Origin of the sequence: Thioclava electrotropha (genome assembly GCF_002085925.2) — a bacterium.
In the GTDB taxonomy this organism is placed as follows: domain Bacteria; phylum Pseudomonadota; class Alphaproteobacteria; order Rhodobacterales; family Rhodobacteraceae; genus Thioclava; species Thioclava electrotropha.
This window is the reverse complement of record NZ_CP053562.1, coordinates 2376443-2434113: the sequence shown is the minus strand read 5'-3', so window position 1 is coordinate 2434113 and position 57671 is coordinate 2376443. Positions and strand designations below refer to the sequence as shown.

Here is a 57671-nt window from a genome sequence, read left to right as displayed (position 1 = left end):
GAAACCGATTTGGATGACCGGGCTCGCGGCCCTTCTCGTTTGCGCGCCGATGGGGCTTTCCAGCGCCAGCGCGAGCAGCGAACTGCAGACGCTGCCAGCCGATCAGAGCGATCTCGCGCCTTATCGCTGGGATCGCCGCGTGGTGCTGATATTTGCCAATTCGGAGGCCGATCCGCAGTTTCGCGCGGCGCGCAAGATGGTGACCGCGCAAGCGGATGGTGTCGCCGAGCGCGACATCACCGTGCTGGCCGATACCGCGCCGAACGCGGGCGGCGCGTTGCGCGACAAGCTCGGGGTCGACGGATTCCGGATGCTGCTGATCGGCAAGGATGGCGGTGTGAAGATGGACCGCGCCGAGCCGATCCCGGTTGAGACGCTGTTCGCCACCATCGACGCGATGCCGATGCGCCAGCGCGAGATGCGAGCCGACTGATCCCTCGAAGATAAGCGAAGGCCCGGACCAAGCGGTCCGGGCCTTTTGTCATGTCTAGGGATGATGTGGCCTCAGGCCAGCATCAGCATCGGGTTCTCGAGGTTCTCGCAGATCGCCTTCATCAGCTCAGCGCCGAGCGCGCCGTCGATCACGCGGTGATCGACTGAGAGCGTCATGGACATGACGGTCGCCACTTCGATCTCGCCCTCGTCATTCACGACCGGCTGCTTGATGCCCGCGCCGACGGCGAGGATCGCGCCGTGGGGCGGGTTGATGACCGCGTCGAAATTCTCGATCCCGAACATGCCGAGATTGGAGATCGCGAAGCTGCCGCCCTGATATTCATGCGGCGCGAGCTTGCGGTCGCGGGCACGGGCGGCGAGGTCTTTCATCTCCGCAGACAGCGTCGAGAGCGACTTCATCTCCGCATCCTTCAGCACCGGCGTGAACAGCCCGCCTTCGATTGCGACCGCGACGGCCACGTCCGAGGGCTTCAGCTTAAACACCTTGTCACCGGCCCAGACGGCATTCGCATCCGGCACCGATTGCAGCGCCAGCGCGCAGGCCTTGATGATGAAGTCGTTGACCGACAACTTCACGCCGCGCCCCTCGAGCTGCTTGTTGAGCTGCGAGCGGAATTTCATCAGCGCGTCGAGTTTGACGGAGCGGCGCAGGTAGAAATGCGGGATCGTCTGCTTGGCCTCGGTGAGACGCGCGGCGATGGTCTTGCGCATCCCGTTGAGCTCGATCTCCTCGTAATCGCGACCCTCATACATCTTGGCGATGGCCGAGGAGGAGACGGTCGGTGCTGCCGGGGCAGGGGCCGCGGCCTCCGCTTTCGGCGCGTCCGCCTTGGCCGGGGCTGCCTTGCCACCTTCAGCGGCTTCGACATCGGCCTTCACGATGCGACCTTTCGGACCCGAGCCCTTGAGCGCGGACAGATCGACGCCCTTGTCGGCGGCGATACGGCGTGCGAGCGGCGAGGCGAAGACGCGCTTGCCATCCGCATCCTGCGGGGCGGCGGGCGCTTTCTCGGTCTTCGGCGCGGCGCTCGGGGCCGACTTCGCGCCGCTCTTTTCGGCGGGCGCGTTGTCGGCGTCCTTGGTCTCTTTCGCATCCTCAGCGGCTTCGGCTTGTGCTTCCCCGGGAACGGGGCTCTCGGCCTCGTCCACGGCGCTTGCATCCTCGCCCTCTTCCAGCAGCACGGCGATCGGGTCGTTGACCTTCACGCCGGAGGTGCCTTCCGAGACGAGGATCTTGCCGATCACGCCTTCATCCACGGCCTCGAATTCCATCGTGGCCTTGTCGGTCTCGATCTCCGCGATGATGTCGCCAGAGGAGACTTCGTCCCCCTCTTTCACGAGCCATTTCGCGAGCGTGCCTTCCTCCATCGTGGGCGACAGGGCGGGCATCAAAATCTGGGTTGCCATTGCGCTATCCCCTTACCGGTAGGTGACTTTTTTGACCGCATCGACGACCTCGTCCGAGGTCACGAGTGCCATTTTCTCGAGGTTCGCCGCGTAGGGCATGGGCACGTCCTTGCCGGTGCAGTTGATCACCGGCGCGTCGAGCCAGTCGAAGGCGCGCTCCATGATCACGGCCGACAGGTGATTGCCGAAGCTTGCCACGGGGAAGCCTTCCTCGACGGTCACGCAGCGGTTGGTCTTGCGCACCGAGGCGAGCACCGTGTCGTAATCCACCGGGCGCAGGGTGCGCAGGTCGATCACTTCTGCGTCGATGCCCTCTTTCTCGAGCTTGTCCGCCGCTTCGAGCGCGTGGCTCATGCCGATGCCCCAGCTGACGATGGTGACATCCGACCCTTCGCGCCAGATCTTCGCCTTGCCGAAGGGGATGGTGAAGTCCTCCAGATCCGGCACCTCGAACGAGCGCCCGTAGAGGATCTCGTTCTCGAGGAAGATCACCGGGTTTGGATCGCGGATCGCCGATTTCAGCAGGCCTTTCGCATCGGCTGCCGAGTAGGGCTGCACCACTTTCAGGCCCGGAACATGGGCATACCATGCGCCGTAATCCTGGCTGTGCTGGGCCGCCACGCGGGCTGCCGCGCCGTTCGGGCCGCGGAACACCATCGGTGCGCCCATCTGGCCGCCCGACATATACAGCGTCTTCGCCGCCGAGTTGATGATCTGATCCATCGCCTGCATGGCGAAGTTGAAGGTCATGAATTCGACGATCGGGCGCAGTCCGCCGAAGGCCGCACCGACGCCGAGACCGGCGAAGCCATGCTCGGTGATGGGCGTGTCGATCACGCGGCGGTCGCCGAACTCGTCCAAGAGCCCTTGCGTGACCTTGTAGGCGCCTTGGTATTCGGCGACTTCCTCGCCCATCACGAAGACGGTGTCGTCGGAACGCATTTCCTCGGCCATCGCATCACGCAGCGCCTCGCGGACGGTCTGCGTCTTCATCGGCGTGCCTTCGGGCCAATCCGGCGTGGTGTCGGGCTTGGGCATGTCGTCGTCCGAGGATTTCGCCTGAGCGGGTGCCTTCGCGGGTTCGTCGCTCTCGTCGCTTTCAGCCGCATCCGAGCCAGTGCTCGGCGCTTCGGCCTCTTCCGCGGCGGAGGCATCTTCGCCTTCTTCCAGCATCACCGCGATCGGGTCGTTGACCTTCACGCCGGAAGTGCCTTCCGCGACGAGGATTTTGCCCAGCGTGCCTTCGTCGACCGCTTCGAACTCCATCGTGGCCTTGTCGGTCTCGATCTCGGCGATGATGTCACCGGCCGAAATCTCGTCGCCCTCTTTCTTGAGCCATTTCGCCAGCGTGCCCTCTTCCATCGTGGGCGAGAGCGCGGGCATCAGAATCTTGGTTGCCATCTGTCTTTCCCCCCTCAGGCGTTCTGCGGCGCGACATCGGTATAGATGTCGGTGTAAAGTTCATCCGCGGAGGGCTCGGGGCTCTCCTTGGCGAAATCGGCGGCGCCGTTGACGATCGCCTTGATATCCTTGTCGACCTGCTTGAGCTCGTCCTCGGTCGCGTGCTTGCCGGTCAGCAGAAGCTGGCGGATATGCTCGATCGCGTCGCGCTCTTCGCGCATCTTCTGCACCTCTTCGCGGGTCCGGTATTTCGCCGGGTCCGACATCGAGTGGCCGCGATAGCGATAGGTCTTGATCTCGAGGATGTAGGGGCCCTTGCCCGAGCGGCAGTGTGCGACGGCCTTCTCGCCGGCCTGTTTCACCGCCAGCACGTCCATCCCGTCGACTTCCTCGCCCGCGATGCCATAGGCGATGCCGCGTTCATAGAAGTCCGGCGACTTGGTCGCGCGCTTCACGCTGGTGCCCATGGCGTATTGGTTGTTCTCGATCACGAAGACGACCGGAAGATCCCAGAGCTGCGCCATGTTGTAGGTCTCTGCGACCTGACCCTGGTTCGCCGCGCCGTCGCCGAAATAGGTGAAGGTGACGTTGTCGTTGCCCTTGTATTTATCCGCGAAGGCGAGGCCCGCGCCGATCGGCACCTGCGCCGCGACGATGCCGTGGCCGCCGTAGAAATGCTTCTCTTTCGAGAACATGTGCATCGAGCCGCCCTTACCCTTCGAGTAACCGCCATCGCGGCCCGTGAGCTCGGCCATCACGCCTTTCGGGTCCATCCCGCAGGCGAGCATGTGCCCGTGATCGCGATAGGAGGTGACGCGCTTGTCGCCTTCCTTCGCCGCAGCCTCGAGGCCCACGACCACCGCTTCCTGCCCGATATAAAGGTGGCAGAAGCCGCCGATCAGACCCATGCCGTAAAGCTGACCCGCCTTCTCTTCGAAGCGCCGGATCAGCAGCATGTCATGGTAATATTGCTTGAGTTCCTCGGCCGAGACATTCGCGCCCGCTTTGGCGCCGCTCGCCGAGCCTTTCCGTGCTGCCATTGGTCAGACCTCCCTTGGCCGGAATAGTTTAGCGTTAAACCATTCCTTACAGCAATGCCGGGCCGAAGGCAATGACCCTGCGGTATCGCAGGGCAGGAATGGCGCTCACGTTTCAACTAGGGCCGGTGAGGCGGTTTTCGAGCGATGTTTGTGCCGCGAAAATGGGCAGGCCTGTAAGCCTCTCAGCGGATCACGATCTCGTCCGAGCGCATCGCGCCCAGCACTTCGCGCGCCCGGCTGTCGAGGAGGTCCAGATCGAGGTAATCGTCGGAGAGGCGATGGGTCAGGTTGGCCATCCGGTCGACCTTGGCGCGCAGCGCATCGCGCTCGGCGCGCTTGGCGTCGATCTCCGCTTCGATCTGCACGCGGCTGAGAATGCCGTAACGCCCCTGCACGGCGGCAAAGGCGAAATAGGCGCCCAGCACCACCGCCACGGTCACGAAAATCAGAGGCCCGATCGTGGGGCGTCTCATCACCATTGTCCTGCCTCGCTTCTTCGCTGGTCGCGTGCCTGTCCCCCAGACCCGCGCCACGGCCTCTGACGGGCCCTGTGCCTCGAATCATGTCACATGTGATTCGTCATTGGAATCCCCCGGATGATCAATTCTGCAAAGATTTAGCATGCCGTTGCGCACCGGGTTGTGCATCGGGCGGTGCGCCGGTTCCGCACCTTTCTTGTCCGGGACGCGGCTTTAGCGTGTCCCGGCGCGACGCCGCAAGGTCGCCTGCGATTCAAAAAAGCGGGCCGCCTCCCGACGCCCCGCTTCGGCTTGGTTCAAATATCCCGGGGGAGCTCCCGCAGGGAGTGGGGGCAGAGCCCCCTGATCGGTTAACCGACCTTACCCCGCCACAGACGCCGCATGGATCGAGGTGATCGCCTCTTCCAGCATCGCGTTGAACTCTTCGTCCGACTGCTGGGCCGAGAGACCCTCCGTCAGCGCACGCGAGAAGGAGGCGATCATTCCGGTGTTCTTCGCCAGCTTCTCATTCGCCTCGTCGCGCGAATAGCCGCCCGAGAGCGCCACGACCTTCAGCACCTTCGGGTGATCGACCAGCGGCTTGTAGCGGTTCGGCTCGGTCGGCAGCGAGAGCTTCAGCATCACCTGCTTGCCGTCCGGCACCGTGTCGAGATGGCTCAGGATCTCGGCCAGCAGCATCTGTTCGGCCTCGTCCTTGTCAGCAATCGAGATCGTCACTTCCGGCTCGAGGATCGGCACGAGCCCGTGGCTCAGCACCTGCATGCCCAGCTCGAACTGCTGATCGACGATCGCCTTGATGCCGCCGACATTGGCTGCCGAGATCACCGACCGCTCCTTTGTGCCGAAGATGCCCGCCTTGACCGCGCGCGACAGCAGATCGTCGAGGCCCGGGATCGGCTTCATCAGCTGCACGCCGTTCTCTTCGGCCTCCAGCCCCTTGTCGATCTTCAGGAAGGGCACCACGCCGCGCTTTTCCCAAAGATAGGTGGCGGTGGGCGTGCCGTCGATCTCGCGATCCATCGTCTGCTCGAACAGGATCGCGCCGACCACTTTCTCGCCGGTGAAGGCGGGGGATTTGATGATCCGCGCGCGCATCTGGTGGATCAGGTCGAACATTTCCTCTTCGCCATTATAGGCGTCTTCCTCGATCCCGTAGAGCCGCAGCGCCTTGGGGGTGGAGCCGCCCGACTGGTCGAGGGCTGCGATGAAGCCGTTGCCCTCGCGCATCTGTTCGGTCTGCTTGGCGTTGGACATGGGAATTCCTCCTGCGGGATATTGGGTCGTCTGAAGGGATAGTTTCCGCGCCGGGGCGATGCAACGCTGGTGACGCTAACATCGCGAAATGGCGTGAATTTTGGCGTGACCTCGCCGCTGCGCGCCGTCCTGCGCCGCGAAAAGACGCGCAAATGAAAAGGGCCGGGGCGCTCTCGCAGCCCCGGCCCGGTCCGTCTCTGCGCCCTGTCACAGGGCGCGAAGCTCAGTTCTGCTGGTCGAGCGCGGCCACGCCCGGCAGGACCTTGCCTTCCATCCATTCGAGGAAGGCGCCGCCCGCGGTCGAGATATAGGAGAAGTCCTTCGCCGCATCGGCCTTGTTGAGCGCCGCGACCGTATCGCCACCGCCCGCGACCGAGATCAGCTTCTCGTCGCGGGTCAGTTCGGCCGCTTTCGCCGCCGCCGCATTGGTCGCCGCATCGAAGGGCGCGATCTCGAACGCGCCGAGCGGGCCGTTCCAGATCAGCGTGCGCGAGTTCTCGAAGACCTTCGTGATCTCCTCGACGGATTTCGGACCGGCGTCGAGGATCATCGCATCCGCCGGGCAGGCGTCATTGGCCACGGTCTCGTTCTCGGCGCCCGCCTTGAACTCGCGCGCCACGACCACGTCGACGGGCAGGTGGATCTTGCATCCCGCATCCTTGGCTTTCTCCATGATCTCTTGCGCGGTGCCCGCCATGTCGCGCTCTGCCAGCGATTTGCCGACATCGATGCCCTGCGCCACAAGGAAGGTGTTGGCCATGCCGCCGCCGATGATCAGGTGATCGACCTTGGCCACCAGATTGCCCAGCAGGTCGAGCTTGGTCGAGACCTTCGCGCCGCCCACGACCGCCGTCACCGGACGCTCGGGGTCACCGAGAGCCGCCTCGAGCGCCTTCAGCTCGGCTTCCATCAGACGACCGGCGGCTGCGGGCAGGATTTTCGCGATGCCTTCGGTCGAAGCGTGCGCACGGTGCGCGGCCGAGAAGGCGTCGTTGACATAGACCTCGCCGAGCGCGCCCATCTCGGCGGCCAGCATCGGGTCGTTCTTCTCTTCGCCTGCGTGGAAGCGGGTGTTCTCCAGCAGCAGAACCTCGCCCTTCTGCAGCGCGCCCACGGCTTCCTTCGCGGGGCCGCCGACGCAGTCCTTGGCGAATTTCACCGGGAAGCCGAAGGCTTTCTCCAGCGCGGGCACCAGCGGCTCGAGGCTCATTTCGGGGACGACCTGACCCTTGGGGCGACCGAAATGCGCCAGCAGCACCGGTTTGCCGCCCTTCGACATGATGTCCTGCACGGTCGGCACGATCTTCTCGATCCGCGTCGCGTCGGTCACTTTTCCGTTCTCCACGGGCACGTTGATATCCACGCGCACCAGCACGACCTTACCGTCCAGATCGACCTCGTCGAGGGTTTTCCAAGCCATGAAATCACTCTCCCTATCTGCGCAGGGGACCATCATGAATGTGGCCCGCTCCCGCGGCTTGCGTTCTTCATGCCTGCGGCGATGGGTCGCGTCAACACGGCTGACCGAACTGCGGCGCTTTGTCCTTGCCGCGCAAGGGCCTCGCTCCTATGGTCGGCCCAAATTTTCAACGGAGGACCCAATGGCCGATATCAAGGATCCCGAGAACACGATCATCATCGAGCTCAAGGACGGGCCGGTCGTGATCGAGCTTCTCAGCGACGTCGCCCCGAAACATGCCGAGCGCATGAAGCAACTTGCCCGCGACGGCGCCTATGACAACGTGGCCTTCCACCGCGTGATCGAGGGCTTCATGGCCCAGACCGGCGATGTCGCGAACGCGAATATGGAAAAGGACTACAATCCGGGCCGCGCGGGCACGGGCGGGTCGCAATATCCCGACCTTCCGGCGGAATTCTCGAAGCTGCCGCATGATCGCGGGACGCTGGGCGCGGCGCGCTCGCAGAACCCGAACTCGGCCAATTCGCAGTTCTTCATCAACTTCAAGGACAACCATTTCCTGAACGGTCAATACACGGTCTATGGTCGCGTGATCGAGGGCATGGACAATGTCGACAAGATCGCGCGCGGCGAGCCGCCGCAGAACCCCGACCGGATGATCTCGGTGAAGGTGGCCGCCGATGCGTAATATCCTGCGCCGCACCGTTCTCGCCGCCGCCGCAAGCCTCGTCGTCGCAGCACCCGCGGCCTTCGCACAAGACAGCTCGGGCGTTGCCGATACCGGCGGGCCGAAGCTCGTCCTGCAGATTGGTGGTCAGACCGAGGGCAAGGTCGTGATCGACTTGCTCACCGACAAGGCCCCGAAATCTGCCGAACGATTGATGACGCTCGCCAAGGAAGGCAAATACGACGATGTCGTCTTCCACCGCGTGATCGACGGCTTCATGGCCCAGACGGGCGATGTGCAATTCGGCAAGAAGGGCGGAGATACGTCGATGGCCGGCATGGGCGGCTCCGATCTGCCCGATCTTCCGGCGGAATTCTCGAATATCTCCTTCCAGCGCGGCATCGTGGGCATGGCCCGCTCGGCTGATCCGAACTCGGCCAATTCGCAGTTTTTCATCATGTTCGCGCCCGCCCCCCATCTCGACGGGCAATATACCGTCGTGGGCCATGTCGTGAGCGGCATGGATGTGGTCGACAAGATCAAGAAGGGCGACGCCGCGCGCAACGGCGTGGTCGACGACCCCGATTACATCGTCAAGGCGACGGTGGAAGACAAGTAAACCGGGCAAGGGGGCTTCGGCCCCCTTTCTCTTGCGCAGGCTGCCACTTTCGGCTTGGCCCAAATATCCCGGGGGGCTTCGCGTCAGCGAAGTGGGGGCAGAGCCCCCTCTCCCTTAAGTTTGTCGCCCTACGGCGACGGGGGGCAGGGCCCCCTGCGCGTTACAGCCGTGCGATGCGCTCGGTCAGGAGCTTGTAGAACCCGTCCGCATCCAGATCACCCATGAACATCGCATTCGGCGCCCGGTCGGTCACGCGCCACCAGTCGGTGACGGTCATGCCCATGGTCAGCTCCGATGTGGTCTCGATCTCGACATTGATATGCCGCCCCGTGAACAGGTCGGGCTTGAGCAGATAGGCGATCACGCAGGGATCGTGCAGCGGTGCGCCCTCGGAGCCGTATTTCGCCATGTCGAAGCGCTCGAAGAAGTCGGTCCAGCTGGCGACCGCATGGCCGACGCGCGTGCCGAGATTGCGGAACGCCTCGACGCGGGCGCGGGTGGTGAGCGCCTTATGCGTCACGTCGAGCGGCATCACCACCAGCGGCACGCCGGATCTGAACACGATCTCGGCGGCCTGCGGGTCGACATGGATGTTGAATTCGGCGGCGGGTGTGGTGTTGCCCACCTCGAAATAGGCGCCGCCCATCAGCACGATCTCTGCGATCTTCTCGGCGATGTCGGGGGCGCGTTGGAGCGCGGTCGCGATATTGGTGAGCGGGCCCAGCGGGCAGAGCGTCACGCTGCCGGCGGGATGGGCGCGCAGCGTCTCGATCAGGAAATCGACCGCGTGTTGGTCCTGCAGCGGCATCTTAGGCTCGGGCAGTTCGATCCCGTCGAGCCCGGTCTTGCCGTGGACATATTCCGCCGTGACCAGGTCGCGCGCGAGCGGGCTGTCGCAGCCCGCATAGACCTGCACATCCGTTCGCCCGGCCAGTTCGCAGACCACGCGCGCGTTCTTGGACGTCAGCTGCAGCGGCACGTTCCCGGCAACACAGGTGATGCCCAGAACTTCGAGGTCGGGGCTGGCCAGCGCCAGCAGGATCGCCACCGCGTCATCCTGTCCGGGATCGGTATCGATGATGATCTTGCGCGCCATTTTCGCCTCCTTCGCGGGTCCGGCGCGACCTTGGCGCGGCGGCGCGGCGATGTCCAGATATGGGTGCGGGTGACCCTCGGGCACACCAAATCGACATTACCTATGCGTGTGTTCGCCGCGAAGCTTTCCTGCGGGCGGCCACATTTGGCCACATTCGGTCTCTAGACCACTATCTGCAGGGAAGGACACCCAGACATGAACCAGCATCACATCTTCATCGCAGCGCCCGCTTCGGGTGGAATGAGTGGCCAGATGGCACGCACGCTTGGCTGTGGGCAGGACGCTTTGGCCCGCGCAGGCTATGGTCCGGCGGTGATCGGGGCTGCGGCTGGCGGGCGTGTCCATCTCGATTCGCAATTGATCGGCGATGCGGCGGCGGGGCTCTATCACCTCTTCGCCCGGGCGCAGGAACGGGCCGAGCGGTTCCGCGAGGCGCTGAGCGGTTCGGTCGGGCGCGTGGTGCTCTACGCGCCGAGCTATGAAGAGTATTACCCGGCGCTCTGGCGTGATCTCGCCGCGCGCCGTCCGCTCAAGCCCTTCGCAGAGCTGACGCCGCGCCTGATGGCGCGTCCGCGCCGCTGGGTGAACGTGGTGCGCGATCTGAAAGCCGGTCTCAACCCGCGCGAAATCATCGTGCTGCCGCATGGCTCGAAAATCGGCGAGGCGATGGCCGCGCTGGTGCCGGGCGCGTCGCTCGATCCCGCGCCCGATGCCGAGGCCGCGCATGCCGATACGGTGATCGCGATGATGCAGCGCCTGCACCATTCGGGCGTCGTGATCGGGCCGAAGCAGAAACGCCGTCTGGCGCGGTTCCATCACCAGCAGCCGCAAGGTACGCCGATAGCCGAGTTCGATCCGCTCGACCGGGCCTCGCTGCAGCGGCGCTATGAGCAGGATCTCGAACAGATGGCCGCCATCGACGGCGTGCGCATCGGCCCCGACGAGGCGCTGCAGATCGCGGCCCAGTAACCGCTGCGGTTGCTCACCATTTCCGGAGAATGAAAAAAGCGGCGCCCGTTGGACGCCGCTTTCTCTGTTTCAGGTCTGATCGCGATCAGCCGTCGAGATCGACCTCGTCGATCAGCTTCAGCGCGGTCGGGCGCAGCTCGGCCAGTTTCGCGAGGTCCAGCGTATCGGGCGTGAACTCGCCCCAGCTTTGCACCAGTTCGGAGCGCGCAACGCCCGGCTTGATCGGGAATTCGTGGTTGGTCTGAGCGTAGATTTCCTGCGCCTCATCCGAGACGAGGAATTCCATCAGCTTGAGCGCATCGTCGCGGTTTGGCGCGGATTTGGTCATCGCCATGCCCGAGACGTTCATATGGGTGCCGCCTTCTTCGAAGACCGGGAAGGTGATGCGCACGGAATTGGCCCATTGCGCCTGCTCGGGATCGGCGAGCATCTGGCCCATGTAATAGGTGTTGCCCAGCGAGATGTCGCATTCGCCCGCCCAGATCGACTTCACCTGGCTGCGGTCGTTGCCCTCGGGCGTCTTGGCGAGGTTCGCCTTCAGCCCTTCGAGCCATTCCTTGGTCGCCTCTTCGCCGTGATGGGCGAGATAGGCCGAGGTCAGCGCGACGTTGTAATCCGAGGTGAAGGAGCGGGTGCAGATGCGGCCCTTCCATTTGTCGGAGGCGAGGTCTTCATAGGTTGTCACCTCGCCATCGGCCACGCGCTCTTTCGAGGCATAGACGATGCGGGCGCGCGAGGTCAGGCCGAACCAGTGGTTCTGCGGGTCGCGGAATTCGGCGGGGATCGTGTCTTGCAGCGCCGGGTCCTCGACCGCCTGCGTCACGTCCGCATTCACTACTTCGCTCAGCCGTGCGATGTCGACGGTCAGCACCAGATCGGCGGGGGAGCGGTCGCCCTCGGCTTTCAGGCGCTCGACCATGCCTTTCTCGACATAGGCGATGTTCACCGCGATCCCGGTCTCTTCGGTGAAAGCGTCGAGCACGGGCTGGATCAGTTCGGGCTGACGGTGGGAGTAGATGTTCACATCCGCAAGCGTCGGCGTGGCGAGGGCCGTGCCCATCAGGGCGAGGGCGAGGGTCCGGGTCATTGAAGTCTCCATTCGCGTTTTCGTGAGCGAAGAGGTAACGGTCGCTCACGAACGCGTCAATGCCTGAGTGAATTGATCGGAAATATTTTGCCGCTGCCTGCCTGCCCGCTTTTTGGGCGTTCGATTGACCAATGGGCAGGGGCAGGGCGCATTTTTTGAAATTGCGGCTTTTACCGGAGCGCCGCCTCCGTCATCGTGAAATCGCGAAGACTTATTGCGGGAGCGAGACTTATGGCGATCCATGCCAGCATTTATCACCTGACCCATTACACCTATGACCGCCCGGTGACGCTCGGCCCGCAGATCATCCGCCTGCGTCCCGCGCCGCATTCGCGCACCCGGGTGATCTCGCATTCGCTCAAGGTCTCGCCCGGCGGGCATTTCGTGAATCACCAGCAGGACCCCTACGGCAACTGGCTCGCGCGCTTCGTCTTCCCCGAACCGGTGACGGAGCTGAAGATCGAGGTGGACCTGACTGCGGACATGACCGTCTACAACCCGTTCGACTTCTTCACCGAGGAGTTTGCCGAGGAATGGCCCTTCGACTACCCCGAGGAGCTGCGCGACGACCTGTCGATCTACCGCACGCCCGAGCCGGAAGGCCCGCTGCTGGCGCAGTTCATCGGCGAGATCGACTACACGATCAAAGGGACGGTCAATTTCCTCGTCGCGCTGAATGCGCATATCTCGAAGGTGGTGGATTACACGATCCGCATGGACCCCGGCGTGCAGACGCCCGAGGAGACCTTGCAGAAACGCTCGGGCTCGTGCCGGGACAGCTCGTGGCTCTTGGTGCAGGTGCTGCGGCATCTGGGGTTCGCGGCGCGGTTCGTCTCGGGCTACCTGATCCAGCTGAAACCCGATCTGGAGGCGCTCGACGGGCCGTCTGGCACCGATCACGACTTCACCGACCTGCACGCATGGTGCGAGGTCTTCATCCCCGGTGCGGGCTGGATCGGTCTGGACCCGACGTCCGGATTGCTGACCGGCGAGAGCCATATCCCGCTGGCGGCCACGCCCCATTTCCGCAATGCCGCGCCGATCTCGGGGGGCTTTTCCTCGGTCGGTAGCCCGGAGGTGAGTTTCGCCTTCGACATGACGGTAGACCGGGTGGCCGAACATCCGCGCATCACCAAGCCGTTTTCCGACGAGGCCTGGGACCGGCTCAATGCGCTGGGGCGCAAGGTGGACGAAAGCCTGAAAGCGGGCGATGTGCGCCTGACCATGGGCGGCGAGCCGACCTTCGTCTCCATCGACGACTTCGAGAGCGACGAGTGGAACACCGCCGCCGTCGGTCCGCAAAAGCGTGCTCTGGCCGACGAGCTGATCCGGCGGCTGCGGGATCGCTTCGCGCCGGGGGGCTTCCTGCATTACGGGCAGGGAAAGTGGTATCCGGGCGAAAGCCTGCCGCGCTGGACCTTCTCGCTCTACTGGCGGCGCGACGGCAAGCCGATCTGGCGCGACGAGGATCTGATCGCCAAGGAGGGCGACAAGACCGGCGCGGGGCCGGAGGAGGCCGGTACCTTGATGCGCGGCATCGCCGAACATCTGGGGATCGAGCCCGAGCACGCCCAGCCCGCCTATGAAGACCCGGCCGAATGGATGCTGAAAGAGGGCAATCTGCCCGCCAACGTCACGCCCGAAGACAGCAAGCTGAAGAACCCCGAGGATCGTGCGCGTTTCGCGCGGGTCTTCAATCGCGGGCTGGAGACGCCCACGGGCTACATCCTGCCGGTGCAACGCTGGCAGGCCAAGGCGAAGCCCGGCCATCGCTGGCGCTCGGAGAAGTGGAAGACCCGGCGCGGCAAGCTGTTCCTGATCCCCGGGGACAGCCCCGCGGGGTTCCGTCTGCCGCTGGGCGCGCTGCCCTATGTGCCGCCCGCGCAATATCCCTATCACTACGTCACCGACACCTCGCTGCCCAAAGGCGATCTGCCCGACTTCCATGCCGAGATGGAGAAGGCTGCCGAGAAGGGGCTGGTCGACAAGCCCACGGAGGAACACAGCCAGCCCGTCTCCGAGGCGCAATCGGCCGAGCCGGGGCAGCGGATCGTCGAGCAGGATCTCGATACCATCGACGGCGTGGTGCGCACTGCGATCTCGGTCGAGCCGCGCGACGGGCGGCTGTGCGTTTTCATGCCGCCGACCGAGGATCTGGAAGATTACCTCGAACTGATCGCCGCCGCCGAGGAAAGCGCCAAGGCGATGGGCCTGCCGATCCATATCGAAGGCTACGCCCCGCCGCATGATCCGCGCCTCAACGTGATCCGGGTCGCGCCCGATCCCGGTGTGATCGAGGTGAATATCCATCCCGCCCATAGCTGGGAGGATTGCGTCGCCACCACCGAGGCGATCTATGAAGAGGCCCGCCAGTCGCGGCTGGGGGCCGACAAGTTCATGATCGACGGGCGCCATACCGGTACGGGGGGCGGCAATCACGTGGTTGTCGGGGGAGAGACGCTGCTCGACAGCCCCTTCCTGCGTCGCCCCGATCTGCTAAAATCGCTGATCCTGATCTGGCAGCGGCATCCGTCGCTGTCCTACCTGTTCTCGGGCCTCTTCATCGGCCCGACCTCGCAGGCGCCTCGCATCGACGAGGCGCGGCACGATACGCTCTACGAGTTGGAAATTGCACTGAGCCAGATCCACCCGCCCGAGGCAGGCAACGTGCCGCCGCCGTGGCTGGTGGACCGTCTGCTGCGCAACATGCTGACCGACGTGACCGGCAATACCCACCGGGCGGAGATCTGCATCGACAAGATGTATTCGCCCGACGGCCCCACGGGGCGCCTTGGTCTCGTCGAGTTCCGCGGCTTCGAGATGCCGCCGGACCCGCGCATGTCGCTCGCTCAGCAACTGCTGCTGCGCGCCATCATCGCGCGGTGCTGGAATGCTCCGGTCGAGGGGCGTCCGGTGCGCTGGGGGACGGTGCTGCATGACCGCTTCATGCTGCCGCATTACCTGTGGGAGGATTTCACCGATCTTCTCGCCGACCTGCGCCGCCACCGCTTCGATCTCGATCCGCAATGGTTCGAGGCGCAATCGGAGTTCCGTTTTCCCTTCTGCGGTCAGATCGAGGCCGAAGGCGTGCATCTCGAGATCCGTCAGGCGCTGGAGCCATGGCATGTGCTGGGAGAGACCGGCGCCATTGGCGGCACGGTGCGCTATACCGACAGCTCGGTCGAGCGCTTGCAGGTGAAGATGACCTCGCTCCATCAGGACCGCTACAGGGTGATGTGCAACCGCCGTCCCGTGCCGTTGGCTCGGACACAGGAAAGTGGTGTCTCGGTCGCCGGGGTACGCTTCAAGGCGTGGCAACCTGCGGAGGCGCTGCATCCGACGCTGCCGGTCAATGCGCCGCTGACCTTCGACATCTATGACGACTGGACGGGCAGGGCGATCGGGGGCTGCATCTATCACGTGGCCCATCCGGGGGGGCGCAACTACGATACCTTCCCGGTGAACGGCAACGAGGCGGAAGCCCGCCGATTGGCACGCTTCGAGGGGCATGGTCACACGCCGGGGGCATATCGTCCGGAACCGGAGACCCCCCATCCGGAGTTCCCCCTGACGCTTGACCTGCGACGTCCTGTCGGGCTGAGTTGATCCGAGCCTAACGGAGACCCGATGCAAAGCCCCGATACGCCCGACGCTGCGAGCCCGCTCGAACAGCACCCGCTTCTGGCGGGCTATGCGCCCGTGCCGGGCGTGGCCGACGAGCTGTTCGAACGCTCCGGTGCGATGCGGCGCGTCTGGCGGCCCTTCGTGGAGAAGTTCCTGAAGCTCGAACCCGGGGAAATCCCGCAACGCTTCGAGCGCGCCAATCAGTATCTGCGCGATGCGGGCGTCTATTACCGGCAATATTCCAACGACGTGCTGGCCGAACGCGAATGGCCGCTGAGCCATATCCCCGTCGTCCTGCATGAAAGCGAGTGGTCGGGTATCTGCGAGGGGCTGGCACAGCGCGCCGATCTGCTGGAGGCGGTGATGGCCGACCTCTACGGGCCGGGAAATCTCGTCTCGAACGGGCACCTGCCGCCCGAGCTGATCGCAGGCAACGCGCATTGGATGCGCCCCATGGTGGGGGTGGAGCCCAAGGGGGGGAATTACCTGCATTTCCTCGCCTTCGAGATCGGGCGCTCACCGGATGGGTCGTGGTTTGTGCTGGGGGATCGAACGCAGGCGCCCTCGGGGGCGGGTTTCGCGCTGGAGAACCGGATGGCTACGGGGCGCATCTTCCCCGAGAGCTTCCCGCGCGATCATATCCACAAGCTCGCCACCTTCTTTAGCGATTTCCGCGCTGCGCTGGAGACGCTTGCGGGGCGGGGAGAGGGCGATATGCGCCGCGCCGCGATCCTGACGCCGGGCCCGGCCAATGACAGCTACTATGAGCATACCTATATCGCGCGCTACCTTGGTCTCTCGCTGCTCGAAGGCGAGGATCTGCTGGTGCAGAATGGTGAGGCGATGGTGCGCACGATCGAGGGGCCGCAACCCTTGGGCGCGCTCTGGCGGCGGATGGATGCGGGCTTCGTCGATCCGCTCGAGATGGACCCCGACACGCAGATCGGCACGCCGGGTCTGATGGAGGCGGTGCGCGAGGGCAATCTCGCGATGGTCAACGCGCTGGGCGCGGGCGTACTGGAGACCCGCGCGCTGATGGCCTTCCTGCCGAAGATTTCGCGGGTGCTGACCGGGCAGCCGCTCGCCATGCCCAATATCGCGACATGGTGGTGCGGCGGCGCGTCCGAGCGCGCCCATGTCCGCGCCAATGCCGAGACCATGATGATCGGCCCTGCGATGGCGGTGAACCTGCCCTTCGATCTGGATGCCGCGACCGCGCTGGGCGGACAGTTCCGGTCGGGCGCGGAGGTGCCGATCGCGGATTGGCTGGAGGCCGAGGGCCGGCATCTGGTGGGGCAGGAGGCGGTGACGCTGTCCACGACGCCCGCATGGCATGACGACGGGCAGGGCGGCGGCTCGGTCCGGCCCTGTCCGATGACGGTGCGGGTGTTTGCGGCGCGCACGCCGCAGGGCTGGCAGTTCATGAAGGGCGGCTATGCCCGGATCGGGCCGGAGGGCGATGCGACCGCTCTGTCGATGCAGCAGGGCGGGGCCGTGGCCGATGTCTGGATCGTCTCGGACAAGCCGGTGCCCTCGGCGAGCATGGCGCCGCGCCAGACCGGCACCTTCCGGCGCAAGATCCCCGGCACGCTGCCTGCGCGCGCCGCCGACAACCTCTATTGGCTCGGCCGCTATATCGAGCGCTGCGAAGACTCGATCCGGGTGATCCGCGCCTATCACCTGCGCCTCGCCGCGACAGGAAGCCCGGAAGACGAGCGGTTGGCTCGTCTGGCGGAGTTCCTCGGCGCGCATGGCTTCGATATCTCGCAACCCGTGCCGGATGCGCTGTTGCAGCGGCTCGATGCGGCGCAGGCCTGCGCGTCGAAAGTGCGCGACCGGTTCTCGACCGATGGCTGGCTGGCGCTGAAGGACCTGTCGAAAACCGCCCGCGGCATGGTAAGCACCGCGCGCCCCGGCGACGATACGGCGCGCGCAATGGGGGTGCTTTTGCGCAAGATCACCGGGTTCTCCGGTCTCGTGCACGAGAACATGTATCGTTTCGAGGGCTGGCGCTTCCTGTCGATCGGGCGGGCGCTGGAACGCGCCGACGGGATTGCCGCGCTGCTCATCCGTTTCACCGCCGAGGATGCGCCGGAAGGCGCGCTCGATCTGGCGGTGGAGGTGGCCGACAGCGTCATCACCCACCAGCGCCGCTACCGGGTGCGCACCAATCTGGAAACGGTGCTGGACCTGCTCGTGCTCGACGCCGCCAACCCGCGCGCAATTCTGTTTCATCTCAATCGGTTGAAGGCGCTTCTTGATGAGCTTCCCGAGGCCGAGGTGGCCGGGCGTCCGGGCGATCTGCTGCGCGCGCTGATGCCTCTGCGCACGCAGCTCTCGGTGATGGAGCCGGAGGAGGTCACGCCGCAAATGTTGCAGCAGATCCGGTCCGACCTGTTCCGGCTCTCCGATCTCGTGTCGCAGAAATATCTGAGGTAATACGATGCGTTACGAGGTGAAGTTAAAGCTAATCTACCGGTATAACGCGCCCTCCGATCACGCGCGGACCTTGCTGCGGGTGCTGCCGTCGGACATTGCGGGCATGCAGACGGTCACGTCGCGCCTGCTCAGCTTCGATCCGCCACCCGATGAGCGCCACGACTCGCGCGATTTCTTCGGCAATGCGATGACCTCGGCGGTCTGGCACGCGCCGATCGCCGAGATCGGCGTCATCCTTAACGCCAAGATTGACCGGGGGCTCGCGGAGCCGGGGCTGGACCTGTCCTCGCCGCGCGAGGAGTTGGCGCAGGAGATCGCTCAATTCCGCAGCCTCGCGCCCAATGCGCCGCATCATTTTCTCGCGGCCTCACGCCGTGCGGCTCCGATGAAAGAGATGACGGAGTTCGCTCAGGCACAGTTGCAGCCGGGCCAGACCGCGCGCGGCGCGATCGAGGCGGTGGGCCGCGCGTTGCACCGCGAGATGCGCTTCGATGCGGGCGCGACCGATGTGAACACGCCCGCAGCCGAGGCTTTCGCGAACCGCCACGGCGTCTGTCAGGATTTCAGCCATATCATGATCTCCTGCCTGCGCGGGGTGGGGATCCCGGCGGGCTATGTCTCGGGCTTTCTGCGCACCTATCCGCCGCCCGGCCAACCGCGTCTGGAAGGCGCAGATGCGATGCATGCCTGGGTGCGCGCCTGGGCGGGCGCCGAGACCGGCTGGGTCGAGTTCGATCCGACCAACAATCAATATGCGGGCGAGGATTACATCACCGTCGGCTATGGGCGCGACTATGACGACGTGCCGCCCCTGCGCGGGGCGATGCGCGGCGCAGGCGGTCAGCAAAGCGCGCAGGCGGTGGATGTGATCCCGCTCGATTGAGCCTGCGCAACCCCGGCGCGCCATCGTGCGGCGCGCCGAGGGATTCGCACGAAAGCTTCACTGGCTCGTGACCCGCGACGTCGCGGCATTCATTGACCACGTGATCAAAGCACGATTTACTCCTCACCAGTTTGTGTTTGAACCGTCCCACGATGTCGCGGCTGCGCGACCGGAGGGGGCGGCAGCACTCACGAAAAGACCAACCAACAGGAAGGACAGACCATGACCATTCGCTCGATGCTTTTGGCGGGGGCTGCCGCGGTGATGATGACCGCAGGCGGAGCCGGCGCCAAGACGCTCGTTTATTGCTCGGAAGCGTCGCCGGAAGGCTTTGATCCCGCGCCCTACACCTCGGGCACGACGTTCGACGCCTCGTCGCACCCGGTCTACGACCAGCTGGTCGAATTCAAGCCGGGCACGACCGAGATCGAACCGGGCCTCGCAGAAAGCTGGGACGTCTCCGACGACGGCCTGACCTACACGTTCAACCTGCGCAAGGGCGTGAAATTCCACTCGGTCGAGGGCTTCACCCCCAGCCGCGATTTCAACGCCGATGACGTGATTTTCTCGTTCGACCGTCAGGGCAACAAGGACAACCCCTATTACGCTTACGCGCCGGGCGTTTCCTATGAATACTATGCTGGCATGGACATGCCGACGATCATCAAATCGATCGAGAAAGTCGACGATTACACGGTGAAGTTCACTCTGTCCGAGCCGAACGCGCCGTTCCTTGCCGACCTCGCGATGGACTTCGCGTCGATCATGTCGAAGGAATATGCCGACAAGCTCGCCGGCGAAGACCGCAAGGCCGACATCAACAACGTGCCGGTCGGCACCGGTCCGTTCTCCTTCGTGGCCTACCAGAAGGACGCCGTGATCCGCTACAAAGCGAACCCGGATTACTTCAAGGGCAAGACCCCGGTCGACGATCTGATCTTCGCGATCACCCCCGATCCGGCGGTGCGCATGCAGAAGCTGCAGGCGGGCGAATGCCAGATCATGCCGTACCCGTCGCCGGCCGACATTCAGGCGCTCAAGGACGACTCGAACATCAAGGTCGACGAGCAGCCCGGTCTGAACGTGGCTTACCTCGCCTACAACACCACGCAGGCGCCGTTCGACAAGCCGGAAGTCCGCAAGGCGCTGAACATGGCGATCAACAAGGACGCGATCATCGACGCGGTCTTCCAGGGCGCTGGCCAGGTTGCCAAGAACCCGATCCCGCCGACCATGTGGTCCTATAACAAGGACATCAAGGACGACGCCTACGATCCTGAGCAGGCTAAGAAAATGCTCGACGAGGCTGGCGTCAAAGATCTCGAGATGAACATCTGGGCGATGCCCGTGCAGCGGCCCTACATGCCGAACGCACGCCGCACCGCGGAGCTGATGCAATCGGATCTCGCCAAGGTCGGCGTCACCGCGAACATCGTCTCCTACGAGTGGGGCGAGTATCTGAAGAAGTCGAAAGATCCGACCCGTGACGGTGCGGTGATCCTCGGCTGGACCGGCGACAATGGCGACCCGGACAACTTCCTCGCGGTTCTGCTCGGCGGCTGAAAGCGGTGCAAACCGTGCCTTCTGGTGCGATCAGAAATTCGACGATCTGATCACCAAGGCGCGTCAATCGAGCGATCAGGCCGAGCGTACCAAGCTCTATGAACAGGCTCAGGAAGTCTTCAAAGAGCAGGCGCCGTGGGACACCATCGCCCACTCGACCGTGTTCATGCCGATGTCGACCAAAGTCAGCGGCTACGTGATGAGCCCGCTGGGCGGTCACGACTTCTACGGGGTGGACATCTCGGAGTGATCCTGAGAATACCCGCGTGATTGGGGCGTCCGGGAGACCGGGCGCCTCGCAATACTTTTAGGGGCCAAACATCGGAGACCGATGACCGCTGGCGCAACTGGGTGCGGCGGGCAGGGGCTCCCCACAGGTTCCGAAGAGAACCGCAAACAGGACCGGTGACATGTTACGTTTCATAATCGGCAAGATCCTCTGGCTGATCCCCACGCTGATCGGCATCACGATCGTGGCCTTCGGGTTCGTTCGGGTGCTGCCCGGGGACCCGGTGCTGCTGATGGCAGGCGAGCGCGGGCTGAGCCCCGAACGCCATGCTGAGCTGGCGCATCAGCTCGGCTTCGACCGCCCGCTCTGGCAGCAATATCTCGATTTCATCTGGCAACTCGCCCATGGCAATCTCGGCGACAGCCTCGTGACCCACAAGCCGGTGCTGGGCGAGTTCTTCGCGCTCTTCCCGGCCACGCTGGAGCTGGGCGTCTGCGCGATGTTCCTCGCCGTCGTGATCGGCGTTCCGATCGGCGTGCTGGCCGCGATCAAGCGCGGCTCGTGGTTCGATCAGGCGACGATGGGCACGGCGCTCGTGGGCTATTCGATGCCGATCTTCTGGTGGGGCCTGCTGCTGATCATCCTGTTCTCGGGCATCCTGCAATGGACGCCGGTCTCGGGGCGCATCTCGCTGATGTATTACTTCCCCAACGGCACGGGCTTCATGATCTGGGACGCGCTGATGTCGGGGCAATCCGGCGCGCTGACCTCGGCGCTGAGCCACCTGATCCTGCCTGCGGTCGTGCTCGCCACGATCCCGCTCGCGGTGATCGCGCGCCAGACCCGTTCGGCGATGCTTGAAGTGCTGGGCGAGGATTACGTCCGCACCGCGCGCGCCAAGGGGATGCCGCCGCGCCGCGTCGTGGGCGTCCACGCGCTGCGCAATGCGATGATCCCGGTGATCACCACGATCGGCCTGCAGGTCGGTATGCTGATGGCCGGCGCGATCCTGACCGAGACGATCTTCTCCTGGCCGGGCATCGGCAAATGGATGGTCGATTCGATCTCGCGGCGCGACTACCCCTCCGTGCAGGGCGGTCTGTTGATGATCGCGCTGATCGTGATGTTCGTGAACCTGATCGTGGACCTGCTCTACGGTCTGATTAACCCGCGTATCCGGCATAGGTGAGTGACATGTCCGAAGTGACCGAAACCGATATTCCGGCCGGCACGCGCCGCGCGCAATTCGCCGAGTTCTGGTTCTATTTCAAAGAAAACCGTGGGGCCGTGATCGGTCTGGTGGTGTTCGCCCTGATCGCGCTGGCCGCGATCGCGGCACCGCTGATCTCGCCCTTCGATCCCGACACGCAGTTCCGCGACGCGCTTCTGGCGACGCCGCTGACGCATGATGCCAACGGCACCTTCCTGATGGGCACCGATGCGGTCGGGCGCGATATCCTCTCGCGTCTGCTGTTCGGCGCGCGCTTCTCGCTGTTCATCGGCGTGATGGTGGTGCTGCTCGCGCTCTCCGTGGGGGTGATCCTCGGGCTGCTCGCCGGTTGGTTCGGCGGCTGGGTCGATACCGTGATCATGCGGGTGATGGATATCATCCTCGCCTTCCCGTCGCTGCTCTTGGCACTCGTCTTCGTGGCGGTGCTCGGCCCGGGGCTGATCAACGCGATGATCGCCATCGCCATCGTCTATCAGCCGCATTTCGCGCGCCTGACCCGCGCCGCGGTGCTGTCAGAGAAGAACCGCGATTACGTCATGGCCGCTCAGGTCGCGGGCGCGGGCCATATGCGCCTGATGTTCCGCACGGTTCTGCCGAACTGCCTCGCGCCGCTGATCGTGCAGGGCACGCTGAGCTTCTCGAACGCGATCCTCGACGTGGCGGCCCTTGGCTTCCTCGGCATGGGCGCACAGCCGCCGACGCCGGAATGGGGCACGATGCTGTCGGAAGCGCGCGAGTTCATCCTGCGTGCTTGGTGGGTCGTGACCTTCCCGGGTCTCGCGATCCTCGTGACCGTGCTGGCGATCAACCTGATGGGCGACGGCCTTCGCGACGCGCTCGATCCGAAACTGAAGCGGAGCTAAGCCAATGTCCTTGCTGAAAATCCGCAATCTCACCGTCGAATTCGACACCGCCCAGGGTGCGTTCCGCGCCGTGGACGGGATCGATGTCGAAGTCTCGGGCCGCGAAGTGCTCGCCATCGTGGGCGAATCCGGATCGGGCAAATCGGTCTCGATGCTCGCGGTGATGGGGCTTTTGCCGCCCACCGCGACGATCACCGCCGACGAGATCACCTATGACGGGCGCGACATGCTGAAAATGTCGGGCCGCGAACGTCGCCAGATCATCGGGAAAGAAATCTCGATGATCTTTCAGGAGCCGATCTCTTCGCTCAACCCCTCCTTCACCTGCGGTTATCAGGTCGAGGAAGTGCTGACGCGTCACCTTGGCCTGAAGGGCAAGCATGCCCGCAAACGCGCGCTGGAGCTGTTCGAGCAGGTGGGCATCCCCGATCCCGAGCGGCGGCTTAACAGCTATCCGCACCAACTCTCGGGCGGGCAGTGCCAGCGCGTGATGATCGCGATGGCCATCGCCTGCAAGCCGCGCCTGCTGATCGCCGACGAGCCGACCACCGCGCTCGACGTGACGATTCAGAAGCAGATCCTCGATCTGCTGATGAGCCTGCAGGAGGAATACGGCATGGGGCTAATCATGATCACCCATGACATGGGCGTCGTGGCCGAGACCGCCGACCGCGTCTCGGTCCAGTTCAAGGGCCGCAAACTGGAGGAGGCCGACGTGCTCTCACTCTTCGAGAACCCGCAGCATCCCTACACCCGCGCGCTTCTCGCCGCGCTGCCGGAGAACGCGACCGGGGACCGTCTGCTGACCGTCGCCGATGGCTGGGAGGGCGTGCAATGAGTGTGATCCTCGAAGGGCGCGACATCACGCGCGACTACATCGTCTCGGGCGGCTTCCTGCGCGGGGCGAAGACGATCCGGGCGCTGCACGGCATCTCCTTCTCGCTCGAGCAGGGCAAGACGCTGGCCATCGTGGGCGAATCCGGCTGCGGCAAGTCCACGCTGGCGCGCATCCTGACGCTGATCGACCCGGCCAATTCGGGCGACCTGTATATTCAGGGCGAGAAGATCGACATCAAGGAAACCAAGGTGACGTCCGCGCTGCGTGCGAAGGTGCAGATCGTCTTCCAGAACCCCTATTCGTCGCTCAACCCGCGCCAGAAGGTGGGCGAGGTTCTGACCGAGCCGCTGATCATCAACACCGACATCCCCGCCAAGGAACGCCGCAAGCGCGCCGAGGAGATGCTGGAAAAGGTCGGCCTCGAGCGGCAGCACTACAACCGCTACCCGCATATGTTCTCGGGCGGTCAGCGCCAGCGGATCGCGATTGCCCGCGCGCTGATGCTGAACCCGCAGATCCTCGTGCTGGACGAGCCGGTCTCGGCACTGGATCTCTCGGTGCAGGCGCAGGTTCTGAACCTGCTCAAGGACCTGCAGGACGAGTTCGACCTGTCCTATATCTTCGTGAGCCACGACCTCTCGGTCGTGCGCTATTTCGCAGATGAGGTGATGGTGATGAATGCGGGCGAGGTGGTGGAATACGCCTCGCGCGATCAGATCTTCGCCAATCCGCAGCACGAATATACCAAGACGCTGCTGGCCGCGACGCCGATCGCCGATGTCGAGAAGATTCGCGAGCGGGTCGAGCGCCGCAAGGCGTTCTTGGCTGCGGAGAGCTGAGGGCAGGGCGGCTTCTTAGGGGGTCGCTTGGAGTTAGGAAATGGGCCCGGGGCGATGCGCCTTGGGCACATTTTTTTTTGGGCAACGTTCGCAGCCCACATCTTGGCCCGGGCGACCAGCCCGGGCCGCGCCCGAGCCTCCCCCCGGGAGGGCGCATTGGCGATGTCATCGCGAGCATCACCGACATGCGGGCTTGAGAGATAAAGCGCCCGGCCACAAGCGCATCAACGCGCCCACCCGAGGCTCGGGCGCGTCCCTCGTCGCCAAACACAAGCGCCCCCTGCGCCGCGACGCGCGGCGCGTTCGCCGCTGAAGCCTTCCACTGGAAGCCTTCCGAGACGCGGCTCACCCCAAGGCTCGGGCGCGTCCCTTATCTCCCCGACCACTCCGGCGCGCGCTTCTCTAGGAAAGCCCGCGCGCCTTCGGCTGCGTCCTCGCTCGCCATCACGGCTTTCAAGGTGCGCGCGTTCTCCTCCCAAAGCGGGTCGACCGCGCGGCGCTCGATCTCGCGCGACAGGCGCAGGGTCTCGCGCAGGGCCAAGGGTGCGTTCTTCGCGACCTCCTCGGCCAGTGCGAGCGCGGCTTCGAACGCCTGTCCGGCCTCGGCGCGGCGGGCGATCAGGCCCAGATCCCACGCCTCTGAGGTGTCGAACAGCCGCCCCGTCAGCAGCAATTCGCGCGCGCGGGCCGGGGGGATGAGGCTCGCCAGCCGCAGCGCGCCGCCCGCGCCTGCCACCAGCCCGCGCAGCACTTCCGGAAGGCCGAAGCGGCAGCCCTCTTCGGCCACGATCATGTCGCAGCCCAAGGCGAGTTCGAACCCGCCTGCGAGCGCGGCGCCGTGGCAGGCGGCGATGATCGGCTTGCTGCGGTGGGATTCCGTCAGGCCGCCGAAACCGCCTTCAGCGAATAGTAACTCCTCGACCTTACCTTCGGTGAAAGCGGCGAGGTCCATCCCTGCGCAGAACACCGCGCCTTCGCCGCGCAGGATGCCGATCTGCAGCGCGTCATCCGCTTCCAGACGGGCCACCGCCTCGGCCAGGGCGTGGCCGGCCTCGGCATTGATCGCATTGCGCCGCTCGGGGCGGTTGAGGGTGATGATCGCGATCTTGCCGCGGGTCTCGAAGAGGACGGGGCTCATAGGGCGGGCTCCTTGGGTAGGCGGGCGCGTAGCGCGTTGCGGATGATCTTGCCGGTGGTGGTCACGGGCATGTCGTCGATCACGTAGATCGCGCGGGGATATTCGTATTTCGCAAGCCGCGCGCGGACATGGGCGGCAAGGTCGTCGCGCAGCGCCTCGGTGTCGGTGTGACCCGGGCAGAGCGTGACGAAGGCCGCGACGATCTCGCCGCGCAGCGGATCGGGCTGGCCCACGACGCCCGCCATCTGCACCGCCGGATGCGAGATCAGGCAGTCCTCGATTTCGGCGGGGCCGACACGGTAGCCGCCGGTCGAGATGATATCGTCGTCGCGCCCCTTGAAGCGCAGCCTGCCGCCTTGGCCGCTGACGCCCCGGTCGCCGGTGAGCAGCCAGCGCCCGTCGGGGCCGGTCACGAATTTCGCCTCGGTCGCGTCGGGCTGGTTGAAATAGCCCAGAAACATCACCGGATCGGGCGCGCGCACCGCAATCGCGCCTTCCTCGCCATCGGGCTGAACCTGACCTGTCTGGCCGTCGACGATCGCGACCTCATGGCCCGGCACCGGCCAGCCCATCGCGCCGGGTTCGGGCGCATCGAGGCTCGCGGCGGAGGACACGACCATGTTGCACTCCGTCTGGCCGTAGAATTCGTTGATCGTCACGCCAAGCGCCTTGCGCCCCCAGTCGAGGAGCTGCGCGCCCAGAGGCTCGCCCCCCGAGGCGACCGAGCGCATATCGAGGCTCCACGCCAGGCTCTCGGGATCGGCCTTCATCATCTTCAGCGCGGTGGGCGGCAGGAAGGCATTGCGCACGTTCAGCCGTCGGATCAGATCGGCGGCCGCCTGCGCCGAGAACTTGCGAAAACGGCAGGCCACGACCGGCACGCCGTGATGCAGCGCGGGCAGCAGCACATCCAAGAGCCCGCCGATCCACGCCCAATCGGCGGGCGTCCAGATCCGATCGCCCGCCTGCGGCAGGAAATCATGGCTCATCTCGACGCCGGGCAGATGGCCCAGAAGCACCCGGTGGGCATGGAGCGCACCCTTCGGATTGCCCGTAGTGCCCGAGGTGTAGATCAGCACGCCGGGGGTCTCGGCGCTGGTGTCGACGGGGGTGAACTCGGGCGAGGCCTCGGCGAGGGCTGCGTTGAAATCGGCCACGCCTTCCGCGCCGGTCCCGCCGTCATCGGTGACGAAGACGGTCTGCAGATCGGGCAATTTGGAGCGGATCGCGGCGATCACCTCATAGCTCGCTGGGTCGGTCACCAGCACCCGCGCGCCGCTGTCGCGCAGCCGGTGCAGCAGGGCCTCGGGGCCGAACAAGGTAAACAGCGGCAGTGACACACAGCCCGCCTTGAAGGCCGCGATATGGGCGATGGCGGTCTCGCGGCGTTGCGGCAGCAAGATCGCCACCCGGTCGCCGGTCTCACGCCCATCGCCGCCCACGCCCATCCCCGCCAGCACATTGGCGAAGCGGTTGGACGCCTCGCGCAAGGCGCCGAAACTGGTCTCGCGCACCGCGCCGTAGCCGTCCTCTTCGACCTCGATCAGCGCGATGCGGTCAGGCTCGCGCGCGGCCCATTTGTCGCAGGTGTCGACGCCGATATTGTAGCGTTCGGGTATGTCCCATCGAAACGCAGCCCGCGTGGCCGCGTAATCCTTGCCGCGTGACAGCACCGGCTTTCCTCCCATTATGCAAGCGGCGCGGGGGCCGCTCTCCTCCGCGCGCTACCAAAGCGTGGACGGGGCGGAATGTCCATCTCTGCTCACGGGCTCGTGAGGGTCGCCTCGGGCGCAAGCCGCCCTGCCGCCAGCGCGCTCAACCCCACCATCACCGTCGCGGTGATCATCACGGCGGGCAGCCCGCCCATCTGGTAGCTCAGCCCCGACAGCAGCGTGCCGATCAGCCGCCCGCCCGCATTGGCCATGTAGTAGAAGCCCACATCCATCGTCACCCGCTCGGCCTGCGTGAAGGCGAGGATGAGATAGGAGTGGAGCGAGGAATTCACCGCGAAGATCGCACCGAAGGCCAGCAGGCCCACGACCAGCACGGTGCTGAGCCACAGCGACGGCGTCGGGTCGATCAGCACGGCGGCGCTGAGAAGGGCAGGCACCGCGAGCAGCGCCAGCGCCCAGTGCCGCGCGGCGCCGATCAACTCACCCTCGGGGCGGGATCTGGCCTTCAGGATGCGCGGGGCGGCGGCCTGCACCGCGCCGTAAAGGATGATCCAGAGCGCCATGAAGGTGCCCACGAGGAAGAAGGCCGCGCGGTCGCCTGCATGGGTGCCGTCCGACAGGACCGCGTAGAAATAGATCGGGATACCGACGACGAACCAGACGTCGCGCGCGCCGAACAGGAAGACCCGCGCCGCCGACAGCCAGTTCACATTGGCCGATTTCGAGAAGACTTCGGAGAATTTCGCGCCCTTGCGCCCGCGCGGCAGGCCCGGCGGCATTGCCACGACGACCCCCGCGAGGATCAGAGCGAGCACCACCGCCATCGCGACCACCGCGTAATCGAAGCCGAGCGCGGCCAGCAGCGCCGCGCCGAGCAGGAAGCCCACACCCTTCACCGCGTTCTTCGATCCGGTCAGCACCGCGACCCATTTGAACAGCCCGCCCTTGCCGGTGGGGGCCAGCAGCTTCACCGCCGATTTCGAGGACATCTTGGCAAGGTCCTTCGCAACCCCGCTGAGGCCCTGCACCACCATCACATAGGTCACTGATGCGCCAATCGCCCAACCCGGGTTCAGCTGCGCCAGCGCGATCAGCGCCACGACCTGAAGCGACAGCCCCGCGTAAAGCGTCGAGACCAGCCCGAACCGCGCCGCGATCCAGCCCGCCGAGAGGTTCGTCACCATCCCCGCCACTTCGTAGAGGATGAACAGGTAAGCCAGCTGCACCGGCGAGAAGCCCAGCGTGTGAAAATGCAGCAGCACCAGCATCCGCAGCGCGCCATCGGTGAGCATGAAGGACCAATAGGCCGCCGTCACCGCGATATAGGCGGAGAAGCCCTCGGGGCGGCTGGCGGGGTTGTCGCTCACAGGGACGCCCCCACCATCAGCGCGACATCGGCCAGTCGGTAGGCATAGCCCATCTCGTTGTCATACCACGCATAGACCTTCACCTGCGTGCCGTTCACCACCATCGTCGAGGGCGCGTCGATGATCGAGGAGCGGATGTCGTTGGTGTAATCCGAGGACACGAGCGGGCGCGTCTCGTAGCCGAGGATGCCGTTCAGATCGCCCTCAGCGGCGGCTTTGAACAGCGCGTTGACCTCTTCGGCGGTCGTTTCGCGTTCGACCTCGAAGACGCAATCGGTCAGCGAGGCATTGAGCAGCGGCACGCGCACGGCATGGCCGCTCAGCCGCCCCTTCAGCTCGGGATAGATCAGCGTGATCGCGGTGGCCGAGCCGGTCGTGGTCGGGATCAGCGAATTGAGCGCCGAGCGCGCGCGGCGCAGGTCTTTCGCGGGGCGATCCACGATGGTCTGGGTGTTGGTCACGTCATGGATCGTCGTGATCGACCCGTGTTTGATCCGCAGGTTTTCGTGGATGACCTTCACCACCGGGGCGAGGCAGTTCGTGGTGCAGCTCGCCGCTGTCACGATGCTATGCGCAGCCGGGTCATAGGCGTCATTGTTCACGCCATAGACGATATTCGCGGTCGGGCCGTCCTTCACCGGGGCCGAGACGACCACCTTCTTCACGCCCGCCGCGAAATAGGGGGCGAGCGCGGCTTCGGATTTGAAGACGCCAGTGCAGTCGATCACCACGTCGACCCCGTCGAGCGGCAGGTCTTCAATGTTGCGCGTGCCGATGAAGGGCAGGCGGGTGCCGTCGATGGTGACGCTACTCTCGTCGCTCGAGAACTCCGCGTCCCAGCGGCCATGAACGGAGTCGAATTCCAGCAGATGTGCCTGCATCGCCGCATCGCCCACCGCGTCGTTGATCCATGCGATCTTCGCGCCGCGTGCCAGAAGCGGCTTCAAGGCGAGTTTCCCGATGCGGCCGAGGCCATTGAGGGCGTAGGTGGTCATGGTCAGTCCTTCAGTTGCGGCCGATGTCATCGACGGCGGATTGCAGCGCGATGCGGTCGAGCGTGGTCAGGGGCAGGGCGGCGAAGGCCTCGATCCGGCGGTGAAGCGCGCCATAGGCCTGCTGGAAGGCGAGCGCGCGCTCGGCCTCGGTACCGGTCGCCTTCACCGGGTCCGCCATCCCCCAATGGCCGCTGATTGGCTGGCCGGGCCAGGGCGGGCATTCCTCGTTCGCGGCGAGATCGCAGACAGTGAAGACGAAATCGAGCGGGGGCGCGTCTTCGCCCTGAAACTCCGCGATAGTCTTGGCCCGCAGGGGGGTGACATCATGGCCCTTGTCGCGCAGCACCTGCACCGCGAAAGGGTTGAGTTCGGAATAGGGCTTGGTTCCGGCGGAATAGGCGTTGAACCGGTCGCCCGCGCGGTCTCGCAGGATCGTCTCGGCGAGGATGGAGCGCGCCGAATTGCCGGTGCAGATGAACAGCACGTTGAATTTCCGGCCCGCTGCAGATCGCGTCATCGCAGGGTCTCTGTTTGGGTCGGTGTGCGTAATAGGGGAGCAGATATCGGGGCGACCCTGACAGCAGTCGATCAGCAGCGCGTCGAAGAGGCTGCGCACGGTCTCCATCTCGATCCCATAGCGCAGCGAGGTGCCCGCCCGCGTTTGCCCGATCAGCCCGACCTCGCTGAGTGCGGCCAGATAGGCCGAGAGCGTCGAGGGCTTCAGCTCCAGCGCCGCGCCGATCTCGCCGGCGGGCAGCCGGTCGGGATACCGGCGCATCAAGAGCCGGAAGATCGCGAGGCGTTGCGCATGGCCCAGCACGGTGAGCCGCTGAGGTGTCATCTGATCCATATTTCGAGGTTTTGCGAAATAAGAGAGTCGGATCAAGTGAAGCTTTGATGACAGGGCGCCTTACACGCGTGAGTTGTAGACAATCCCACCAAAACGCCCTTGATATAAACGCAGCCGGAAACACTCACAAATTCGTGAAGAGCCAATGAAATAGGGCTGAAACGAGACTTCCCTAACGTCATGCAAATGCAGAATCGTCAGCAAAGCAAAGAGAATAAACGAGAATTCGCGTCGCACGCGAAAGGGCCAAATGCACTGAAATCGGCAATTATGGTCGGTCTGCCATAATTTCTGCCGCATTTCGGACATGACTGGGCAAGAGAACTTTAAGCACGAACCGACCCAGCCGGTGCGTCGCCAAGAAGGGGGCGCGCGCCGTCCCTGTAACATTGGTGGTCTCGGTCGGCATGGGCGTGCCGGACCGTGTGTCACCCAAAAATCCGCATCGCCCCTGCGGAAAAGGAGAGCTCCCTCGTGTATGAAGCGAATTCCATCTTTGATTGGCATCGCCGTGGTTTCGAGGCGCTCAATTCTTACTGGGAGACGCTCGACCAGCTCGAACAGGCCGTAAAGGACGTCTCGGACGCCGATCTCGGGTTCGTCGAGGATCAGCTCGACACCGTTCTCGAGATGATCGACGCGTTCGAGCCGACCGTCAGCGTCATCGGCCAGGTCAAAGCGGGAAAAAGCACCCTTCTCAACGCGTTGATCGGCAAGCCGGGGATGCTGCCTTCGGATGTGAACCCGTGGACCTCGGTGATCACGGCGCTGCATCTGAACGCGCGCCACCGCCCGATGGACACGCGCGCGCTGTTTCGCTTCTTCGACCGCCACGAATGGGATCGGCTTGTGGCGACGGGCGGGCGTTTGGGCGAGATGGCCAACCGTGCGGGCTTCGAGACAGAGGCCGAGAGCGTGCGCAAACAGGTCACCGCGATGCGCGACGCGACCGAGGCGCGGCTTGGGGAACAGTTCGAGGACCTTTTGGGCACCAGCCGCGCGTTTCCGACGCTCGATAAGGCGGTGCTGGATCAATATATCTGCTACGGCGATCCCGACGATCTGGCCGAGGGGGCCAGTGAGGGCACCTATGCGGATCTGACGAAATCCGCCGATCTCTATCTCGATCTGCCGCATCTGCCGCGCGGCCTGTGCCTGCGCGACACGCCCGGCGTGAACGACACGTTCATGATGCGCGAGCAGATCACGCTGAACGCAATCGGCGACAGCCGCGCCTGTATCGTCGTGCTCTCGGCCCATCAGGCTCTGACCACGATGGATCTCGCGCTTTTGCGTATCATCTGCGCCATCGACGCGCGCGAAGTGGTGATCTTCGTCAACCGCATCGACGAGTTGGAAGATCCGCGCGGGGCGCAGACCGCGATCCGCAACTCGATCCGCAAGACGCTGGGCCGGATGGGGCTGGGCGAGGAGATCGAGATCCTGTTCGGCTCGGGCTACTGGGCCAATTGCGCGATGGGCGATGTGAACGAGATGGTCCCCGCCAGCCGCGCCGCGCTGGAGAAGATGACTGGCACCACGCCCAGCAGCGAGACCGAGCTGCGCCAGCGCGCGATGGAAGCCTCCGGGATCGGCGCACTGATGCAGGCCGTCGTCACCCGCATCGTCGACGGGCCGGGGCAGGCCGTGCTGGGCGATGTGCAGGACGAGCTGGAGCGCATTATCGAACGCGCCGAGACCGTCGATAGCGTCGCGCGTGTGGCCGATCCGTCCACCATTCTCAGCGAGTCGAAACTGATGCTCCGCCTCGCCGAGATCGAGGAAGAGGCGGTGTCGGCCTTCAATAACGAGGCGGCGGGGCTGCGCGCGGAGCTGCGCGAGCGGCTCGACCGCGCGCAGGAGCAATTCGTGGCCTCGGCCCTGGAAGCGCTGCAGTCGCATATCGACACTTATGGCGAGATCGGCGCATGGACCCACGACCCGACCGCGCTGCGCATGGCGATGAAGACGGCCTTCGCGTCCAATTGCGCGCGGCTGCGGCGCAAAGGTGAATCGGCGCTCGATATGGTCAGTGACGGGATCGACAGCTTCCTCGCCGCCGAATTCGGCGTGATCCGCGAGGCCGATGTCAGCCGCTTCCCCGAACAGCCGCAACATCGTGCGCCGACCGTGCTGGCGCGGATGATCACGCTGGATATGCAGGGCGCGTGGTGGCGTCGCTATTGGCGGTTCAATCGCAAGGGGGCGGCGCAGGCGCGCTACCGCGAGGTGATCATCGCGGAAACCACGCCGCTGATCGAGGATCTGATGACCGAGTATTTCGACCCCGCCATCGCGCGCAGCCGAGAGATCGTCGAGCGCTTCGCCTTCGATCAGGGGCAGTTCTGCAAGGCGGTGCGCGAGCGCTGCCTGTCGGGCGCGTCCGGTCACGATAAGGAAAGGCTCTCGGCATGAACTCGATGCGCAAACGCGAACGCCCCGACTTGCCGGACCTGTCGAAAGCGCAGGCTCCGCAGGCCACTTCGAAGCCGCGCAAGCTGCGGGTTCTGGTCGCGGGCGAATTTTCGGCCGGGAAGACCAGTCTCATCAACGGGTTGCTGGGCGAGAAAGTGCTGCCCTCGCATGTCACCGCGACCGCGCTGCCGCCGATCTGGCTGGTGCGCGGCGGGGACCGGGCGCAGCTTTGGATCGACAAGGAAGAGGTCGCGCGCCCGCTCTCCGATCTGGCGCAGCTCAATCTGGAGAAGGCGCGCTATTGCGTGATCGCCCATAACGCGCCGATCCTCGACCGGATCGACATCATCGACACGCCCGGTTCGTCGGACCCGAACATGCCGATGGAAAGCTGGCAGCGGATGCTGCGCTATGCCGATCTGGTGATCTGGTGCACGAACGCGACGCAGGCGTGGCGTCAAAGCGAGAAAGCGGTCTGGGACGAAATGCCCGAGGCGCTCCTGGAACAGCCGATGCTGGTGGTGACCCATGGCGACCGTCTGCCCGACGAGCGCACCCGCGCGCGACTGATGCGCCGGGTCGAGCGCGAGGCGGGGGAGGTCTTCCCGACGATCCGTCTGGCCGCGCTGACCGAGCCTTCGGACGTGGCGCAGATCGCGCGCGAGATCGAGCGGCTGGTGGGGCAGATCGACCAACCCACAGGGGCGGCCAACGAGATCGTCGCGAAATTCGTGGGCGAGCGCGACGTGATCGCCTTCCCGAAGCCGCGCACGCCGGTGAAGCCGCGCCGTCTGCGCTCGGCGCGTCTGATCAAGGCGGAAAGCGCGGAGCTGCCCGAGGTCACGGACGCCGAGCCGCTGATCCTCGACTCGCCGCTGCCCGACTATCCGCCTGCCGAGACCGCCCCGATGCCGGGCCCGGCCCGCGCGCTGTGGGAGGAACTCACGGCGGGCTACGCGTTCACAGATGCCGCGGATGTCCTCGCCCATGTCGAACATCTGCTTGATCGGCTGGATGCCGAAACCCCGACCGAATTCGAGCCAGCCTACGCGAGCAAGAGGACCAAGCCATGAAGATTGCCCCGCAACTGCGTAAGGAACTCGACTTTCTCAACGGCGCGCTCGACCGGATCGAGGCCTCCGTCGAACGCAGCGCCCGTCCGCGCATCCGCGATCTGCGCTTGCGACTGCATGACTGGGCGGCGCGTGTGGCGGTGATCGGGCAGGTGAAGGCGGGTAAGTCGACCTTCCTCAACGCCTTCCTGCATCAGCATGATTTCCTGCCCTCCGATGTGAACCCGTGGACCTCGGTCGTGACGAATATGCGCATCAACCTGCCCGAAGACCCGGTGACGGGCGCGCGGTTCGAGTTCTTCTCGGAAGCCGATTGGGACGAGATCATCAATGGCGGCACCCGCATCCGCAAGCTGACCGAAGAGCTGCTGCCGGGGTTCGACACTGACATCCTGCGCGAGCAGTCCGAGCAGATGCGCCGCCGCGCCCAGCGACGTCTCGGCAAGCATTACCAGATGCTGTTGGGCCAGCATCACGACTATGACTTCCTCGCGCCCGATCTGCTGCAACGCTATGTCTGCGCGGGGCCCGGGGCGGATGACGGGCTGGAGCGCGAGGCGCTTGGCCGCTATGCGGCGCTCACGAAAAGCGCCAATATTTACATGCGCTTGCCCGAGTTTCAGGTACCCACGATCATCACCGACACGCCCGGCGTGAACGACCCGTTCCTCGTGCGCGACGAGTTCACCTGTCGCTCACTTGACCGCTCGGACGTGTTCATCATGGTGCTTTCGGCGCATCAGCCGCTGACCGATGTCGACCTCGCCCTGATCCGCATCCTCGCCAAGCAGGACGACAAGGATGTGCTGATCTTCCTCAACCGGATCGACGAGCTGGACGATTACGCGGTCGAAGTGCCGCGCGTGATCGCCGATGTGTCGCGCCGTCTGCGCGCCGCGATCCCCGATATCGATTTCAAGATCGTCGCGGGCAGCGCCTATCTCGCCGATCTGACGCAGCGCTCCGACGAGGAGGCCGCCTGGGCGCGCGCCGAGATGGATTCGATGGAGCTGGCGCAATACCTGTATTCGCGCTTTGGCCGCGTGCCCGAGGACCCGATCGACCGGCTGCTGCTGGCCTCGGGCGTCGAAGAGGTCAAACATGTGCTCTCTGCCGTGATCGACGGCGGGGTCGGGCGTCAGCAGCTCGCTCAGCTGCGCGGCGATCTGCGCGCGGAGCTGTCGGGGATGCAATTCGTCGCCCGCCGCGAACGCGACACGCTGCAGATGCAGATCGAGAGCATCCGCTCTGACGTGGCGGAGGCCGCGATCGAGGAAATGAGCGGCGAGATCGCGGCAACGGAAGCGCTGCGTGGTGCGCTCGAAAACCATGTCGAGAGCGCCGAGCATCAGATCGAAGCGGTGCTCAACCGCGGCTGGTCGGCGCTGGAGACGCGGCTCAACAAGAGCATCGAGGATTTCGTCCTGAGCCAGCGCGACCGGTTCGAGGATGTCCTGCGCACCAACCGGATCCGCGACGGCCGTCCGCCGCGCAGTTTCGAGACCGACACGACCGCGCTGCAGATCGCGCTCGAACGCGAGGTGACGAAAAGCTACGCCCGCTCGCGTGCGGCGATCGACGTGCTGCTCGACAATGCGATCCATGCCTGCCGCACCACGGTCGCGGACCGGTTCGACGATCCCAGCGAAGAGATCGACCTGTCGGATATGCCGCATGACACCTTCACCTCGACGCTGACGCTGACCCGGCGGGCGCTGCGCATCAACTTCGCGCTGGAGCGGGGTTGGGCCTTCTGGCGCGGTCCGACCGTGAATATCGAAAAGACCCTCGACGGGTTGCGGATCGTGGCGGCGGAAGAGCTGCGCCCGGCGGTCGAGAAGATCCTGCAGGCCTATGGCGAGGCGCTGGTGGAACGCGCCAGCGCAGGCGGGTCGCGGCTGCGGGTGATGGTGCGGATGATGGAGATGATCGTGCGCGAGCGGACCTTGCAGCTCAAGCAGGAGCGGGCCGAGTTGGAACGGCTGGCCCGTGATCCGCAGATGCAAAGCCGCCTGGCGTCCCGGATCCAGAGCAAACTGGAAGTGCTCGAACGGCGTCTGATCAATCTCGGGGCGATCGAGAGCGCCGTCAGCAGTACCATGATGCCGCGGCGCAAACCCGCGACGCGCGCCGCGTGAGGGCGAAGGGGCCAATGATGTTCAAGCAAGAGATCAGCCGCGAGGACGCGCCGCCCGATCCGCATCGCGCGCCCCTGCGGGTGGCGATCTGTGGCGAGGTCAATTCCGGCAAGTCAACCGTGCTCAACGCGATTTTGCGCGCGCGCAGCATCGGCGACAATCTGGGCCGGACCGAGCGTCCGACGGTCGTCGCGCGGTACCGCGCGACGCCGGGCGTGGTGATGCGCGACGCAACGGGGCGCGAGATCGACGCGGCGGAGGTCGAAGAAGGCTGGGCCGTGCCGTCCGAGATTTACGTCTATTCCGCGCAGCCGCATCTGCAGGGGTTCGAATTCGTCGAAGTGCCGCTGAGCCGCCCCGAAGACGTGAACGAAGAGCAGATCGGCCTGATCGCGACCTGCGACGTGATGATCTGGGTGACGATCGCCTCGCAGGCATGGCGGCTGACCGAGAAGACGATGATCGAGCGGCTCGGGCCCGCGCGCCCGTCGGATTGCCTGCTGGCGATTTCGCGCGGCGACAAGCTGCGCAACGATACCGACCGGGCGAAGCTGAAAGCCCGGGTTCAGCGCGAGTCGGCGGCCTATTTCTCGCGGGTCGCCTTCCTGTACGGGTCGCGCGATCTCCTGCGCGACGCCGAGACCTCGGATGAAGCCTTCCAGCGCAGCGGTGGTGCGGCGCTCATCGCGGCGCTTGGTGCGATGACAGGGCGCGCGGTGGCCGGGCTCGATACGCTCGATCCCGAGACCGAGGCGGATCTGGCGATCGGCACCCATGATGCGCCCTCGCCGCTGCTCTCCGAACATGGGGGCGCGGTCCTGCCGTTCCGTTCGCGCAGCGTGGGTAAACGGGCTTCGCAACCGGCAAATTCCGGCGCGCCCGTCGCGCCGCCCGGGGCGGAGCCCGAGTTTCGGCCTGACCCGCATCCTGTCGACCGCACGCCCGAAGTGTCGCCGAGACGCGTCACGCGTTCGTCCAAGCCGGGCCGTGACGCCGAACGTGAGCCCGTTCGTGAGTCGGGGCCGAATGTCACCGGGCCCGTCATGCCCGAAACCGAAGCCGAGATGGAGACCAAGCAGGACAGCCCGCTGCTGCTGGCCACCACGCGGCTCAGGCTCGGTATCGAGCTGCCCGAAGGCTTGCAGCTTGCCGGGCGGATCGGCCCGAGCGACCGAATCCTACGGCCCGTCAAAGGGTCGTCGGACGAGATCGTGGCCTGCGCCAAGGCGCTGGAGAACCTGATGGCCGGGTTCGCCGGAAACTACACCACCGTGTTCGGCGGCCAGCTCGACACGATCACGGAAGCCGGCGACGACGTGCGCATCATGTTCGCAAGCGCGCCCGAGACCGGCCTGACCTTCGCGCAGTTCACGGTCGATCTGATCGACGAGCCATCGGCGCATGCGCTGTTCGCACGTTTGGCGGGCACCTTGGTCTGACAGGGCTTGGTCTGACGGGGGCGGCAGGTCGCGTCCGCGCGCTTCTACCGCCCGCGAAGTGACGCGAAAACAGGCGTCGTCATTCACGAGAACGCAAGGTCATCCGACTATCGGTTTGCGCCGTGGCGGAGTGCGGCTAATCTTTCTCTCACGCCTCGGCGCGCCGGTAACTGCGGCCGCTCGGGGTCTATGAAAAAAGTTTATTCCGCAGGGAGACCGAAATGTCCGATTTCAAGCGCCGTCTGGCTGCCCTCATGCTGGGCGCCGCCTCGACCGGGCTTCTGGCCGCAGGGCCTATTCAGGCCGAGACGGTGAAGCTCACGATCCTCGGGGTCGGCGATATTTACAATTTCGACGGCGATGGCGAGCGTGGCGGTTTCGCGCGGCTCAACGCGGTCGCCAAGAAGGAGCGCGCGGACAATCCCAACACGCTCTATGTCTTCGATGGCGACATGCTCTCGCCCTCGCTTCTGTCGGGGATCGACGAAGGTCAGAACACGATCGACCTGACCAATATCGTGCCCTTCGACATCGCGGTGCCCGGCAACCATGAATTCGATTTCGGACCGGAGAATTTCGAGAAGAAGATGGAAGGCTCGAAATACCCCTGGGCCGCGATCAACATCACCCAGGCCGATGGCTCGCCCATTCAGGGGCTTGGCGGCGTGATGATGAAGGAGATCGCAGGGCTCAAGGTCGCGCTCGTGCCGGTGGCCCAGGACACCACGCCCGAGGTTGCCAATTCGGGTGATCTAAAATTCGGGCCGACCGTGGACACGGCAATCGCGGCCGCCAAGAAGGCCCGCGAGGACGGCGCGGATCTGGTGATCGGCGTCGTGCAGACCGACCAGTCCAACGACCGCAAGCTGATCGCGAGCCAGGATTTCGACGTGATCATGTCGGGCGACGACCACCTCAACGCGATGTTCTATGACGGGATCACGGCTTACGTGGAGACCTCGATCGACGCGCGCTATCTGCAGCCGCTCGATCTGACCGTCGACATCTCCGAGAAGGACGGCAAGCGCAAGATCAGCTGGGAGCCGAACTTCCGCTGGATCGACACCGCGAATGTCACGCCGGACCCGGAATCGATGGATCTGGTCAACGGGTTCAAGAAGCAGCTCGACGACAATCTCGGCCAGCAGATCGGTACGTCGGAGACCGAGATGGACTCGCGGCGCAATGTCGTGCGCTCGCAGGAGAGCACGATGGGCGATCTGATCGCCGATGCGCTGCGCGATGCGACCAAGGCCGATGTGACGCTGATCAATGGCGGCGGCATCCGGGGCGATACGACCTATGACGCGGGCCACAAGATCACCCGCAAGGACGTGCTGACCGAGCTGCCCTTCGGCAACAAGACGGTGGTGACCGAGATCCCCGGCTCGCAGCTTCTGAGCGCGCTGGAGAACGGCTTCAGCCAGGTCGAGAACGGCGCGGGCCGCTTCCCGCAAATCTCGGGCATGAGCGTGGTCTATGATCCGAGCGCGCCTGCGGGGTCGCGCGTGGTCTCGGTCGAGGTGGGCGGTCAGCCGCTCGACAAGGACAAGGTCTACAAGGTCGCGACCAACGATTACATGCTGGGCGGCGGCGACGGATACGGCGCGCTTGGTGGCGGCAAGGTCATCGTGAACGCGGGCAATGGCAACCTGATGGCCAATGACGTGATGACCTATGTCGAGAACAAGGGCACGGTCGCGCCCAAGCTCGACGGGCGGATCAAGAAACAGGGCGAGTGATTTCGGCCTGATCGGAATGAGAGGCGGCAGGTGAGACCTGCCGCCTTTTTCTATTGCGCTGAGGGACGCGCCCGAGCCTTGGGGTGAGCCGCGTCTCGGAAGGCTTCCAGTGGAAGGCTTCAGCGGCGAACGCGCCGCGCGTCGCGGCGCAGGGGGCGTCTATATTTCGCGGAAAGGGCGGCGCCCGAGCCTCGGGTGGGCGCTTTGTTCGGCTCGTGGCTGGGTGCTTTATCTCTCAAGCCCGAATGACGAGTCGGCCCGCGATGACATCGCCAATGCGCCCTCCCGTGGGGAGGGTCGGGCGCGGCCCGGGGCTGGTCGCCCCGGCCAAGTTCAGTTGAGAGCTTAGTCCCTCACTCCAGCGGCGGCGCGCTCGCCTCCACAACGGTCTCCATCGCGACATAGCTCGACGACGAATGGACATGGGGCAGGGTGGACAGCTCCTCCGACATGATCCGCCGGTAATCGGCCATGTCGCGGGCGCGGATCTTCACCAGATAGTCGAAACCGCCCGCGATCATGTAGCACTCTTCGACCTCGGGGATCGCGCGCACCGCAGCGTTGAACGCCTTCAGCGCGGTCTCGCGCGTATCGCTCAATTTCAGCTCGATATAGGTCACGTGGGTCAGCCCCAGCTTGATCGGCGAGATCATCGCCCGGTAGCCTTTGATGAGGCCGGTTTCCTCCATCTGGCGGATGCGCGCGGCTACCGGCGTCTTCGACAAGCCGACCCTGCGCGCTATCTCAGCCACGGGGAGGCGTGCATCGGCGATAAGCTCGTTGAGGATTCGCCTGTCGATCGCATCGATCTCTTCACTCATGGGCTGCGGAGTCTCCAAAAATAAGTCTTAGAGACCATCGCTTAGCAAATCTTTGAGCCAATCGCCTAGGGGAAATCGCATAATATCGGACAATCAGATTTAAGGGAGGATCGCATGGGCGACACGTTCGATCAGTTCACAACGCAGGCGAAATTCGCCGATGAAGCCGCACTTCTGGAGCGCCTGAAGGGCCAAGCCGAACTGAGCGAGAGTGATCGCACGCAGATCTCTGCCCGCGCGGCAAAGCTCGTGCGCCGTATCCGGACCGAAGCCAAACCGACGCTGATGGAGCATTTCCTCGCGGAATACGGTCTGTCGACGCAGGAAGGCGTGGCGCTGATGTGTCTGGCCGAGGCGATGCTGCGCGTGCCCGATGCCGAGACGATCGATGCGCTGATCGAAGACAAGATCGCACCGTCGGACTGGGGCAAGCATATGGGCACGGCGTCGTCCTCGATGGTCAACGCCTCGACCTGGGCGCTGATGCTGACGGGCCGCGTGCTCGAAGACGAAAAGCCCGGCATGGCAGGCGTGTTGCGCGGTGCCGTGCGCCGTCTGGGCGAGCCGGTGATCCGCGCCGCCGTCAGCCGCGCGATGAAGGAGATGGGCCGCCAGTTCGTCCTCGGCGAAACGATCAAGGACGCACTGGGCCGTGCCAAGAAGCTCGAAGATCGCGGCTATACCTACAGCTACGACATGCTGGGCGAGGCCGCCCGCACCGCGCGCGACGCCAAGCGCTACGCGAAGGATTATGCCGACGCAATCGCCGCCATCGCGAAGGTCTGCAAGGACCGCCCCGTGGCCGAAAACCCCGGCATCTCGGTGAAGCTCTCGGCGCTGCATCCGCGCTACGAGGTCGCCAAGGAAGAGCGCGCCATGGCCGAGATCGTGCCGGTGCTCAAGGATCTGGCGAAGGCCGCGAAGGCCGGGAATATGGGCCTCAATATCGACGCCGAAGAGCAGGACCGTCTGGTGATCTCGCTCAAGATCATCAAGGAGGTTCTGTCGGACCCCGAGCTTGCCGGCTGGGACGGGTTCGGCGTGGTCGTGCAGGCTTACGGCAAACGCGCGAGCCTCGTGATCGACTGGCTGGGCGCGCTGGCGGAAAAGCTCGACCGCAAGATCATGGTGCGTCTGGTGAAGGGCGCCTATTGGGACACCGAGATGAAGCTGGCGCAGGTCGAAGGCCTGCCGGACTTCCCGCTGTTCACCACGAAGGCGGCGACCGATGTCAGCTACCTCGCCAATGCGCGCAAGCTGTTCAGCTACACCGACCGCATCTATCCGCAATTCGCGACCCATAACGCCCATTCGGTCGCGGCGATCCTCGAGATGGCCGAGGGCCGTCCCTACGAGTTCCAGCGCCTGCATGGCATGGGCGAGCGTCTGCACGAGATCGTCCACCGCGAGGAAGGCACCCGCTGCCGCATCTACGCCCCCGTCGGCGCGCATCGCGATCTGCTGGCCTATCTGGTGCGTCGCCTGCTGGAGAACGGTGCGAACTCCTCCTTCGTGCACCAGATCGTCGATGAGGACGTGGCCCCCGAGACCATCGCGGAAGACCCGTTCGTGCAGCTTGCGAATGCCGAGCGTTCGGCGATGCTCAAGCTCCCCTCGGAGGTGTTCGCCGAGTCCCGCGAGAATTCCATGGGCTTCGATCTGACCGACGAGGGCACGCTGGCGCGCATCGACGCGGCCCGCAATGTCGCGATCCCGGATGCGGGACCCCTTGTGGCGGGCGAGGCGACCGGCGAGGCCGTGGCCGTCATCAACCCCTCGACCGGCGAAGAAGTGGCCCGCGTCACCGAGGCCGACGAGGCCTGTGTCGCAGCCGCCATCGACGCCGCGCGTCCTTGGACTGCGCCTGTTTCCGAGCGCGCCGCCGTTTTGCGTCGCGTGGCGGAGCTTTACGAGGAAAACTTCGGACCCTTCTTCGCGGTGCTCGCGAAAGAGGCTGGCAAGAGCCAGCTCGACTCCGTGGGCGAACTGCGCGAGGCGGTCGACTTCCTGCACTACTACTCCGCGCAGGCCGAAGAGAGCGACCCGACCGCGCGCGGTATCTTTGCGGCGATCAGCCCGTGGAACTTCCCGCTGGCAATCTTCACCGGGCAGATCTCGGCCGCGCTGGCTGCCGGCAATGGCGTGATAGCGAAACCGGCCGAGCAGACGCCGCTCGTCGCCGCGATCGCCGTGCGCCTGATGCATGAGGCGGGTGTGCCGCGCGACGTGCTGCAACTGCTTCCCGGTCAGGGCGAGACGGTGGGCGCGGCCCTGTCGTCCAACCCGAAGATCGCGGGCATCGCCTTCACCGGCTCGACCGAGACGGCGAAGATGATCCGCCGGTCGATGGCCGACAATCTCGATCCGACCGCGCCGCTGATTGCGGAAACCGGTGGTCTAAACGCGATGATCGTGGACTCCACCGCGCTGCCCGAACAGGCCACGCGCGACATCATCGCCTCGGCCTTCCAGTCGGCGGGTCAACGCTGCTCGGCGCTGCGCTGCCTCTATGTGCAGGAAGACGTGGCCGAGGGTCTGATCTCGATGATCAAAGGGGCGATGGACGAGCTGTCGCTGGGCGATCCGTGGTATCTGTCGACCGATGTCGGCCCGGTGATCGACGGCGAGGCGCAGGAAGACATCGCTGCCTATATCGCGACTGCCGAGAAAGAGGGCCGCGTGCTGCACAAGCTCGACGCGCCGTCCAAGGGGCATTTCATCGCGCCGACGCTGGTGAAAGTTTCGGGTATCGAGGCGCTGGAGCGTGAGGTCTTCGGCCCGGTTCTGCATATCGCGACTTATCGCGCCGAGGATATCGAGAAGGTCTTCGCCGCGATCAACGCCACCGGTTACGGACTGACCGCCGGTCTGCACAGCCGGATCGACAACCGCGTGCAGGAGGTCTCGGACGCGCTGCATGTCGGCAACCTTTACGTCAACCGCAACCAGATCGGCGCGGTTGTGGGCTCGCAGCCCTTCGGCGGTGAAGGTTTGTCGGGCACGGGGCCGAAAGCGGGCGGTCCGCTGTATCTCACGCGCTTCGCGATGGCGCCCGAGGCGTCGTCGAAGAATGGTGAGTGGGGCCACAAGGCCGATCTCGATGCGCTGCGCAAGAAGCTCGCGAAAGCGGCGGCGAAGGCCGAGGCGAGCGAGCCGTTCGAAGCGCTCGAACTGCCGGGCCCGACGGGCGAGGCGAACACGCTGCGCCGCTATCCGCGCGGGCCGATCCTGTGCCTCGGGCCGGGCGAGGCTGCGCAGGTCGCGCAGATCAAGGCGGTCGAGAAGCTGGGCGGCGTAGCCGTCGGTGCCGATGGCAAGATCGCCCCGGAAGTCCTTGAAACGCTTGAGGATATCGCGGGCGCCATCTGGTGGGGCCACGACACGCGCGCGCTCGTCAAGGCGCTTGCCAAGCGCGAAGGCCCGATCCTGACTCTGACCACCGGCGCGGTGCGGAAGGCCGATGTCCTGCACGAGCGGCATCTGTGCGTCGACACTACCGCGGCGGGCGGCAACGCGGCGCTGCTGGCGGGGTAAGCCCCGCTAGCCCACATCCTCGGAGGCCACCGACATCGCCTTGATGATCGCGTGGCACGCCATCCCCTCGGTCAGGCGAAGTGCCTCGACCGAGCGGGTGGTGAGCCGGGCCAGCAGATGCTCGTCGCCCATCTTCAGGCGGGCGTAGACGCTGGGGGGGGCTGCGGGACGCAGCTCCGCGACCGTGACGGGCAGGATGTTGAGCGCGGAGAGGCCCTCGGGCCGTCCAACCGCCAGCGTCACGTCGCCCGCATGGATGCGCAGCCGCAGCGATTGGCCGGGCTGGCCTGCCGGATAAGGCAGCAGCACCGGCCCGCCTGCGGTCTCGATCCGGGCCAGCCCATCGGCCTCCTGCGCCATGACACGCCCCGAGATCACTGCGCCCGCTTCGCGCTGCCCAAGCGCGGGGGCGAGCGTCGGATCGGACAGGATCTCGCGCGCCGGGCCGAAGCCGCGCAGGCGTCCGGTCTCGATCAGCGCGATCGAGGTCGCAAGCCGCGCGACCTCGGCGGGGGCGTGGCTCACATAGAGAATGGGTAGTTTAACTTCGTCCCGTAACCGCTCGATATAAGGAAGAATTTCCGCCTTCCGCGCGGCATCTAGCGCGGCGAGCGGCTCGTCCATCAGAAGCATGCGCGGGTTCGACAGGATCGCACGACCGAGCGCCACACGGCTCTTCTCGCCGCCCGAAAGTGCGGCCGGACGGCGGTCCAACAGCGCGCCGAGACCGAGTATGTCGATGATGCGGTCGAACTCCGGCGCGGTCTTGGATGAGTTGAAGCGCTGTCCGTAGAGCAGGTTCGATTTCACGCTGAGATGCGGGAACAGCCGTGCGTCCTGAAAGACATAGCCGATGCGGCGCTTGTGGGGCGGCAGGCAGATCCCGGCCTCGGTATCGAGCAGCACCTCGCCATTCACCACGATCCGCCCCCGGTCGGGACGCAGCAGCCCTGCGACCGCGTTCACCACCGTCGTCTTGCCCGCGCCGGACGGGCCAAACAGCGCGGTCACGCCTTCGGGCGCGGTGAAATCGACGTCCAGATCGAGCGCGGGCAGGCGATGGCTGAGCGAGATTTCCAGCATCAGGTCTGCCCCGCGATCCGCGCCGCGATCCGTCGCGCCAGCCACTCGGAAACCATCAGCGCGCCAAGCGCGAGCGTGACCGAGATCACCACAAGCCGCGCGGCCTCTGCCTCGCCGCCCGGCACCTGCAATTGCGAATAGATCGCGAGCGGCAGGGTCTGGGTCTGGCCGGGGATGTTCGACACAAAGGTAATTGTCGCGCCGAATTCGCCCATCGCTTTGGCGAAGGCGGTAATGCTGCCCGCGAGGATGCCGGGCAGGATTAGGGGCAGGGTGATCGTTGCGAAACTGGCGATGCGCGAAGCCCCGAGGGTGGATGCCGCCTGTTCAAGCTTCGGGTCCACCGCCTCGATCGCGAGCCGGATCGCGCGCACCATCAGCGGAAAGGCCATGATCCCGGCGGCCAGCGCCGCCCCGCGCCACGAGAAGGCGACCGTGATTCCGATCTTCGCCAGTGCCGCCCCGATCACTCCGTTCGGGGCGAAGCCGATCAGCAGCAGGTAGCCGGTGACGACGGGCGGCAGGATCAGCGGGAGATGCACCAGCCCGTTGACGAGGCTGCGCCCGGGAAAGTGCCAGCGGGCCAGCGCGTAGGCCACGAACAGGCCCGGCGGCAGCGACAACAGGGTCGCCCAGCCCGCCACTTTCAGCGACAGGACAACCGCTTGCCAGTCGGAGGGCGACAGCCAGCTCATTTCAGCGTCTCGAAGCCTTGCTCGTGGAAGATTTTCGCTGTGGCATCCGATTTTAGCTCGGCATAGAAGCTTTTAGCCGCGTCGCTATCGGTGAGGCGGGCCGCGGGGTAGCGGATCGGCGGGTGACTGTCCGCAGGGAAGGTGGCCACGACATGCACGCGCGGCTCGGCCACGGCATCGGTCGCGTAGGTGATGCCGTAAGGCGCAGCGCCAAGCGCCACCATCGCGAGCGTCGCGCGCACGTTATCGGCCTGCGCGACCTCGGGCTCCACCTTGGTCCAGAGGCCGTAATGCTCCAGCGCCGCCTTGCCGTATTGCCCCGCAGGCACCGCGTTCACCAGCGACATTGCGAGCTTGCCGCCCTGCAGGAGCGCTTTGATGTCCAGATCGGCCGAGATTGTTACCGGCGCGGCCTTCGGGTCATGGGCAATCAGGACGAGGTGGTTGGCCAGCAAGTCCTCTTTCGTCTCGATGCGGCCCGTCTTCGCGACCGTCTCCATCCAGCCCGGATTGGCGGAGATATAGATGTCGACCGGTGCCCCGGCGGAGATCTGACGGGCCAGCGCGCCCGAGCCCGCGTAGGAGATATGCGCCACATCGCCGGTCTTGGCTTCCCACGCCTGTGCCACCTGATCGAGCGCGGTCTTCATCGAGGCAGCGGCGAAGATCGTGACGTCCTCGGCGCGGGCGGGCAGCGCGAGGGTCGCCGGGATCAGCGCAAGGGCAAGGATGCGGGGCAGGGACATGGGGCCTCCTTCGATATGTTCCGCTATACATATTGCAGCGCAAGCCGCCAAAGGCAAGCGCGCGAAGGGCCGATTGGGGCGCAAAAAAATGGGCCGACGCATCGCTGCGCCGGCCTGTTCGGGTCGTCTAAGGGAAAGGCTTAGCCGCCCGAGTTTTCGTTTTGCGCGGGCACGGAGGCCTGTTCGCCGGAAGAATAGCCCGGCCCCATCAGCTCTCCATCGACTTCCTTGCCGTAGAAGCCCTGGTGCTTGTGGTGCCATTTGTCGAAAGCGTCCTTCACCGTCACGTCGCCGATCTGGCGCGGGTCGTTCGGGCGCGGATGGCTGTCGACGAAGGCGGCGACGTCCCAGGCTTCCTGCACGCTGAGCTTGTTGGGCTCCGACAGCGGCATGTTGTGCTTGATGAAGGCAGCGGCGGCGTCGACCTTGTGCATGCCAGCCCCCCAGTTGAAGCTGTGCGGCCCCCAGAGCGGCGGGAAGACGACCTTGCCGTTGATGTCCTTCTGGCCCTGACCGTCGGCGCCGTGGCAGACCGCGCAGTTTTGAGCGAAGACCTCTTCGCCGCGCTGGCGCGAGGGCTCTTGCGCGGGCTTGTCGATCTTGCCGAAGCCTGCGCCTTCCGGTTTCTCGCCCGTGGGCAGCCCCTTGGACATCCAGAAGAAATAGGCCTGCAGGTCGCGATAGACATCCGAGCCATAGGGCGGCGGGCCACCCGAGGGCGAGCCTTGCGCGTTCATCGAATAGGTGAAGCAGCCCTTGATGCGGTCCTCCATGGTATTCACCATTTTGTTCTTGCCGCGATATTTCGGATAGACCGGGTAGGCGGCCCACATCGGCGCGGAATAGGCCTGACGGCCCGCATCGAGGTGGCAGTTCGAACAGGACAGATCGTTGCCAACATAGTCGTGGGCGTTGGTGCCGGTATCGTTGAAGATCGCCATGCCGCGGCGCACCGATTTGCCGAAATCGTCATCGGGGATGGTGCTTTCCGCAGGCGGCTGGAACAGCGCGGCCTGCTTGCCGTCGCCGCCGCTTTGCGCCGCGGCGGTCTCGGCTTCGCTCTGATCGCGGGTGGCGCCGGTCAGCCAGCTGGGGGCGAGGCCGAAATCGACGAGGAGCGAGCCCAGCACGACCAGCACGAGGCCGCCGCCCACTGCGAGGATCGCCCGCAGCACGGTTTGCCCGCGGGAGGATTTGGTCTCTCCGCGCGGAGGAATATCGGACGGGTGCTTGTTACTCATTGATCCACTCCTTCACGGACCGGGATGTTGCTCTCCATCGCGGCCAGTTCGGTTTTGTCCATCGCCGGCATCGGCGCGAGCGAGGCGAGGTAATCGGCCACGGCGCGGCGATCGGAGTCGTTCAGCGCCTTGCCGATCCCCGCCATCAGGCCGAGCGGCGAGTTATGGCGCGCGCCGCCCGCCCACATCGCGAGCTGATGCGCGACGTAGCTGGGCTGTTGCGCGGCGATCCCGGGGAAGTTCGGCGCGACGCCGACGCCGGAGGGCCCGTGACAGGTGAAGCAGGCCGGAACGCCGATCGACCAGTCGCCCTGTTTGGCGAGCTGCGCGCCGCGCTTGAGATCGCCCTGCAGCGCAGGTTTCGCGCCCGAGGGGCTGCTCATGCTCGCGTAGTAATTGGCCAGCTCGCCGATCTCGCGATCGCTGAGACCCTTGGCGACATAGGCCATCGAGTCGTTGAACCGGGTGCCTCTCTGGAAGTCATGCAGCTGCTTGGCGAGATAGGGGGCCGGAAGGCCCGCCAGACGCGGCACGGTCTCGATGCCCTCGCCTTTGTCGCCGTGGCAGCTTGCGCAGGCCCAGACGGTGTCGGTGCCCTGACCCACAAGCTGGGCGACACGCTCGGAATCGGCGCCCTGATCGGCCGCTTCGGAGTTCGGCTGCGCGGGCAGGTCGTTGATCAGCCCGGCAAGCCCGGCCCCGCCATCGAACGGGTCCTTGTCACCGGCGACCTTGCGGATATCGGCGACCTCGGGGGCGCTGATCGTCTTGGCGTCGTCATTGAGCCCGGTCGCGACATAGGACGCGATTTCGGAGATTTCGGTGTCGCTGAGAACCGAGCCGAAGGCGGGCATCTGGCCCTCATAGCCGTCGCCATTGACGTTGAGCTTGCCTCCGATGCCGCGCATCCCGATATGGGTCACGGCTTTCGCGCCGCCCAGCTTCACGACATCCGAGCCGTGCAGCGGAGGGAAGGCGCCGGCCACGCCTTCGCCCGCGTCGCCGTGGCAGGTGGCGCAATTGTCGGCGAACAGCGTCTTGCCCGCGTCCAGATCGGGCGCGGCGGCCTGAGCGAGTTTGGTGCTATCCTCCTTCGCCACCTCTTCTTGCGTCTTGTCGGCAACCTGAACGGCGGTGCTGGTCTGGACCAGCATGATCACCCCCCAGATCGCGAGGGCAATCGCGATTGAGTAGACGGGCCACGGGATGCGGCGGGTTTCCTCGAACGGCTCGAAGTTTTCGTCGGGACGCCGGGGATCGGGTTTCTTATCGGTCATTCTTGTCTCCCTGGTCTCAGTTCGAGGCCGTGGTGGCATCGGTCGCGTCGCGTTGCTTCTCGGCGATCAGCGCGTAGCCGTTGTCGCGCAGGCCGTCCTTCGGCGGGGCGTATTGGCGCTTCATACCCTGCAGATAGGTCACGAGGTCGAGCGCATCCTGCTTGGCCACGATCACACCGGATTTCGGCGCGTATTGCGCGGGCAGCTTGACCACCACATCGTCGGGCCCGGCCTTGTCCTTATGCTCGAAGAGGTAGGGATAGGCGGGCATGATCGACCAGCTCGCGATGGCGCGGGGCTGGTAGAGGTGGGTCAGCTGCCAGGCCTGCGAGGGCAGGCGGTCGCCGATATCCATCAGGTCCGGCCCGGTGCGCATCGTGCCCAGCTGGTGGGGGTCGTCATAGGCATAGTCGCCCGCGACCGAGGCCCGGCCCCAGCCACGTTCGGCATCGGGGGCCTGCGCCAGCGAGCGCGGCTGCTGCGAGTGGCAGTAGAGGCAGCCCATCGAGACATAGACGGCACGTCCGCGCGCCTCGGCCTCGGTGTAGGGTTTGAGCCCCTGCGACGGGCCTTGCGCGCTGATCTGCATGCCCGGCGCGATCACCAGGAACAGGGTCGCGAGCGCTAGGATCGCCAGCGCCGTGATTGCGAGAGGAAGATAGCGGTTCATTCTGCAGCCACCATGTTTTCGGTTTCGGTCTCACGGGTCTTCTTGGCGAAGCCGATTGCGATGAGGTTGATCGCCAGCAGCACGTGGCCCAGCGTCATCAGCCCGCCGCCGAGCGAGCGGCCTTCGAGATAGGGCTTGAGCAGGATCACGCTGTCGGCGAAGGGCTTGGTCGCATCGAGCTGGGCGAGGCCCTGCAGGATGCCGCCGATGGTCAGCGAGAAGAAGTAGACGGCAAAGCCGATCACGTTCAGCCAGAAGTGCCATGCGATCATGCGCGGGAAGGGCCAGTATTTGCCCGTTGCGCGCGGCACGATCTGGTAGATCGCGCCCATCAGCACCAGCGACACGAAGGCATAGGCGCCCAGGTGTGCGTGCGCCACCGTGTAATGGGTGAAGTGGGTGATCGTGTTGACCGAGCGCAGCGCCTCGATCGAGCCCTGGAACGAGGCCAGCGTGTACATCACCGCCCCGAAGGAGATGAAGCGCAGCGGCATCGACTCCTTGAGCGCCCAGAGGTTGCTCGCCACCGTGACGTGCTGGTTGATCGCCACCGCGATGACGGGGACGAACATCATCACCGAATGCACGACCGAAAGCGTCACCAGCCAGGTGGGGACGGGGCCGCCGATCAGGTGGTGGATGCCGACCTGGCTGTAGAACAGCGCCAGCGCCCAGAAGCCCACCAGCGACAGTGCGTAGGAATAGACCGGTTTGCCGATGATTTTCGGGATAAAGTAATAGGCCGTGCCAACGCCCAGCGGCGTCAGCCACAGGCCCAGCACGTTGTGGGCATACCACCAGTTCATCGTGGCCTGCTCGACGCCGTGATGGACGCCGGGGATGTTGGCGACGATGAAGAGCACCGGGAACCACAGCACGCCCGCGAGGAAGTACCAGCCCGAGACATAGATGTGATGGACGTTGCGGTTCTTCGCGGTCGCGATCAGCGGGGCCACGAAGCACGCCGCGCCGGCGGCGAGGATGATGTCGATCTGCCACGGGATCTCGAGCCATTCGAGACCGTCGGTCCAGCCGTTCGCGATGGCCAGAACGCCCGCCGCGAGACCGATATTCCACAGCACGATGCCGAGTTTCAGCAGGCCCGTCATACGCAGGTTGGTGCGGAAGATGCGCGGGATGATCCAGCACACGGCCGCAAGCCCGCCCTGGCTCGCCCAGCCATAGGCGACCGAGTTCAGGTGGACCGTGCGCATCCGCCCGAAGGTCATCTGCGCGGTCCCCGACATCAGGTCGGGCAGGTGGAGTTCGAGCGAGGCGGCCAGCCCGTGCAGCGAGCCGTAGATCAGCCAGAACACCGCCGCCGCGATGAGCCACATCACGACGCTGGAGGAATTCGCGTCGATGCCGCTGCGGGCGGTGTCGAAATGGTGGGGCTTGTCGGGATAGTCGATATCCGCGCCCTCGCCGGGCTCGAAAATGGTCCGCGCGTCATCGGCGTCTGGCGTGTGGACCTGCTTGTTCGCGATCGCCCAGATCAGGATCGTCAACGCCAGAAGCGAGATGACGAAGCTGAGCGCGAGCAGCAGGCCGAGCGTTTCGGTGATTTGCATAGGCTGGCTCCGGTGTCAGACTTGACCCGGGCCGAGCCGGTGCGACGCGTGGATGCTCGTCACTGTTCCATTCTCCCTTTAGCCCGGTTGGTCGGTTTGTTTTCACGTCTCTTTCACGAACAATGCACGGCGGAGTGACCGGTTCCCAAACATTCAGATATGTGCAGATGTCGGGCGCTCCGACCCCCGCTCAGGGACGATCACGACCATGTGGCGCGGGGCCTTATGTTCGCGAACGCTAAGGATGGTGCAGTCACGGGGGCGCGACCACCTCACCTCACGCGATGATGAATTTGGTTGAACTAGGCCCGCGCCGCGCCGTCCTGCGCGGAAAGCGCGCGCGCCGGGCGCGGCTTGTTTTACTAGCGAAAATGGCATCGTGAGATGCTCGCGAGGCGCTCCCGGAGCGCTGATCGCGGCAACGAACGCGTGATCCGTGCCTCACGTTTGCCGTGAGACGGGTTGAAGCGTGGGCCAAAGTTCCAAGAGGGCCGGGTGGTGCGCTGATTTCGGAGCCGAGGACCCGGGCGGGGAACCGGGCGGGGCCTCAGCGCGATTCTGGTGCAGGAACGGCGAGGCGGGTAGCTTCTCGGGGATGCCTGCGACGCGCCGCGAACGATGCAATTGAAAGGCAGGGACGACAGTGGCTGCGAAGGAGAATTTCAAGGATCACGCCGCGAATGAGCGGACCTTTCTGGCCTGGCTGCGCACGGCCATCGCGATCGTCGGCGTCGGGCTGACGGCTGCCAAGCTGACCCGGGCGGATATTCCCGGCTGGTCCGATCTCGCGATGGTGCTGAGCGGCGGGGTGGTGGTGATCCTCGCCTTCGTGCGGATGCGGATGCTGCGCGCCCTGATCGACTCCGACGAACCGCCGGACGAAAAAGGCACCAACTGGCCCGATCTGCTGCTCTTCGCGCTGGTGATCGCGCTCATGGTTCTGCTCGGGATTTTCATCCTGCATGTCCGCTGACGCCCTTGCATCTTCGCCGCGGCACGGGCTTGATGCCGCCAAAATGAAGGAGGACATCACATGAAACTTCTGCGTCATGGGCTGATCGGGGCCGAGAAGCCGGGGCTGATGGACGATCAGGGCGTGATCCGCGATCTGTCGGGGCAGGTGGCCGATATCGGGGGCGCGGTGCTCTCGGATGACGGGCTGGCCGCGATCGGCTCGCTCGATGCGTCGGAGCTGCCCGTCGTGCCCGAAGGCACGCGTCTGGGCGCGCCGGTGGCCGGGATCGGCAAGATGATCTGCATCGGGTTGAACTATGCCGATCACGCGGCAGAATCCGGCGCGCAGGTGCCGCCCGAGCCGCTGATCTTCATGAAGGCCACCTCCGCGATCCAAGGGCCGAACGATCCGATCGTGCTGCCGCGCGGCTCCGAGCAGACCGACTGGGAGGTCGAGCTGGGCATCGTGATCGGCAAGCCCGCGAAATACGTCTCGGAAGAGGATGCGATGGATTACGTCGCGGGGTTCGTGCTCGCCAATGACGTCTCCGAGCGCAGCTATCAGAAGGATCGCGCGGGCCAGTGGACCAAGGGCAAGAGTTGCGACAGCTTCGGCCCGCTCGGCCCGTATCTGGTGACGCGCGACGCGGTAGCCGACCCGCAGAAGCTGGCGATGAAGCTGAGCGTGAATGGCGAGGTGATGCAGAACGGCTCGACCGAGACGATGGTCTTCGGGGTGAAGACGCTGGTGAGCTATCTGTCGCAGTTCATGACGCTGCATCCGGGCGACGTGATCTCGACCGGCACCCCTCCGGGCGTCGCGATGGGGATGGAGACGCCGCGCTTCCTGCGTCCGGGCGACGTGGTGGAGCTGGAGATCGAAGGTCTAGGCAAGCAGCGCGCCGAGGTCGTCGCCGACGCCTGATCCGACCGCAAAGAACAGGGCAGGGCGCGCGGGTCTCTCGCGCGCCCTTTTCCATGGGCGCTTACAGCCGGATCGGGTCGTCCTTGGCGATCCGGTCGAACTCCATCAGGGTCTGCACCAGCTTCGGCATCTGGTTCAGCGGGATCATGTTCGGCCCGTCCGACGGCGCGGTGTCGGGCGCTTCATGAGTTTCGATGAACACCCCCGCAATCCCGAGGCTGACAGCGGCCCGCGCCATCACCGGCGCGAATTCGCGCTGACCGCCCGAGGAGCCGCCCTGACCGCCGGGCTGTTGCACAGAATGAGTGGCGTCCATGATCACCGGGTAGCCGGTCTTGGCCATCTCGGGCAGGCCGCGCATATCGGCGACCAGCGTGTTGTAGCCAAACGACGTGCCGCGCTCGGTCAGCAGGATGTTTTCGTTGCCCGTCGAGGCAACCTTGTCGGCCACGTTCGGCATGTCCCACGGCGCGAGGAATTGGCCCTTCTTGATGTTCACCACGCAGCCGGTGTCGCCCGCCGCCAGCAGCAGATCGGTCTGGCGGCACAGGAAGGCCGGGATCTGGATCACGTCGACCACGGCGCCCGCGATGCGGGCCTGCTCGGCGTCGTGGATGTCGGTCAGCACCGGGCAGCCGATCTCGGCGCGCACCTCTTCGAGGATCTTCAGACCCGCCTCGATGCCGAGGCCGCGCTTGCCTTTGAGGCTGGTGCGGTTGGCCTTGTCGTAGCTGGCCTTGAAGATGAACTGCGCACCGGCCTGATCGCAGGCGCGGGCCATTTCCTTCGCGATCATCATCGCATGGTCGCGGCTTTCCAGCTGGCAGGGCCCCGCGATCACCGTCAGCGGGCGGTCGTTCGAGACGGTCAGCCCGCCGATTTTCACGTCTTTCATATCTCTCTCCGCAGCCTCGTGACGGGCCGCTCAGGGATCAGCTCGAGACCTGCTCGCGCAGGACCGAAGCTGTGAGCGACAGCATCAGATAGATGCCCGAGAAGATCAGGAAAGCCAACAGCGTGTTCTCGAAAGCGCGCGGATAGGTGGGCTCGTCCGGGGCGACGGGGCGCACGCCCATCTCCAGATAGCGCACCTGCTTGTTGGCCTCGATCCGGGCGGTTTCCATCTGCTGGGCGGCCGCCGACAGCAGCATCTGCCGGGTCTGCAACTCGCCCTGAGCGATCTGCAGCTGGCCGGTGACGGCAGCAAGCGACTCGCCCCCCGTGGACTGCCGCGCGGTCGTCAGCTGGCCGCGCGTGGTGTCGAGAAGCGCCTGAATGCGCTTGATGTCGCCCTGCACGCCCGCGACCCGCGCCTGATTGGGCCGCGGATTGTCGAGCAGCTGTCCCAGTTCGAGACGTTTCTGCTGCAACTGGTTTTCGAGATTGGCGACCTGACCCATCACCATCGAATTTTCGCTAACGGGATCGAGCACGCCGACCTTTTCCTGCAGCTGCTGCACCTTGGATTGTGCCGCGAAGACCTTGGCCTCGGCATCCTCATAGCTTTCGCGCGCGCCCTTCATCTGGTCGTCGCGCAGCCGCGAGGTCAGCTGGTCCACCTGCTGTTCGGCATAGGAGATCAGCGACTCGGAGAATTTCTGCGATTTCGCCGGATCGGGGGCGACCACTTCCATCTTCACGATGCCCTCGGAGGGGTCGTAGCCGATCTGCACCATCTTGGAATAGAGCCGGTAGGCCTGCTCGTCGGTCGCGTTTTCCGGCAGCCGCTGCAGCGGGTCTATGCTCTGATCCTCGAAGATCTGCTTGAACCCCTGATCGCGGTCGAGCCGCTTCATCGCGTCGCGCGATTGCAGATAGGACTGCACCGTGACCGAGTCCTGATTGGTGGCGAGCTGCGTGCCCGAAAACAGCGAGCCCAGCCCGGAATTGCCCATCCCTTCGGCTTTCTGGATCACGAAGGCCGATTTCGTCGCATACATCGGCGTGGCCATCGCGAAGTAGTAATAGGCGGCCATCAGCGTCGGCAGCACCACGAAGAAGCCCAGCCGCGCGCCCAGCAGCATCAGCTTGCGGCGGCGGCGTTTGGCGATATCGCGTTGGATGCGCAGGATCTCGGCGGCGCGGCGATCCGCGTTCATCACCTCGGTGGAGGGGACCTGACCCTGCTTGATCGTCTGCGGCAGGTTCACGCGGGTATCGGCGCCCGGCCCGTCGGTGCGCGCCAGCGCCCGCGAGGTCGCTTCCGCCTCGCCGGGTTTCACCAGCGCCACGATATTCGAGCGGTCGAACGGGTCGATCCCGCGGCGGCGCAGAAGCAGCACGGCCTCGAAATCGGAACTGGCCTGAACGCCGTGTTTCTGTGCCATGCGGCGCGCGAGGCGCAACTGGCGGCCGGTCAGCCCCTCGGCGCGGATCGCGTCGATTTCTTCCTCGGGGGTGCGCTGGCCCGCGTCGATCACCTCGGAGTCGGTCTGTCCTGCGGTCGGGAATTTCTGATCACCGAACCCGTCATCCTGCGGCTCGAACAGGTTGGACGGATCGTCCGGCTGGCGCTGCGGGTGCGGCTTGCGCTGCCGTTGCGGCTGCGGCGTCTCCGCGGAGGGCGCGCTTTGCGCAGCGGAGGCCGCCGAGGCGTTGGAAGCGCGCGGCGTGGCCGCCTCGGAGGCGGCGTAGCCCGCGCCCGATTGCAGCGGCATGGCGCCCAGTTGCAGCGAGCCATCGCTCCCCGTGATCACCGGACCATCGCGGCGGATACGGAATTTCGGGGCCTTAGGACTGGTAGTCATACAACCGCTTCGCTTCTTCCAGAGTGTCGAACTGATAAAGTTGCCCGTCGCGCAGCACCGCCGCGCGATTGCAGAATTTCTCGATCGTGGCGGGCTGGTGCGAGACTACGACCACGGTGGAATCGCGCAGCCGGTCGCGCAGGATCGAGCCTGCCTTGCGGTTGAACTCCACATCGGTGGTCGAGGGCATCCCCTCGTCGATCAGGTAAATGTCGAATTCCAGCGCCAGAAGCAGGGAAAACGTGAACCGCGCGCGCATCCCGGAACTGTAAGTGCCCACGGGCTGGTCGAAATATTCCGCGATGCCGGTCAGCCAGCGCGAGAAGGCTTCGACATAGTCCGGGTCGAGCCCGTAGAGCCGCGCGATGAAGCGGGCGTTTTCGCGCGCCGAGTGTTTCGAGACGACGCCGCCCATGAAGCCCAGCGGAAACGAGACCCGACTGGTGCGGCGAATGTCGCCCTCGTCAGGCTTTTCGAGCCCCGCCATCATGTTGATGATCGTGGTCTTGCCGGTGCCGTTGGGCGCGAGAATGCCGAGGCTATGGCCTAATTCCACACGAAAGCTGGCGCGTTCGAGGATCACCTTGCGCTGCTTACCGGTCCAGAAGGATTTGGAGACGTTCTCGAATACGATCATAAGCTCTCGGTCCGGGTCTCCAATTATACGCGCCTCACCACTAAATCACGGGGGGCGCAGGCTGAGAACCCACCTAACCTTGGATTTGGGCAGGATTATGTTCACTTGGAGGAGGGTTATGCAACGAGGAACACATTGACACCAGAGAAGAAACTATGACCCGACCGGTGCAAGAGGAGATCCGCGCCTGCCGCATCTGCGCGGCGCGGTTCCGTGCGACGGCCACGGGGCATTCTCCACGTCCTGTCGCGTGGTTCGGCGCGGGGGCGCGGGTGCTGATCGTGGGACAGGCGCCGGGGCTGCGGGTGCATGAGACGGGCGTGCCGTTCAACGACCGCTCGGGGGACCGTCTGCGCGACTGGATGGGCGTGGACCGCGAGACCTTCTACGACACGGCCCGCATCGCGATCGCGCCGATGGCATTCTGCTTTCCGGGCTATGACGCGAAGGGCTCGGACCTGCCGCCGCCTTTGATCTGCGCCGAGACGTGGCGCGAGCGTGTCATGGCCGAGATCGGCCCGGTCGATCTGACGCTTCTGGTGGGCGGTGCCGCGCAGCGCTGGCATCTGGGCACGCGCAACGTGACCCAGACCGTGATGGGGTGGCGAGACCACGCGCCGCGCCTCTTCCCCTTGCCTCATCCGTCCTGGCGCAATACGGGATGGCTGAAGAAAAACCCGTGGTTCGAGGCCGACCTGCTGCCGGTCCTGCGCGCGCGGGTGAAGGAGCTGACATGACCCCCTATGACCGCGCCCATGCCGCGATGGAAGCCGAACCCGACAATGAGGCCAAGCGCCTCGCCGTGTTCGACCGTCTCGCCGATGCCGAGCTTTTCCTGCTTCTCGAGGAAGAACCCGAGGACGAAAACATCAAGCCGCAGGTGTTCTCCACCGAAGAGGGCGACTTCGTCCTCGTCTTCGACACCGAGGATCGTCTGGGAGAGTTCGCCGATGGCCCGCAGCCCTATGCCGCGCTGCCGGGCCGGGTGATCGCGCAGCATCTGGTGGGCGAGAATATCGGGCTGGGCGTCAATCTTGCGGTGGCGGACTCGGCGATGCTTCTGCCGCCCGAGGCGCTCGACTGGCTGACCGAGACGCTCGCGCATACGCCGTCCGAGGCGCAGGGCCGTCCGGTGGAGTTCACCGCTCCGGGCCTGTCGCCCGCGGTGATCGCGCTGCTGCTGCCCGCCTTCGAGGCAAAGCTGCATCAGCTTGCCGGCATCGCGCAGGCCGCCGTGCTGGGGGGCGTGACCTATGAGGATGGCCACCGGGGCCATGTGCTGGCGGTGATCGGCGCGCATGAGCATTTCCGCGCCGGGATCGCCAAGGCGATGGGCGAGGCGCTGACTTTCTCGGGGCTGGATGCGGGCGAGCTGGACGTGACCTTCCTCGAGCCCGAGGAAAAGGCCGCGCAGCTTTTGCTGGACAAGGGGCTCGTGCTGCATGTGCCCGAGCCGGAAGAGGACGAGGTGCAGGAGATCGTCCCCGGTTCCGCCCCCGGCATGGACCCGAGCAAGCCGCCGAAGCTGCGCTAAGG

Annotated in this window: 45 protein-coding genes and 1 pseudogene (1 of these 46 cut by a window edge); 22 read left to right on the top strand and 24 right to left on the bottom strand. The window is 65.3% G+C overall.

Annotation, left to right across the window (positions count from 1 at the left end; translation table 11 throughout):
- A protein-coding gene (locus AKL02_RS11560) for a DUF4174 domain-containing protein (protein ID WP_083077253.1) crosses the window boundary here: on the top strand, nucleotides 1-433 show its 3' portion. It extends 2 nt beyond the left edge of the window; 433 of the gene's 435 nt are visible here — the last part of the coding sequence; its start codon straddles the left edge of the window (only 1 of its three bases is visible, at nucleotide 1); the stop codon is at nucleotides 431-433.
- A 71-nt stretch (nucleotides 434-504) separates the two neighbouring features.
- On the opposite strand, the gene AKL02_RS11555 is transcribed toward AKL02_RS11560, so the two are convergent.
- The 6 genes from AKL02_RS11555 to AKL02_RS11530 all read right to left on the bottom strand — a co-directional run bounded on the left by AKL02_RS11555 (nucleotide 505) and on the right by AKL02_RS11530 (nucleotide 7457).
- Nucleotides 505-1863, bottom strand: coding sequence for a pyruvate dehydrogenase complex dihydrolipoamide acetyltransferase (locus AKL02_RS11555; RefSeq protein WP_083077250.1), 1359 nt, complete (start codon nucleotides 1861-1863; stop codon nucleotides 505-507).
- Nucleotides 1864-1875: 12 nt separating this feature from the next.
- Nucleotides 1876-3264: a pyruvate dehydrogenase complex E1 component subunit beta gene (locus AKL02_RS11550; protein ID WP_083077247.1), complete on the bottom strand. Its 1389-nt coding sequence runs from the start codon at nucleotides 3262-3264 to the stop codon at nucleotides 1876-1878.
- Between the two features lie 14 nt (nucleotides 3265-3278).
- Nucleotides 3279-4304 carry a pyruvate dehydrogenase (acetyl-transferring) E1 component subunit alpha gene (pdhA, locus tag AKL02_RS11545; RefSeq protein ID WP_078520888.1) on the bottom strand — a complete coding sequence of 342 codons (1026 nt, stop codon included), beginning with the start codon at nucleotides 4302-4304 and terminating at the stop codon, nucleotides 3279-3281.
- A 182-nt stretch (nucleotides 4305-4486) separates the two neighbouring features.
- On the bottom strand, nucleotides 4487-4783 hold the full coding sequence (locus AKL02_RS11540) for an FtsB family cell division protein (protein WP_152844401.1): 297 nt from the start codon (nucleotides 4781-4783) through the stop codon (nucleotides 4487-4489).
- Nucleotides 4784-5143: 360 nt separating this feature from the next.
- On the bottom strand, nucleotides 5144-6037 hold the full coding sequence (locus AKL02_RS11535; protein WP_083077245.1) for a fructose bisphosphate aldolase: 894 nt from the start codon (nucleotides 6035-6037) through the stop codon (nucleotides 5144-5146).
- A gap of 223 nt (nucleotides 6038-6260) precedes the next feature.
- Complete coding sequence (locus tag AKL02_RS11530) at nucleotides 6261-7457, bottom strand: phosphoglycerate kinase (protein WP_083077242.1); 1197 nt, start codon at nucleotides 7455-7457, stop codon at nucleotides 6261-6263.
- Nucleotides 7458-7638: 181 nt separating this feature from the next.
- Between AKL02_RS11530 and AKL02_RS11525 the strand changes: the two genes are divergently transcribed.
- Together AKL02_RS11525 and AKL02_RS11520 are read left to right on the top strand one after the other, a co-directional pair.
- Entirely contained in the window at nucleotides 7639-8145 is a 507-nt protein-coding gene (locus tag AKL02_RS11525; protein ID WP_078520883.1) for a peptidylprolyl isomerase, read from the top strand.
- Nucleotides 8138-8743 (top strand): peptidylprolyl isomerase, encoded by a 606-nt coding sequence (locus AKL02_RS11520; RefSeq protein ID WP_078540620.1) that lies wholly within the window; start codon nucleotides 8138-8140, stop codon nucleotides 8741-8743. The genes AKL02_RS11525 and AKL02_RS11520 overlap by 8 nt, the downstream gene beginning before the upstream one ends.
- A 160-nt stretch (nucleotides 8744-8903) precedes the next feature.
- Here the strand turns inward: AKL02_RS11520 and AKL02_RS11515 are convergent, their stop codons facing one another.
- Nucleotides 8904-9839 carry a nucleoside hydrolase gene (locus tag AKL02_RS11515; RefSeq protein ID WP_083077240.1) on the bottom strand — a complete coding sequence of 312 codons (936 nt, stop codon included), beginning with the start codon at nucleotides 9837-9839 and terminating at the stop codon, nucleotides 8904-8906.
- A 195-nt stretch (nucleotides 9840-10034) separates the two neighbouring features.
- On the opposite strand from AKL02_RS11515, the gene AKL02_RS11510 reads away from it, so the two are divergent.
- Nucleotides 10035-10808, top strand: coding sequence for a hypothetical protein (locus tag AKL02_RS11510; protein ID WP_083077238.1), 774 nt, complete (start codon nucleotides 10035-10037; stop codon nucleotides 10806-10808).
- Nucleotides 10809-10893: 85 nt separating this feature from the next.
- On the opposite strand, the gene AKL02_RS11505 is transcribed toward AKL02_RS11510, so the two are convergent.
- The gene (locus AKL02_RS11505) at nucleotides 10894-11895 is read right to left on the bottom strand and encodes a Fe(3+) ABC transporter substrate-binding protein (RefSeq protein WP_232621605.1); all 1002 of its coding nucleotides are present in this window, start codon (nucleotides 11893-11895) and stop codon (nucleotides 10894-10896) included.
- 231 nt (nucleotides 11896-12126) lie between these two features.
- Between AKL02_RS11505 and AKL02_RS11500 the strand changes: the two genes are divergently transcribed.
- From AKL02_RS11500 to AKL02_RS11465, 8 genes and pseudogenes are all read left to right on the top strand, one after another.
- On the top strand, nucleotides 12127-15501 hold the full coding sequence (locus AKL02_RS11500) for a transglutaminase family protein (protein WP_083077235.1): 3375 nt from the start codon (nucleotides 12127-12129) through the stop codon (nucleotides 15499-15501).
- A 21-nt stretch (nucleotides 15502-15522) separates the two neighbouring features.
- Nucleotides 15523-17958: a circularly permuted type 2 ATP-grasp protein gene (locus AKL02_RS11495; protein WP_083077232.1), complete on the top strand. Its 2436-nt coding sequence runs from the start codon at nucleotides 15523-15525 to the stop codon at nucleotides 17956-17958.
- Nucleotides 17959-17962: 4 nt separating this feature from the next.
- Nucleotides 17963-18841, top strand: coding sequence for a transglutaminase family protein (locus AKL02_RS11490; RefSeq protein ID WP_083077229.1), 879 nt, complete (start codon nucleotides 17963-17965; stop codon nucleotides 18839-18841).
- A gap of 222 nt (nucleotides 18842-19063) precedes the next feature.
- Nucleotides 19064-20654 (top strand): annotated as a pseudogene (locus tag AKL02_RS11485) (ABC transporter substrate-binding protein).
- 160 nt (nucleotides 20655-20814) lie between these two features.
- Nucleotides 20815-21822, top strand: a complete 1008-nt coding sequence (locus AKL02_RS11480; RefSeq protein ID WP_078520874.1) for an ABC transporter permease subunit — start codon at nucleotides 20815-20817, stop codon at nucleotides 21820-21822.
- Nucleotides 21823-21827: 5 nt separating this feature from the next.
- Nucleotides 21828-22727, top strand: a complete 900-nt coding sequence (locus tag AKL02_RS11475; RefSeq protein WP_078520873.1) for an ABC transporter permease subunit — start codon at nucleotides 21828-21830, stop codon at nucleotides 22725-22727.
- A gap of 4 nt (nucleotides 22728-22731) precedes the next feature.
- Nucleotides 22732-23565 carry an ABC transporter ATP-binding protein gene (locus AKL02_RS11470; RefSeq protein ID WP_078520872.1) on the top strand — a complete coding sequence of 278 codons (834 nt, stop codon included), beginning with the start codon at nucleotides 22732-22734 and terminating at the stop codon, nucleotides 23563-23565.
- Entirely contained in the window at nucleotides 23562-24404 is an 843-nt protein-coding gene (locus AKL02_RS11465; RefSeq protein ID WP_078520871.1) for a dipeptide ABC transporter ATP-binding protein, read from the top strand. Before AKL02_RS11470 ends, AKL02_RS11465 begins: the two co-directional genes overlap by 4 nt.
- 370 nt (nucleotides 24405-24774) lie before the next feature.
- Here AKL02_RS11465 and AKL02_RS11460 read toward each other — a convergent pair whose 3' ends face one another.
- The 5 genes from AKL02_RS11460 to AKL02_RS11440 all read right to left on the bottom strand — a co-directional run bounded on the left by AKL02_RS11460 (nucleotide 24775) and on the right by AKL02_RS11440 (nucleotide 30427).
- The gene (locus AKL02_RS11460) at nucleotides 24775-25542 is read right to left on the bottom strand and encodes a crotonase/enoyl-CoA hydratase family protein (RefSeq protein ID WP_083077226.1); all 768 of its coding nucleotides are present in this window, start codon (nucleotides 25540-25542) and stop codon (nucleotides 24775-24777) included.
- Nucleotides 25539-27215, bottom strand: coding sequence for an AMP-binding protein (locus AKL02_RS11455; RefSeq protein ID WP_232621604.1), 1677 nt, complete (start codon nucleotides 27213-27215; stop codon nucleotides 25539-25541). Before AKL02_RS11455 ends, AKL02_RS11460 begins: the two co-directional genes overlap by 4 nt.
- A gap of 89 nt (nucleotides 27216-27304) precedes the next feature.
- Nucleotides 27305-28582, bottom strand: coding sequence for an organoarsenical effux MFS transporter ArsJ (arsJ, locus tag AKL02_RS11450; protein ID WP_083077221.1), 1278 nt, complete (start codon nucleotides 28580-28582; stop codon nucleotides 27305-27307).
- Nucleotides 28579-29577 (bottom strand): ArsJ-associated glyceraldehyde-3-phosphate dehydrogenase, encoded by a 999-nt coding sequence (locus AKL02_RS11445; RefSeq protein ID WP_083077219.1) that lies wholly within the window; start codon nucleotides 29575-29577, stop codon nucleotides 28579-28581. Before AKL02_RS11445 ends, arsJ begins: the two co-directional genes overlap by 4 nt.
- 10 nt (nucleotides 29578-29587) lie before the next feature.
- Nucleotides 29588-30427, bottom strand: coding sequence for an arsenate reductase/protein-tyrosine-phosphatase family protein (locus AKL02_RS11440; protein WP_083077216.1), 840 nt, complete (start codon nucleotides 30425-30427; stop codon nucleotides 29588-29590).
- 474 nt (nucleotides 30428-30901) lie between these two features.
- On the opposite strand from AKL02_RS11440, the gene AKL02_RS11435 reads away from it, so the two are divergent.
- From AKL02_RS11435 to AKL02_RS11415, 5 genes are all read left to right on the top strand, one after another.
- Complete coding sequence (locus AKL02_RS11435; protein WP_083077214.1) at nucleotides 30902-32842, top strand: dynamin family protein; 1941 nt, start codon at nucleotides 30902-30904, stop codon at nucleotides 32840-32842.
- Nucleotides 32839-33915, top strand: coding sequence for a dynamin family protein (locus AKL02_RS11430; RefSeq protein WP_083077211.1), 1077 nt, complete (start codon nucleotides 32839-32841; stop codon nucleotides 33913-33915). Before AKL02_RS11435 ends, AKL02_RS11430 begins: the two co-directional genes overlap by 4 nt.
- Nucleotides 33912-36053: a dynamin family protein gene (locus tag AKL02_RS11425; protein WP_078550081.1), complete on the top strand. Its 2142-nt coding sequence runs from the start codon at nucleotides 33912-33914 to the stop codon at nucleotides 36051-36053. The genes AKL02_RS11430 and AKL02_RS11425 overlap by 4 nt, the downstream gene beginning before the upstream one ends.
- Nucleotides 36054-36067: 14 nt before the next feature.
- The gene (locus tag AKL02_RS11420) at nucleotides 36068-37492 is read left to right on the top strand and encodes a GTPase (protein ID WP_083077208.1); all 1425 of its coding nucleotides are present in this window, start codon (nucleotides 36068-36070) and stop codon (nucleotides 37490-37492) included.
- 221 nt (nucleotides 37493-37713) lie between these two features.
- Entirely contained in the window at nucleotides 37714-39234 is a 1521-nt protein-coding gene (locus tag AKL02_RS11415; protein ID WP_083077205.1) for a bifunctional metallophosphatase/5'-nucleotidase, read from the top strand.
- A gap of 353 nt (nucleotides 39235-39587) precedes the next feature.
- On the opposite strand, the gene AKL02_RS11410 is transcribed toward AKL02_RS11415, so the two are convergent.
- Entirely contained in the window at nucleotides 39588-40055 is a 468-nt protein-coding gene (locus tag AKL02_RS11410) for an Lrp/AsnC family transcriptional regulator (protein WP_075774978.1), read from the bottom strand.
- A 114-nt stretch (nucleotides 40056-40169) separates the two neighbouring features.
- Between AKL02_RS11410 and putA the strand changes: the two genes are divergently transcribed.
- Nucleotides 40170-43589 (top strand): bifunctional proline dehydrogenase/L-glutamate gamma-semialdehyde dehydrogenase PutA, encoded by a 3420-nt coding sequence (gene putA, locus AKL02_RS11405; RefSeq protein WP_083077202.1) that lies wholly within the window; start codon nucleotides 40170-40172, stop codon nucleotides 43587-43589.
- Between the two features lie 6 nt (nucleotides 43590-43595).
- Here the strand turns inward: putA and modC are convergent, their stop codons facing one another.
- The 7 genes from modC to AKL02_RS11370 form a co-directional block, all read right to left on the bottom strand.
- Nucleotides 43596-44675 (bottom strand): molybdenum ABC transporter ATP-binding protein, encoded by a 1080-nt coding sequence (gene modC, locus AKL02_RS11400; protein ID WP_083077561.1) that lies wholly within the window; start codon nucleotides 44673-44675, stop codon nucleotides 43596-43598.
- A complete protein-coding gene (gene modB, locus AKL02_RS11395) occupies nucleotides 44672-45367 on the bottom strand; it encodes a molybdate ABC transporter permease subunit (protein WP_083077200.1) in 696 nt (231 codons plus the stop codon). The genes modC and modB overlap by 4 nt, the downstream gene beginning before the upstream one ends.
- A complete protein-coding gene (gene modA, locus AKL02_RS11390; protein WP_083077197.1) occupies nucleotides 45364-46113 on the bottom strand; it encodes a molybdate ABC transporter substrate-binding protein in 750 nt (249 codons plus the stop codon). Before modA ends, modB begins: the two co-directional genes overlap by 4 nt.
- 140 nt (nucleotides 46114-46253) lie before the next feature.
- Nucleotides 46254-47354 (bottom strand): c-type cytochrome, encoded by a 1101-nt coding sequence (locus AKL02_RS11385; protein WP_083077194.1) that lies wholly within the window; start codon nucleotides 47352-47354, stop codon nucleotides 46254-46256.
- Nucleotides 47351-48631 carry a c-type cytochrome gene (locus tag AKL02_RS11380; RefSeq protein ID WP_165756953.1) on the bottom strand — a complete coding sequence of 427 codons (1281 nt, stop codon included), beginning with the start codon at nucleotides 48629-48631 and terminating at the stop codon, nucleotides 47351-47353. The genes AKL02_RS11385 and AKL02_RS11380 overlap by 4 nt, the downstream gene beginning before the upstream one ends.
- Nucleotides 48632-48647: 16 nt before the next feature.
- On the bottom strand, nucleotides 48648-49301 hold the full coding sequence (locus AKL02_RS11375) for a cbb3-type cytochrome c oxidase subunit II (protein ID WP_078540647.1): 654 nt from the start codon (nucleotides 49299-49301) through the stop codon (nucleotides 48648-48650).
- A complete protein-coding gene (locus AKL02_RS11370; protein WP_232621603.1) occupies nucleotides 49298-50872 on the bottom strand; it encodes a cbb3-type cytochrome c oxidase subunit I in 1575 nt (524 codons plus the stop codon). The genes AKL02_RS11375 and AKL02_RS11370 overlap by 4 nt, the downstream gene beginning before the upstream one ends.
- 643 nt (nucleotides 50873-51515) lie before the next feature.
- On the opposite strand from AKL02_RS11370, the gene AKL02_RS11365 reads away from it, so the two are divergent.
- Together AKL02_RS11365 and AKL02_RS11360 are read left to right on the top strand one after the other, a co-directional pair.
- The gene (locus tag AKL02_RS11365) at nucleotides 51516-51845 is read left to right on the top strand and encodes a YidH family protein (RefSeq protein ID WP_083077188.1); all 330 of its coding nucleotides are present in this window, start codon (nucleotides 51516-51518) and stop codon (nucleotides 51843-51845) included.
- A gap of 60 nt (nucleotides 51846-51905) precedes the next feature.
- Nucleotides 51906-52751, top strand: a complete 846-nt coding sequence (locus tag AKL02_RS11360) for a fumarylacetoacetate hydrolase family protein (RefSeq protein ID WP_083077185.1) — start codon at nucleotides 51906-51908, stop codon at nucleotides 52749-52751.
- Nucleotides 52752-52812: 61 nt separating this feature from the next.
- On the opposite strand, the gene kdsA is transcribed toward AKL02_RS11360, so the two are convergent.
- Genes kdsA through AKL02_RS11345 form a run of 3 tightly spaced genes read right to left on the bottom strand, consistent with a single transcriptional unit; the run spans nucleotide 52813 to nucleotide 56135 of the window.
- The gene (gene kdsA, locus AKL02_RS11355; RefSeq protein WP_083077183.1) at nucleotides 52813-53646 is read right to left on the bottom strand and encodes a 3-deoxy-8-phosphooctulonate synthase; all 834 of its coding nucleotides are present in this window, start codon (nucleotides 53644-53646) and stop codon (nucleotides 52813-52815) included.
- 37 nt (nucleotides 53647-53683) lie between these two features.
- Nucleotides 53684-55498 carry a KpsE/RkpR family capsule polysaccharide export protein gene (locus AKL02_RS11350; RefSeq protein ID WP_083077180.1) on the bottom strand — a complete coding sequence of 605 codons (1815 nt, stop codon included), beginning with the start codon at nucleotides 55496-55498 and terminating at the stop codon, nucleotides 53684-53686.
- Complete coding sequence (locus AKL02_RS11345; protein ID WP_078540654.1) at nucleotides 55482-56135, bottom strand: ABC transporter ATP-binding protein; 654 nt, start codon at nucleotides 56133-56135, stop codon at nucleotides 55482-55484. Before AKL02_RS11345 ends, AKL02_RS11350 begins: the two co-directional genes overlap by 17 nt.
- Before the next feature lie 155 nt (nucleotides 56136-56290).
- Here AKL02_RS11345 and AKL02_RS11340 point away from each other — a divergent pair, with 155 nt between their 5' ends.
- Together AKL02_RS11340 and AKL02_RS11335 are read left to right on the top strand one after the other, a co-directional pair.
- Complete coding sequence (locus AKL02_RS11340) at nucleotides 56291-56872, top strand: uracil-DNA glycosylase family protein (RefSeq protein WP_083077177.1); 582 nt, start codon at nucleotides 56291-56293, stop codon at nucleotides 56870-56872.
- Nucleotides 56869-57669 carry an SseB family protein gene (locus AKL02_RS11335; RefSeq protein ID WP_083077173.1) on the top strand — a complete coding sequence of 267 codons (801 nt, stop codon included), beginning with the start codon at nucleotides 56869-56871 and terminating at the stop codon, nucleotides 57667-57669. The genes AKL02_RS11340 and AKL02_RS11335 overlap by 4 nt, the downstream gene beginning before the upstream one ends.
- Nucleotides 57670-57671 lie beyond the last annotated feature (2 nt).

Excerpts from the sequence above, each read along its gene's own strand:
- AKL02_RS11480 (WP_078520874.1), top strand. The coding sequence starts at position 20,815 with ATGTTACGTTTCATAATCGGCAAGATCCTCTGGCTGATCCCCACGCTG.
- AKL02_RS11370 (WP_232621603.1), bottom strand. The coding sequence starts at position 50,872 with ATGCAAATCACCGAAACGCTCGGCCTGCTGCTCGCGCTCAGCTTCGTC.
- AKL02_RS11470 (WP_078520872.1), top strand. The coding sequence starts at position 22,732 with ATGTCCTTGCTGAAAATCCGCAATCTCACCGTCGAATTCGACACCGCC.
- AKL02_RS11335 (WP_083077173.1), top strand. The coding sequence starts at position 56,869 with ATGACCCCCTATGACCGCGCCCATGCCGCGATGGAAGCCGAACCCGAC.
- AKL02_RS11340 (WP_083077177.1), top strand. The coding sequence starts at position 56,291 with ATGACCCGACCGGTGCAAGAGGAGATCCGCGCCTGCCGCATCTGCGCG.
- AKL02_RS11475 (WP_078520873.1), top strand. The coding sequence starts at position 21,828 with ATGTCCGAAGTGACCGAAACCGATATTCCGGCCGGCACGCGCCGCGCG.
- AKL02_RS11350 (WP_083077180.1), bottom strand. The coding sequence starts at position 55,498 with ATGACTACCAGTCCTAAGGCCCCGAAATTCCGTATCCGCCGCGATGGT.
- AKL02_RS11360 (WP_083077185.1), top strand. The coding sequence starts at position 51,906 with ATGAAACTTCTGCGTCATGGGCTGATCGGGGCCGAGAAGCCGGGGCTG.
- modA (WP_083077197.1), bottom strand. The coding sequence starts at position 46,113 with ATGTCCCTGCCCCGCATCCTTGCCCTTGCGCTGATCCCGGCGACCCTC.
- AKL02_RS11415 (WP_083077205.1), top strand. The coding sequence starts at position 37,714 with ATGTCCGATTTCAAGCGCCGTCTGGCTGCCCTCATGCTGGGCGCCGCC.
- modB (WP_083077200.1), bottom strand. The coding sequence starts at position 45,367 with ATGAGCTGGCTGTCGCCCTCCGACTGGCAAGCGGTTGTCCTGTCGCTG.
- AKL02_RS11550 (WP_083077247.1), bottom strand. The coding sequence starts at position 3,264 with ATGGCAACCAAGATTCTGATGCCCGCGCTCTCGCCCACGATGGAAGAG.
- AKL02_RS11525 (WP_078520883.1), top strand. The coding sequence starts at position 7,639 with ATGGCCGATATCAAGGATCCCGAGAACACGATCATCATCGAGCTCAAG.
- AKL02_RS11410 (WP_075774978.1), bottom strand. The coding sequence starts at position 40,055 with ATGAGTGAAGAGATCGATGCGATCGACAGGCGAATCCTCAACGAGCTT.
- AKL02_RS11380 (WP_165756953.1), bottom strand. The coding sequence starts at position 48,631 with ATGACCGATAAGAAACCCGATCCCCGGCGTCCCGACGAAAACTTCGAG.
- AKL02_RS11510 (WP_083077238.1), top strand. The coding sequence starts at position 10,035 with ATGAACCAGCATCACATCTTCATCGCAGCGCCCGCTTCGGGTGGAATG.
- AKL02_RS11440 (WP_083077216.1), bottom strand. The coding sequence starts at position 30,427 with ATGGATCAGATGACACCTCAGCGGCTCACCGTGCTGGGCCATGCGCAA.
- AKL02_RS11375 (WP_078540647.1), bottom strand. The coding sequence starts at position 49,301 with ATGAACCGCTATCTTCCTCTCGCAATCACGGCGCTGGCGATCCTAGCG.
- AKL02_RS11465 (WP_078520871.1), top strand. The coding sequence starts at position 23,562 with ATGAGTGTGATCCTCGAAGGGCGCGACATCACGCGCGACTACATCGTC.
- AKL02_RS11345 (WP_078540654.1), bottom strand. The coding sequence starts at position 56,135 with ATGATCGTATTCGAGAACGTCTCCAAATCCTTCTGGACCGGTAAGCAG.
- AKL02_RS11495 (WP_083077232.1), top strand. The coding sequence starts at position 15,523 with ATGCAAAGCCCCGATACGCCCGACGCTGCGAGCCCGCTCGAACAGCAC.
- AKL02_RS11500 (WP_083077235.1), top strand. The coding sequence starts at position 12,127 with ATGGCGATCCATGCCAGCATTTATCACCTGACCCATTACACCTATGAC.
- AKL02_RS11385 (WP_083077194.1), bottom strand. The coding sequence starts at position 47,354 with ATGAGTAACAAGCACCCGTCCGATATTCCTCCGCGCGGAGAGACCAAA.
- AKL02_RS11420 (WP_083077208.1), top strand. The coding sequence starts at position 36,068 with ATGATGTTCAAGCAAGAGATCAGCCGCGAGGACGCGCCGCCCGATCCG.
- AKL02_RS11490 (WP_083077229.1), top strand. The coding sequence starts at position 17,963 with ATGCGTTACGAGGTGAAGTTAAAGCTAATCTACCGGTATAACGCGCCC.
- AKL02_RS11445 (WP_083077219.1), bottom strand. The coding sequence starts at position 29,577 with ATGACCACCTACGCCCTCAATGGCCTCGGCCGCATCGGGAAACTCGCC.
- AKL02_RS11555 (WP_083077250.1), bottom strand. The coding sequence starts at position 1,863 with ATGGCAACCCAGATTTTGATGCCCGCCCTGTCGCCCACGATGGAGGAA.
- AKL02_RS11425 (WP_078550081.1), top strand. The coding sequence starts at position 33,912 with ATGAAGATTGCCCCGCAACTGCGTAAGGAACTCGACTTTCTCAACGGC.
- pdhA (WP_078520888.1), bottom strand. The coding sequence starts at position 4,304 with ATGGCAGCACGGAAAGGCTCGGCGAGCGGCGCCAAAGCGGGCGCGAAT.
- AKL02_RS11515 (WP_083077240.1), bottom strand. The coding sequence starts at position 9,839 with ATGGCGCGCAAGATCATCATCGATACCGATCCCGGACAGGATGACGCG.
- AKL02_RS11540 (WP_152844401.1), bottom strand. The coding sequence starts at position 4,783 with ATGGTGATGAGACGCCCCACGATCGGGCCTCTGATTTTCGTGACCGTG.
- kdsA (WP_083077183.1), bottom strand. The coding sequence starts at position 53,646 with ATGAAAGACGTGAAAATCGGCGGGCTGACCGTCTCGAACGACCGCCCG.
- AKL02_RS11460 (WP_083077226.1), bottom strand. The coding sequence starts at position 25,542 with ATGAGCCCCGTCCTCTTCGAGACCCGCGGCAAGATCGCGATCATCACC.
- AKL02_RS11520 (WP_078540620.1), top strand. The coding sequence starts at position 8,138 with ATGCGTAATATCCTGCGCCGCACCGTTCTCGCCGCCGCCGCAAGCCTC.
- putA (WP_083077202.1), top strand. The coding sequence starts at position 40,170 with ATGGGCGACACGTTCGATCAGTTCACAACGCAGGCGAAATTCGCCGAT.
- AKL02_RS11430 (WP_083077211.1), top strand. The coding sequence starts at position 32,839 with ATGAACTCGATGCGCAAACGCGAACGCCCCGACTTGCCGGACCTGTCG.
- AKL02_RS11505 (WP_232621605.1), bottom strand. The coding sequence starts at position 11,895 with ATGACCCGGACCCTCGCCCTCGCCCTGATGGGCACGGCCCTCGCCACG.
- AKL02_RS11535 (WP_083077245.1), bottom strand. The coding sequence starts at position 6,037 with ATGTCCAACGCCAAGCAGACCGAACAGATGCGCGAGGGCAACGGCTTC.
- AKL02_RS11530 (WP_083077242.1), bottom strand. The coding sequence starts at position 7,457 with ATGGCTTGGAAAACCCTCGACGAGGTCGATCTGGACGGTAAGGTCGTG.